Origin of the sequence: Lysobacter sp. K5869, assembly GCF_018847975.1 — a bacterium.
Lineage (GTDB): Bacteria > Pseudomonadota > Gammaproteobacteria > Xanthomonadales > Xanthomonadaceae > Lysobacter.
In genome coordinates, this window is record NZ_CP072597.1 from 742530 (window position 1) to 798871 (window position 56342).

Consider the following 56342-nt stretch of genomic DNA (forward strand, 5'->3'; position numbering starts at 1 on the left):
CGGATGCGAGTAGTCGGCAGCGATCTCATAGGCCATCGCGTGGGCCTTTTTCCAGGCCTCGGCGCTGTCGCTGCCGTCGCGGCGGGCCTGATCGGCGATGGCTTCCTTGACCGGGTCGCTGGCGAGCACGCGGTCGATCAGCATGCGCCGGGTCGAAAGATCGGGCCCGATCACCGCCGCGCGGATGCGGCGGAAGTGGGTGCGCAGCACGCGCGAGAGCTTGCGCACCGTGCGTTCGGGTTCCAGGCCTTCGTCGACGATGCCGCGCAGCGACACCGGCGGGGAGAACCGCACCGTGGTGTGGCGGCCGTTGAGCGCGATCGCGAGCAGGCGGCGGAAGCGGCCGACCAGGGTCCAGTTTTCCGAGAACAGCACCGAGAACCAGCCGCTGGTGCGGTCCGGCGCGCGGCCGACGAAGATCGACACCGGCACCAGTTGCACATCGAGCTGCGCGTCGACGCGGTGCGCGTCGAGCAGGCGCGCGAGCGAGCCGGAGTGGGTTTTCGCCGACGGCGGGCCGGCCGGCGCCAAGGTGCCGGCGTTGCGCCGCGACAGCGCGACGTAGGCGCGCTTGCGGCCGAGCGGATCGCCCGGCAGCGGCTGCAGCGGCGAGGGCAGGCCGCTTTCCAGGCAGGCGCGCTCCAGGATCAGCGCGTTGGACAGGCCGTAGTCCTCGAGCACGTAGCAGACCGGGCGGCCGTGCCACTGCTGCTCGGCGATGTGCTGCTTGGGGTTCTTCGGCTCGATGGTCAGAGTGACCCACGGCGCCATCAGTTTGCCGAGCAGGCGCGCCCACCACGGGCGCGGCGCGTTCGCGGCGGCGGCGGCCGCAGCGCCCGGGGACGCAGCGGCGGGCGCCGGCATCGGCAGTTCGGGCTGCTCGGGGTCGTGTTCGGCTTCGGCGTGGGACGCGGACGGCTCGCCGGGGACGGCGGGCGCCTCGCCCGGGCCGTCGGCGCGCGTGGCGGCGACCGCGTCGGCCGCCGGGCCGTCTTGAGCGTTCGCGCGCGCGGCCGGGCCGCCGGCATTCGGGGGCGCGGCTTCGCCGCCGGCGGCATTCGCGGCGGCGTCGCCGCTGTCGGCGGAGGCCGGGCCGGTGCTGGGATCGGGAGTATTCGGAACGGACGCTTGAGGCATGTTCGATGTGGCTGGAGTTGCGTTTGCGCTGCCCGGATCGGCGTCGGCGGGCAGATCGCGCGGATCCGTCGCGGCCGGCGCGTTATCGCCCGGGGCCTGCGAGGCGTCGGGGAAAGGCAGGGGCGTCTGTTTCGGCATTGCCCGCATTATGCCTATTCGGCCTGGGGCCGCGCCTTGGACCAAGCGCCGCCGCGCGGCTGGCCTGCGAAGGGACGGCGGCGTGCCCCGGATGGAGACGCCCGGGTCACCGCCTTGGGGCGCGAAGCCCGGGCGGCCTCGAACCCGGCAACGGCCGGGTTCGTGCGAGCGGGCAGCCGGGCCGGTTGCCGATCGCCCGGATCGCGACGATCGGCCGCGCAGCGCCCCGCTCAGCGCGGCTTGGGCGGCTCGCCGGCGGCGCCGGACCGCGCCGCCGGCTTGGCGGCCGGCTTGGCCTCGGGCGGGAAGCTCTTGCCGGCCGGCTTGGCCTCGGGCGCGATGGGTTTGCCGGCGCCGGTGGGCTTGGGCTCGACGGTGTCGGCCGGCTTGGCCTCGGCCACGGGCGCCTTGGCGCCGGGCTTGGCCTCGCCGGCGCCGGAGGCCGGCTTGGCTAGCGGCTCGTCGACGGGTTTGTCCGCCGGCGGCGACACCACCGGTGCGGCCGCCGGCGCGGCGCCCGCGGCCGCGGGCTTGGCCGGCACCGCCGACGGCGCCCGCGCCTGCACCTTGGCCAGCGCCGCCAACCGTTGCGCCATCGTTCCCGACGGCGCCGCCTTGGCCGGCGCCTCGGCTTCGGCGCGGGCGTGGCGCAGCACATCGCTGAGATACCAGCGGCCGTCGATGCGCTCGACCAGCACATACGCGTCCACCGCCTGCCCGCCGACCTGATAGCGGATGCGCACCTTGGCGGTGTCGCCGGTCTGCTCGTCCAGGGTGGCGTCGACGCTGTCCAACGCCGCGTCCAGGTTCAAGCCGTACTCGCCCAGCGCTTGCTTGAGCCGCTCCACGAACGGCCCGAGCCGGCGCAGACTGCGGTCCATGCCGGCCTTGGCGAACGCGTCCGGGCCGGCCAGGCCGGTGGCGCGCGCGGCCGAAACGAGCTGCGGAATGGTTTCGCGCGCGCGCCGCGAGTCCCCGAGCGGCGCGGCCTGCGCCCACGCGCTGAGCGCCTCGATCAGCTGCGCGTGGTGGTCGCGTTCGGTGTCGCTGTAACCCGGCTCGCTGCGCACGTACTGGCTCGCGAACAGGCCCAAGGTCTTGGCCGCGGACTGCAATTCGGCGTCGGCGCCGGCGAACTGGCGGCGGTAGGTCGCCACCAGCTTGCGTTCGGCGTCCTGCTCGGCCAGCGCGGCGATGAAGGACGGGAAGCGGTCGTCGAGCGGCAACTCGGTCAGCGGCCACACCGTGCGGCCCTGGCCCCAGGCGGTTTCCAGGCGCTGATGCAGTTCCGGCGGCACCGCGTGGCGGGCGTAGCCGGCCAGATCGTTGTGGCGCAGATCGGACACCAATTGAGCGACCGCCTGCGCCGGCAAGGTCGGCACCGCGTCGGCCGGAGCGGGATCCGGGCCGCAGCCGGCCGCCGCCAACACGGCGGCGGCGGTCAGCACGGCGGCGCTGGCGCGTCGAACGAGAGACATGCGTGCGGAGGCTCTGGCGCGGAGCGCATCCGCGGACCGGCATCTTGGCCTCGGCCCCGTCGGCGCACAAGCGCGGGCTCACGCTCGCTCACCTTTACGACGCGAACGCACAGTTAGCGACGGCATCGGTCGTCTCCTGCGGTCCCATCGCGTCACCCACGTTTTGTGATGGATTTAGCAAATAAGCCGCTGAACGGGCGCGCTCCCCGATCTCGTGAAAGGCGTCACCCCCCGCCTCGCGAATGCAGGACTAAGGTGCCGGCTCTGGCATGTTTTATGCGTTCTAACCAGGCAGAACCGGCACAAAAGCTCGCCCGCCTAATGCGCGCAGCGCGCGCAGGAGAACGACCATGCGTCCTACCCCGAGCCGTCTGTTCCTCGCTGTGTTGGCCTTAGCCGCCGCTGGCCCCGCGTTCGCGGCCAGCGACACCGCCAACCTCAACGTCACCATCACCATCACCAGCGTCTGCGACATCCACACCACCGCGCCGCTGCCGGTGAACTTCGGCAGCGTGGCCTCGACCGCGACCAACGTCGATCAACAGGGCCAGCTGACCCTCAACTGCACGCCGGGCACGGCCTACACCATCGGCCTGGACAACGGCCAGAACGGCACCGACGTCAACAGCCGCAAGATGGCCAACGGCGCCAATCAGGTGCCCTACCAGCTCTATCGCGCCGCCGCGCGCGGCCCCGCCGACGTGTGGGGCAGCACCACCGGCGTCGGCGGCAACGTGCTGGCGGGCAGCGGCACCGGCGCCGCGGTCAACATCCCGGTGTACGGGCGCACGCCCAGCGCCAACTTTCCGGCTGGTACTTACAATGACGTGGTGATCGCCACGGTCACCTACTGACCGCCCGCGCGATGGGCGGCGGCCGGCACTCCCCGTCAGTCCGCGATCTCCTGCCCCGGCTCGCCCTGAGCGCCGCGCTGGCCGCCGCGGCCTGCCCGGGGCTCGCGGCCGGGCTGCAGGTCACCCCGACCACGCTCACCCTCGCCCGCGACCGCCCGGCCGACGCCTTGTGGCTCAGCAACACCGGCCAGGAAACGCTGCGCGCGCAGGTGCGGGTGTACCGCTGGACCCAAGACAACGGCCAAGAGCGGCTCGACACCGACCCCGGGCTGGCGATCAGCCCGCCGATGCTCGAACTCGCGCCCGGCGCGCGCCAGCTGGTGCGGGTGATCCGCCTCGGCGCGCCGCCCGCGCGCGAAACCGCCTACCGGCTGATCGTCGACGAACTGCCGCCGCCGCAGACGCCGCGCAGCGAAGGCCTGCAGTTCGTGCTGCGCTATTCGGTGCCGGTGTTCCTGGCGCCGACCGTCGCGGGCGGCCCGCCGCAGCTGCGCGCGCAATTCCAGTTCGAAGGCGACACCCCGTGGCTGGCGGTGGACAACCGCGGCGAACAACGCGCGCAACTGGCCGATGCGGTGTTCGTCGACGCGCAAGGACGCCGCTATCCGCTCGCGCCGGGCTTGCTCGGCTACGCCCTGGCCGGCCAACGCATGCGCTGGCCGCTGCGCACCGCGGCCGAACCGCTGCGCGGTGCCGGCACGTTGAAAGCGAGGATCAATGGCGAACCCAACGAGCAGGCGCTGGCGCTGGACCCGCCGGCTCGTTGAAGCCATGCCGGCCGGCTTGCTCCTGGCGTCGCAGTTCAGCCGCGCGGCCGAACCGCCGCCGCTGCCGCTCATCCCGGCGTTGGCGCAGACCGGCGCGGCGCCGGCCTCGGGCATGGCCGTGTACCTGGAAGTCAGCCTCAACCAGACCGCGTACGGCCCGCCGCAACCCTTCGAGCTGCGCGAAGGCCGGCTCTACGCCAGCGTCGCCACCCTGCGCGCGCTCGGCTTCGCCCTGCCCGGCCGCGACAGCGGCGACACCCTCGCGCCCGACACGCTGCCCGGCGTCGGCGTGCGCTTCGACGCCGCGCAACAACGCGTCGCCATCGATGCGTCGCTGTCGCTGCTGGACCTGCAAACCAGCCGCCTCAACGCGCCCGGCGCCGACGTGCCGCGCGCCAGCGCCTCGCCCGGCGTGCTGCTCAACTACGACCTCTACGCCAGCCGCGACGACCGCAGCGACAACGCCACCGCGTTCGTGGAAGCGCGCGCGTTCGGACTCGGCGACGGGGTGTTCAGTCAGACCGGCGTGATCCGCCACTACCGCGAGGACGGCGCGCCGCGGCGCACCGACTCGATCCGCCTGGACACGAGCTGGCGCTGGTCGCGGCCCGAATCGATGTTCGCGATCACCGTCGGCGACGTCGTCAGCGGCCAGCTCGACTGGACCCGCCCGCTGCGCCTGGGCGGCGTGCGCTTCGGCCGCGACTTCGGCTTGCAGCCCTACCGCATCACCACGCCGCTGCCGACCCTGGTCGGCGAAGTCGCGGTGCCCTCGGCGGTGGATCTGTACGTCAACGGCATCCGCCAATACCAAGGCGATCTCGCGCCGGGGCCGTTCCAGCTCACCACGATTCCCGGCATCACCGGCGCCGGCAACGCGCAATTGGTGGTCACCGACGCGTTCGGCCGCACCCGCACGCTCGACTTCCCGTTCTACGCCGCGCAGCAGTTGTTGGCGAAAGGCCTGTCGGATTGGTCGGTGAGCCTGGGCGTCGCGCGCGAAGCCTATGCGTTGCGGTCGTTCGAATACGGCAGCGATCCCTTGCTCAGCGCCGACCTGCGTTACGGCGTCAGCGACCGCTTCACCTTCCAAGCCCATGGCGAAGGCGGCGACGGCGTGGTCAACGCCGGGCTCGGCGCGGCCTGGCTGCTCGGACAAGCCGGCGTGTTCGGCGCCTCGCTGAGCCACGGCCGCGACGGCGGCGACGCGGGCTGGCAATACACCGCCGGCTACAACTGGAGCAACGGCCGCTTCAACTTCGCCGCCGACACCCAACGCACCCACGGCGATTACCGCGACCTCGCCTCGCGCTACGGCCTGGGCGCGCCGCGGGTCAGCGAGCGCGTGGTGATCGGTTGGAGCGACGCGCGCATCGGCAGCCTCGGCGTGAACTACGTGCGCCTGATCTATCGCGGCGAAGAACCGGCGCGCTACGCCGGCGCGAATTGGAGCCGCAACCTCGGCACCCGCGCCTCGCTGAGCCTGTCGTACAACCAGAACCTCGACCGCAGTGCCGACCGCACGGTCTATCTCGGCTTCACCCTCAACCTGCAGCCCGACCCCGCGCGCCCCGGCACCCAGCTCAGCGTGTCGGCGCAACGCGCCGGCGGCCTCGACCAAGGCGCGATCGACCTGACCCGTCCGGTGCCCGGCGACGGCGGCTTCGGCTGGCGCCTGCAAGCGCGCGGCGGCGACGGCGAGGAAGGCGGCTTGGCCGAAGCGGCGTGGCTGACCGACGTCGGCCGCTTCAATCTCGGCTACGCGCGCCAAGGCTCGCGCGATTACGGCTACGCCAGCGCCAGCGGTTCGCTGGTATGGATGGGCGGCCACGTGTTCGCCGCGCGCAGCGTCAGCGACGCCTTCGCCGTGGTCGCCACCGGCGTGCCCGGCGTGCCGGTGTTGCTGGAGAACCGCCCGTTCGGCCGCACCGACCGCGACGGCCTGCTGCTGGTGACGCCGCTCAACGCGTGGCAGCGCAACCGCATCGGCATCGATCCGATGGAATTGCCGGCCGACACCCGCCTGGACCGGGTCGAAACCCAGGCCACGCCGCGCGATCGCTCCGGCACCGTGGTGCGTTTCTCGATCCAGAAGATCCGCGCCGCGGTGTTGGTGTTGCGCGACGCCGCCGGCGCGCCGCTGCCGCTGGGCAGCGCGGTGCGCAGCGGCAACGGCGAACAGGCGACGGTCGGCTACGACGGCGAGACCTATCTGGAGAACCTGCTCGAACGCAACGAACTGCGCGTGGCGACGCCGGACGGCGAATGCGCGGTGCGCTTCGATTATCCGAGCGATGCGCAAGGCATCGCGCGCATCGGCCCGCTGGCGTGCGCGCGCGAGGCGGCGCCGTGAGCGCGGCGGCGCGCGGCTCGCGCCTGCGCTGCGCGTTGCTGCGCTGCGCGTTCGCGCTACTCGCCGCGTGGGGCGCGCTCGTGCCCGCGCAAGCCGCGACCAGTTGCACCGGCAGCATGACGAATCTGGTGTTCGCGCCCACCAACGGCGCGGTCACCGACGCCACCGCCACGCTCACCGTCACCTGCTCCACCGGCGCGCTGTCGCTGCTGGCCAAGGCCCGGGTGAACATGTGCGTGAGCCTCTTCAGCGGCACCGACGGCGGCGGCACGCTGGCGCCGCGGCGCATGATCAACGGCTTCGGCGACCCGATCCAGATGCAGCTCTACACCGACAGCGCGCGCAGCCAGATCTGGGGCGCGCGCGGCAACGCCACCGTGCCCAACTATCTGCCGCTGCAATTCGATTACGACGTGCCGGTGCTCGGCGGCAGCCAAACGCTCAACGCCACGCTGTACGGCCGCATCCCGACCCAGACCGCGCTCAACGCCGGCAACTACAGTAACCGCTTCACCGGCGCGGCCGACACCAAGATCGAATTCCAGTTCGCCGAAGCCCTGATCGGCACGCCGCCGATGCCCGCGACCTGCATCAGCGGCGGCAGCACCGGCACGCCGAGCACCTTCCCGTTCACCGCCAGCGGCTCGGTGCCCAACGCCTGCACGCTGAGCCCCAAACCGGTGCCCGACCTCGCCTTCGGCAACGTGCCGGGCCAGATCCTCAGCAACGTCGACCGCACCACCGCGATCGGCCTGACCTGCACCGGCCGCACCGCATGGCAGCTCGGCATCGGCAACGGCCTCAACGCCAGCGGCAACATCCGCCGCATGCGCAGCGCCGGCGGGCAGTTCGTTCCTTATGAGTTGTATCGCGACAGCGGACGCAGCCAACGCTGGGGCACGACCTTGGGCACCGACACCGTCGGCGGCACCGGCACGGGAGCGGCGCAATCGCAAACCGTCTACGGCCGCGTGGCGCCGCAGGTCGCGACGCCGGGCAGTTACACCGACACCGTGGTCGTCACCGTCACCTACTGACGCACCCGCATGGCCTACCTGTAGGAGCGGCGCAAGCCGCGACCGCGCCGATTCGCCGACGACGCGGGCCGCCAGGAAGTCGGCGGATGGTACGAGCCGTAAAAAACCCTTCGCGTTGGCGTGGCGAATGTTTGTCCAGGGTTCGCCGTAAGCGATGTGGCGCGGTCGCGGCTTGCGCCGCTCCTACAGGGGCAGCCGAAGTAGCGCGGCGGGGAGGCCGATCGCGCGACGGCTCGGGGCGCCGGGAAGACGGCGAACGATACGGGCCGTAAAAATCCACACGCGTTGGCGTGGCGAATGTTTGTCCAGGGATCGTCGTAAGCGATGTGGCGCGGTCGCGGCTTACGCCGCTCCTACAGGGAGCTCGCGGACCTCGCGGCGGACAAAAGAAAAAGGAGGCGCGAGGCCTCCTTCAAAACCGGCTTGCGCCGGAGAGTACGAGTTGTGGCACGGCCCCGGCCGAAGTCGGGATGCGGGCAGACTAACGCCGCGGCCAAGTTAATGCAATACCTGAAGTATTGCGTCACAACCCATTGATTTTAAATGGCGGCCGACAAAGGCCGCCCCACCGAATCTCAGGGCGCCACATCCAGCGCCTTGCGCTTGGCCTCGCGGCGCGCATCGCGCGACTGGCTGTAGTCGTTGTTGAAAGTCATCGCTTCCCACGAGCCGTAGCTCGGGTTCGGCAGCATCCACCAACGTTCGCCGAACCAATCGTGGTACTGCTCGAGCAACGCGTCGCGGCCTTCCGGCGTATTCGCCACGACCTGCACGAAGTCGCCGATCTGATCGCCGAACTGCATCAGCACGCGGTACTTCTTGCCGGCCAACAGGCGGCGGCAATTCTTCTCGCTGCCGTTTTGTTCGCAACCGTCCACGACCGTGCCCAAGCCGAGGAAGACTTCGTCGTCGGCCACCGGCAAACCGGCGCTGCGCAGGTTCGCGAGCGTGGCGTCCTTCAGATGCACCGCGCGGTTGGACAAGTACAGAATCGTCACGCCCTTGGCCTGCGCGGCCTTGGCGAACTCGACCACGCCGGGGATCGGTTTGGCCTTCTTTTCGGCCACCCACGCGTCCCAGGTGACTTCGTCGTATTCCTTGCCGTCGCGCACCAGGCGCGCCTGATACGGCGAGTTGTCGAGCACGGTCTCGTCCACGTCCATCACCACCGCGGGCTTGAGGCCCTTGGCCGAATTGCCGCGCTCTTCCGGCACCAGCGCATCCCAGTTGGGCTGCTTCAACGCGGCGTCGAGCTTGTCGGCGGCGGCGCGATAGATCGTCTCGGCGCTGGCGCGGTATTCGATCGAACGCTGCATCCACAGCACCGCGTTGAGATTGTCGTCGGCGCCGGTCGGCTTGGCCTCGGCGGCGGGTTGCGCCGGCGCGGCGGCCGCGGGCTTGGCGTCGGCGTTCGTGGCGCCCGCATCGGCCGGCTGGCCCGGCTGCGGCTTGCACGCGGCCAGCGCCAGCGCGCAGGCGAGAACGGTGAGAGGAGCGCGGATTCGCATGCGCAGGGGTCCTGAGGAAAGGCGGGGAGTGTAGGCCGCAGCGCGAAAGCGTGTCGAATGCCGCGCCGTTCGTCGGAACGGGTTTGACCGGCCGCGACGCCGGACGTATATAGCCAATACGTTTTATAACTTATTGGCTATATATGCAGCCCAACGCCGACCTCAACGCCACCTTCGCCGCCCTGTCCGACCCGACCCGGCGCGCGATCCTGGCCCGGCTCGCGCTCGGCGAAGCCTCGGTCAACGAGCTGGCCGAACCGTTCGCGATGAGCCAGCCGGCGATCTCCAAGCACCTCAAGGTGCTCGAAGGCGCCGGCCTGATCGAACGCGGCCGCGACGCCCAGCGCCGCCCCTGCCGCCTGCGCGCGCAGCCGCTGGCCGAGGCCAACGCGTGGCTGGAGACCTATCGCCGCTACTGGGAGAACAGCTTCGGCCAGCTCGATGCCCTGCTCGAGCAAATGCAACGCGAGCGCGCCGCGGCCTCCGCCGCCGACGCGTCGCCCCGTCCCGCCATCCGCCCCAACCGCAAGAGGAAGACCTCATGAGCGCCAACACGCTGAAAGTCGCCGCCGACGGCGACACCGCGATTCTCGTCGTCCGCGAATTCGACGCCCCGCGCGAACTCGTGTTCGAAGCCTGGACCCGTCCCGACCTGCTCAAGCGCTGGCTCGGCGTGTTCGGCGGTTGGTCGCTGGACGAATGCGAAATCGATCTGCGCCCCGGCGGCGCCTACCGCTATCTGTGGCGCAACGGCGACACCGCGATGGGCGTGCGCGGCGTCTACACCGAGGTGCTCGCGCCCGAACGCATCGTCGGCCGCGAACGCTTCGACGAAGCCTGGTTCGCCGGCGACGCGCTCGGCACCACCACCTTCGTCGAGCGCGACGGACGCACGCGCATCAGCAACCGCATCGAATACGCCAGCCGCGAAATCCGCGACGGCGTGCTGCAATCGCCGATGGAAACCGGCATGGGCCTGAGCTACGACGCGCTGGAAGCGCTGTTGGCCGAGCGCAAGGCGGCCTGACGGCTACAGCGCGCCGCTGGCCGAGCGCGAGGCGGCGCGACGGCTTAAAGCGCGCCGCTGTCCGCATCGCCGCGCGGCCGGCGCCGGCGGCGCAGCTCCAGCGCGACGCCGTGGTGCGTGCACTCGGCGATCACCGCATCGACCCAAGCCCGCGTGGTCAGAAAGCTGCTGCCGCTGACTTCCGCCTGGGTGGCGCGCACGTCGTGATCGAGATCGATGCGCGCCTTGGTGCGGTACCAACCCAGCGCGATCGAGTCGTGGCGAACGTCCGGGTCGGCGCAGCCGTTGCGATCCAGCGACACCAGCAGGATCGCGCGTTGCCGCGGCCAGTAGACGCGCACGAACGGGTTGGCATCGTCGCCGCCGGTCACCACGCGACCGACATGCAAGGTGTGGGCGCCGCGCGCGCCCTGGTCGTCGACGATCTGCTGCAACAACGACGACAGGCAGCGCCAATCCGGATGCGCGCGCGGGTCGGACAAGCTCGCGCCCGCCGGGGTGTAACCCTCCTCCGGCTCGTCCGCATGCGCGGGCATCGCGAACGCGAGCGCGCATGCGAGCGCCCACGCGCACGCGAGCCGGCCACCGATAGCGACGCTCATTGCGCCTTGCCCGCCTTGCGCGGCGCCTGCGCGATGCACTCGACCTCGACCTTGGCGCCCATCGCCAACCCGGAGGCCGCCAACGCGCTGCGCGCCGGGAACGGCGCGCTGAAGTGCTTGCGATAGACCTCGTTGAACTCCGGCCAATCGCCGATATCGGCCAGGAACACCGTGCACTTGACCACCTCGCGCATCGACGCGCCGTGGCGTTCGAGCACGGCGCGGATGTTGCGCAGCGTCTGCTCGGCCTCCGGCCCGATGCCGCCGGACGCCAGCGCGTTGTCGCCGCCGGGCACGGTGCCGATCTGGCCCGACAAGAACAGCAGATCGCCGCTGCGCACCGCTTCGGAGAACGGCAGCTTGGCCGCGGCCGGATCCGGCGAACTCAGAAACTGCGGACGCTCGCCCGCGCAAACGGCGGCGGACGCGAAACACAACCCCAACACAGCCGCGGAACGGAACCTGCGCATGCCCGTCGTCCTCATCCGATGAAGTGGCCGGATCATCGGCCGCCGCCGCGCCGCTGGCAAGCGCCCGCGCTCAGGCCTCGCGCCGGTACAACCAAAAGTCCCGCGTTTGTCCGCGCACCGCGCGCAAGCCGGACTCCAGGCGCACGCGCCCGAACCCGCATTTCTCCAACACGCGCTGACTCGCCAGATTGCTGTCGAGCGCATACGCGTCCACCCGCCGATACCCGCGCGCCTGAAACCCCCACCGCGCCACCGCCGCGCACGCCTCGCTGGCGATCCCGCAGCCCCAGTGCGCCGGATGCAGGTTGTAGGCGATCTCGCCGCCGCGCGGATCGTCGAACACGGTATGGAAACCGACCGTGCCGACCAACTCGTCGAGATCGTCGACGATGGCGAACAACGCGGGCGCGTTTCGCTGGAACGGATGGGACGCGGCGATTTGCGGATACAGCACCTCGATGCCGTCCAAACTCCAACTGGTGTGTTCGACCGCGCCGGGAAGAGACAGATACGCGAACCACGCCGACGCGTCGGCCATGGCGATGGGCCGCAGGTGCAGGCCGACCCGGCCCAGGGTCGGCATCATAAGAAAGCTCGCGGGGCTGAATGGTTGGACGAGATCATTTGCGATTGGAATGCCTCGATTCTGTTTCGATCATGGCAGCTTTGTGGCTTCGGGCAATAAGCGTGATTTCTTTCGTGCGCATAAACCGCATGCGCACGATGATCGGGCTTGACTCACGCCGATTCGGGAGTTCACTCTGTCGCCCACAAGCCTATTGCGCCGATCCGATATAGGTATTGACGCATGGCCAGCTTTATAAGGACGTGCGTCAGCGGACGTTCTCAGATTCTCGCCACATTGGATGATTGGCGAAGTTGCTTACACAGGCCCGACATGGACAGTGCATGTACTCATCGCATTCGACGCTCGGAAGGCGAAGCCGCCCCCATGAAGGGCGTTCCGCCATATGACGCAAAGGGCGACCTTCCCTCATGGCTTCCAGCGGCTTCAGACACGTTCCGGAATGTAGAGTCCGAACGCCAAAGCGCTCCCTTGAACATGACCACTGCAGAGCGGCACAGCCATGTCCATCGCCCCTGAACTTCAAGCCAAGATCGACGCACTCGAGGACGAAGACCTCAAGGTCAGAATTATTCGGGTGATCACAAATCCTGGGAAGAAGCTGGCGACTAACGAGGAAATTTTCGAGTCGATGACGTCCAGCTACCAGATGGCCAAGGCGCAGCAGGCCCGTCTGAGGAAATGGAGGGACGACGAGGCGGTTGCTTTCGCAAAATACTTCCAGGAAGAGCGGCGCGACGACTACGCGGAATTCATGCGACAGGAGCACAAGTTCAACCAAATTGAACCCGGGCTTGCCTGCGGGGTCCGCCAACTCATATCGAAGTGGATTCCGAATTTGGACTCTTCCGACCGCAGAGGTCTGTTCCGAAAATTTCGCCGCTACGCCAGATCTCAGCTGGCCGCACCAAGAGAAATCGAATGATCGCGAACCCACTCCTTCTGAACATTTAGAACCTGATCGCCATTGCCTGTTGTGATCCGAAATAAAGAATGCCGATCTCAGCGATCCATGCCATGCCCATAAGCCCTGAACTTCAAGCCAAGATCGATGCACTTGAGGACGAAAACCTCAAAGCCAGAATCACTCGGGTGATCACAAACCCCGGGAAGAAGTTGGCGACTAGCGAGGAAATATTCGAATCGATGACGTCCAGACACAAGATAGCGAAAGAGCAGCAAGCCCGACTGAGGAAGTGGCGGGACGATGAAGTGATCGCTTTCGCGCAGTACTTCCGTGAAAAGCGCCCGGAAGACCACATGGAATTCCTCCGGCAAGAAAAGGAATTCAACGAGATAGATGCAGTACTAGCATGGGACGTTCGCCGCTTGATGCTGAGTTGGATGCCCAACATGGATGAATCTGACGTCACCGGCCTATTCGTCGAATTTCGCGACCATGTCGAATCGCAACTAGCCGCAGAAATAACAACCGAGTAGTCGAGAAGCTAATTTCGATGAAAAGGCAGATCCATAGATCCTTGGCATCGTCACTGGCCTTGATCCCTCATGAAAAAACCGACATCAGAGAGCCACACCATGACCATCAGCCCTGAACTTCAAGCCAAGATCGACGCACTCGAAGATGAGAGACTCAAGGCTGAGATCATCGATGTACTTACCGGCCCGGGAAAAAAGCGCGCCAGCGATGAAGCGATCTACGAAGCAATAGTCTCAGGCCACATCTCGGCCGCGCAACAGCGTGCCCAGAGGAGAAAATGGCGCGACGACGAGGTCGTCGCTTTTGCCGCGCATTTTCGGGAGCAAAAGCCCGAAGCCTACGCGGAATTCATCAGACAGGAAAAAGATTTCAACGAGATAGAAGCGACACTCGCGTGGGATGTTCGTCGCTTGATATTGAGCTGGTGCCCGGGGCTGGATGAATCAGATGTCACCGGCTTATTCGGAAAATTCCGCGACTATGTCGATTCGCATTTGATCTGATCAGGGAGGATCAACATGACGAGCTACTTCCTGGCTGACACGAGCAGCTTGGTCTACGCCTATCGCGCCGGTGGCCCACAATTGCTCGACACCTATCGAAAGCTGGCTAGAGCCGGAGAGTACGAATTCGCCATCACCAAGACGGTCGAAACGGAGATTGAAAACGGCCCTCTGAGACACGAGCTTGGACGATACATTGCTGAGCGAAATATTAAAATTCTCGCGACGCCGGAGACAGAACTGCAACTTAATGCCGCAACAGACCCCTTAGAGCACGCAAGGCTTTCTAAGAACGCCGGCGAACGCTCCCTCATCGAAATCGCCGCCAGCGAGCAAGCCCAAGGCCGCAACACCGTCATTTGGTCGGACGACAGACACTTCGCTTCGCCGCAGATCCGCCGCCAGTTGCAACGCGATTTGCCCAGTCTGGAAACCAAGACCACCGCCGAGTTGCTCGACCAATCCCATCGAGACGAGTTCATCACTCAGGCGGAATACCAGCAACACGTAAAAAGCTACCTGACCAACAAGGATTTCCAAGACAGCCCCCGCCTACGCGCATTCGATCCCACCCTATCCGGCCTCCCCGAACTCGCCGAAGGCGAAGCCTCCTTGCGCGCCCCACCCGGGCAGCGCGGGGCCGCCTCGATGCAGTTGCTGATCGGCGAGGTGCCCAGAAATACGCTCATCCGCTCCGGCGGCTTGCTGACCACCGGCGCCGATCTCGCCGTGAGCGCGCAGCGCGCCGCGGAATTGCTGGAACAGGACAATCCCACCGCCGCGCGTTCGGAAGCCACACACGCCGCGGCCCGCAACCTCGGCGGCTGGGTGGGCGGCGCCAGCGCCGCGTCGTTGGTCGGCACCTCGGGCTATGTGCCGGTCGCTGTGGTGATGGCCGACGCCATGCTGATGAGCAAGGCCTTCGACAAGGCCGTCGAGTTGAAGGAAAACCGCGACATCACCCATCAGACCGACAAGCAGGGCGTGGCCTGGGCGTTCGACGGCAACAACTGGGTCCGCGACGGTTTGATCGACAAGACCGCCGACGGCCGCGACAACCCGGTCGAGGCTCCGTTGGGCGCGGGTTACGAGAAGGCGCGCGAGTTGGGCGCCCACGCCAGCGTCGTGGCGGTGGAACTGGCCTTGGGCAAGGCGCCGAAGCCGCAGGATCCGTTCGATGTTCCGGCCAGCCCGGACGACCGCTGGGGCTTGGACAATCAGAACTGGCGACGGAACCCGGAAACCGAGCAATGGCAGCGTCAGGTGAAGACCGGCGTGACCGGCGCCAACGATCGCGGCGTCTACGAACAGCAGACCGCGTCGCCGGAGCGCGCGATGGAGTTGAACCGGGAAGCGGTCGCGCGGATCGAGCGCAACATCGCCGGCGGGCGCGAAACCGTCGCCGCCGTCTACTTGGAGAACTACGCCGCGCAGCGGTCGCGCGACTTCGTGCCGGTGCCGGCCGCGGTGCAGGCCGCGCTGCCGAAATCCGACCAACTCACCGGCTCCGACGGGCTGGTCTATCGGCGCGATGAACATGGGGATTGGGCCAGCGGTAAGCACATCGCGGTGGACAATCTGGCGCTGGAACTGGAATTGACGCGGACGGCCCGCGAACCGTCCCTGGAACGATTGCATGCGCGCGTCGCCGAGCTAGACGCCAGACCCGCGCCCAGCGCGGAACAGCGGCAACAGAACGAGCTCCTGCATCAGTACCGGATCACGGGCGAGAAGACCGAGCTCACGCCGCAGTGGCAGGAAGCGATCCAACTGGCGGTGCAGCGCACGCGGGACGCGCACGGGATCGATGGGCCGGGCGCGCTGCAACTGCAGCGCAGTCACGGCGCGTACGGCGCCGACAGTCCCATCGCCCATTATCAACGCGGCGCGGACGGGGTGAACCGTCTGGTCGCCGTCACCAGCACGGACGACATTCTGCAAGCGCGCGAAGAAGTGCTGGGCAAGGACCGGCAGCGGACGCCGGTTCCTGATGCCGCGCAGCCCAACCCGTCGGGCCATGCCGAACCTCGGGCGGCGACCAGGCCCGATGTCGCCGAACCCACCGTCGATCCATCGCATTTCTCGCGCAACGACCAAGCGATGATGACGAAGATCCGCGCTCACGTGCCCGACAGCGTGACCGACGAACAGGTCGCCGCGGCGATGCTGGCGGCCAAGCGCAACGGCATCGCCGACGCCGACAGCCTCCGGCCGGTCGGCGTCGCGAACGGCACGTTGTGGATGGATCGCGCCGTTCCCGGCTTCCACACCGGCGTCGACCTCGCGCAACCGGCGCCGTCGATGCAGGACACGTTGCGCGGCGCACAGCAGTTCGATCAACAGCAAGCGCAGAAGCAGGCGCAGGAAAGAGAAGTCGAACAGCAGCGTCAAGGCGAACGGCAAGCCGGCGCCGCGCGCGCGCAATCCTGACCGCTGCGCTTACGCCGCCGTTACCGGCGCGATCTGCAACGACACCCGCTTCTTCCCGTCCGCCACCCACTGCGTCCCCACCTCGACGAAGCCATGCCGCGCGTGGAAGCGGCTGGAGGCTTCGTTGAACGGCTCGATGTAGAACTCGGCCGCGACCGAGGCGAAGCCGCGCTCGCGGGCGAACGCGAACAAGTCGGCGTAGAGCAGGCCGCCGAGCTTGCGCGCGCGGTGGCTGGCGGCGACGGCGATGCGATCGATGTAGAGAAAGCGCGGGTAGCGCTGGCGGTACCACCGGTAGTTCGGACTGTCGTAGTCGGCGGTTTGATCGAGCGCGATCAGGAACGCGACCACGGCGTCGCCGTCGCAGACGACGCGGTGGTAGGCGCTCTGACGGTCGAGCATCGTCAGGCGCGGCGCGTCCATCGGGCTCATCAGCGCTTCGGCTTCGAGGTTGAGGGCCAGCACGGCCGGGTAGTCGGCCGCGATGGCGGGGCGCAGGATCGGGCTCATGCGCCGAGTATGCCGAGCGGGCGGCGTGGGCGCTTCAGCGAACATGTAAATCCGATCCCGCTGAGGGCCGGCGCGCTCAAGTCGGCCTGCTCAGGTCGGCCTGCTCACGTCGGCGTACCGACCTCGTCCCAATCCTGCTCGTCGAAACGCAGCAGCCAGTTCAGCGCGTAGTGACGCTCGTAGACCACGCTGGGATGCAGGCCGATCGGCGCCGCCTTGTCGTCCAGGCGCGCCTGGCGCACCAGCCAGTGGCGGCGGTAAGTCGCGTCGAGCGCGTCGAGCAGTTCCGGCAGCGGGCGCAGGCGCGCGGCGGCGATGGCGGCTTCGTCGGCGTGATCGATGGCGACGCGCGCGACCCGCGCGGCGTCGCAGATCGCGGTCGGCGCCGGCAGCGCGTCGCTCAGGCCCAGCGCCCATTGCAGCAAGGCCGCGCTTTCGTAGCGCCAGCCCTGGTTGGCCCAGGTTTCCTCGTCGGGTTGGTCCAGGGCGATGAAGGAGCGTTCGGCCGGCGTCAGCGCGGCGACGCCGGGGCCGAGCTTGGCGCGGATTTCCTCGACCGACAGCGGTTGCGAACTCAGCGATTCGGCGCGCACCGCGACCGCGCACAGCGCCAGCATGCGGCGCATGGTTTCCTCCGCCTCGCGCAGGCGCACTTCACCGGCGCCGAGCACCGGCGGCAGATGCGCGGGCGGCGCCGCGCCGAGCTGGCGCAGTTCGGCCTCGCTGCGGCCTTTGCGTTCGCGCGCGTCCGGCGGATACGGCAGCGCCGCGTCGGCCTCCACCGGCGGCTCGCCGCGGCTCACCAGGACGTTGCCGGCGGCGTCGCGCACGCTGCCGTCGGGCAGGAAGCACAGCACGTTGGCGTGTTCGCCCCAGGCGGCGAGCGCGTCGTAATCGCGCTCCTCGACCTCGAACGAAAACTGGGTCTGCACCCGCTGCAAATGCCGCAACACGCCGAAGGTGCGCGCGTCCATGCCCTCGGCGACCGTGCTCATCACGTAACCGACGAAGCCTTGCAGGTGCGGCACCAGTTCGGGATCGTTGCGGTCGCGGCGCGCGGGCGGCTGGGCCAGGAACGGCGGCGGCGGCGGCGCGGCGAGCGTGGAATAGGCGTTGATCAGCAGGGGCATGGGCGGGGGCCCTTCGGGGGATTCGGACGCCAGCCTAGCGGTTTCGTGCGACGCGGTCGCGTGGCGCGATGCGGCTCGGGTGTGACGGCGCGGGCAGAAATCCGTCCGCGCGCATCAGCCGCGGCCGCGGCGATGGATAGCGGTGCCCGTCGTTCGCCAACGGCGGCGGCGAGTTCCGGCGAAACCCAAGCTGCGAGGAAACGCGGCTGCGAGAAGCGAGAAGCGCGCGACGCGACCTCGAACTTCGCGACTCGCGAACGGCGACGGGAAAACACGGCGAGCCACGCCGAACGCAGCCGGTCCGACGCCCCTCGACGGCGCCCGCCCGGGCGCCCTGCCCTCAACCTTCTTCGAGCAAGGCCTTGATCGCCGCGAACCCCGCCAGCGACCGCTCGCGCTTGCGCTCGGCGTCGGCCACCGGGTCGGCGCCGTCGCGCTGCATCTCGTCCGCCGGCAGTTCGTCGATGAAGCGGCTGGGCTTGAGCCGGATGCGCTCGCCCCAGCGCTGGGTTTCGCGCGAATGCGACAGGTACAGCTGCTCCTTGGCGCGGGTGATGCCCACGTACATGAGCCGCCGCTCTTCGTCCAGGCGCCCTTCGTCGAGGCTGGCGTCGTGCGGCAGGTTGCCGTCCTCGACGCCGACGATGAACACGAAGCGGAACTCCAGGCCCTTGGCCGCGTGCAGGCTCATCAGCCGCACCTGATTGCCGGCCTCGCCCTTGTCGGCGTGCGACAGCAGCGCGAGCTGCGCGGCCAGTTCGCCCGGGCCCGAGCCGCGGCCGCCGTCGAACCAGCCCGACAGTTCCTGCAGGTTTTCCTTGCGCCGCTGATAGCTGGCTTCGTCCTTGCATTGCGCGCGGATCGAAGCGAGCAAGCCGCTGCGTTCGGCCAGCACCCCGACCAGTTCGCCCGGGCTGATGCGCTGGGCCTCGTCGCGCAGGAACCGCACGATGCCGACGAAGCCGTCGAGCGCGTTGCCGGCGCGCGGGGTCAGCTGCTTGATCGCGTGGATCGACTCGGCCATGCGCGACATCGGCAGCTGCGCGTGGCGCGCCATCTCCGCCAGTTTCGCCAGCGAGGTCGCGCCGACCTCGCGCTTGGGCGCGGTGACCGAGCGCAGGAACGCCGCGTCGTCGTCGGGATTGGCCACCAAGCGCAGCCACGCCAGCGCGTCCTTGACCTCGCCGCGTTCCAGGAACGCGGTGCCGCCGCTGAGGTGATACGGCACCCGCAGCAGCTGCAGCGCCTTTTCCAGCGCGCGGCTTTGGTGGTTGCCGCGGAACAGGATGCAGAAGTCGCTCCACGGCGCGTTGTGCTTCTGCTGCTGGAAGTGGATCTCGGCGGCGACCTTCTCCGCCTCGTGCGCGCTGTCGCGGCATTCCCACACCCGGATGCGCTCGCCGTCGGCCTGATCGCTCCACAGCGTCTTGGGATGCTCGTGCGGGTTGTTGGCGATCAGCGCGTTGGCCGCGCGCAACACGCGATTGCTGCAGCGGTAGTTCTGTTCGAGCTTGACGATCTCCAGCGACGGATAGTCCTTGCCCAGCTCGAGCAGGTTGTCCGGGTTGGCGCCGCGCCACGCATAGATCGACTGGTCGTCGTCGCCCACGCAGGTGAACAGGCCGCGCGGGCCGGCCAGCGCCTTGAGCAAGCGGTACTGCGCGTCGTTGGTGTCCTGGCACTCGTCCACCAGCAGGTAGCCGATGCGCTCGCGCCAAGCCTGCTGCGCGTCGTGGTCGGCTTCCAGCAACTGCACCGGCAGCCGGATCAAGTCGTCGAAATCGACCGCGTTGAAGGTGCTCAGGCGCTTTTGGTACAGCTCGTACAGCGTCGCCGCCTCGATCTCGCGCGGACTGCGCGATTCGGCCAGCGCCTGTTCCGGCGACAGGCCCGCGTTCTTCGCCCGCGAGATCAGGTTGCGCATGTCGTCGAGCACGTCGGGCTTGGTGCCGGCCGGCAGCAAGTCCTTGATCTGGGCGTTGCTGTCGTCGCTGTCGAACACGCTGAAGCCGCGGCGCAGGCCGAGCTTGGCGTGTTCGATCTGCAGGAATTTCAGCCCCAGCGCGTGGAAGGTGCAGATGGTCAATCCGTCGGCCGCGTCGCCGCGGATGCGCTTGGCGACGCGCTCGCGCATTTCCTTGGCCGACTTGTTGGTGAAGGTGATCGCGGCGATGCGCTTGGCCGGCATGCGGCCGGAGGCGATCAGGTGGGCGATCTTCTCCACGATCACGCGGGTCTTGCCGCTGCCCGCGCCGGCGAGCACGAGCAAGGGGCCTTCGGTGTGAAGGACGGCGGCGCGTTGGGGGGGATTGAGACCGTGCATGGGACGCCAGATCGCCGGCGAGGGCCGGACCGGCCGGATAGTCTAACCGCCGCGCCCGCGGCGGCGCGGCTGCGGTAGGCTGGCCGCTCGCGGGCCCGCCGCCGGGCCGCCGGAGCCGGCCATGCCACGCGCTTTCGCCCTGTCGTTCGCCCTCGCTGCGCTGACCTCCGCGGCCGCGACGGCGGCGCCGCCCGTCGCAACGCCGGCCGAGCCGACGCCGGAACAGCAAGCGGTGGCCGAGACCGATCGCTCCACCCTGCGCGACTTCGAAAGCCGCCGCCGCCTCGCCGCCGGCCATCCCAACGAGCTATACCGCCTCTACGGCGCCGAAGCCGCCGGCCAGGGCCGCTGGCGCGACGCCGCCGCGCAGTTCCGCATCGCCGCGCGCTATGCCGACAAGTATTCGCAGCACCGGCTGAGCCTGATCTATTGGCACGGCCTGGGCCAACCGGCCGACCGCGCCCGGGCCTACGCCTGGGCCGATCTGGCCGCCGAGCGGCGTTATCCCCAATTCCTGCTGCTGCGCGAAAAGATGTGGCTGGAACTGAGCGAGGCCGAACGCGAGCGCGCGCTGCGCGAGGGCCGCGCCTTGTACGACGAATTCGGCGACGCCGCGGCCAAGCCGCGCTTCGAGCGCGCATTGGCGCGGGCGCGCGGGCAAGTCACCGGCAGCCGCACCGGCGCCACCGTCGACCGGGTGCAGGTCGGCGCTTCGCTCGGCGGCGCCTCGCCGTTCGACGGCGGCGATGCGATCGATCTGCGCCCGATGTACGCGCAGTGGCGCCTGGACCCGCGCCGCTATTGGGCGGTGGAAGACGCGATCTGGCAAAACGGCAGCGTCGAAGTCGGCGCGCCGCAGCCCCTGAACGGCCCGCCGCAACCGTAAGCGCGGCACCGCGACGGCGCGCGGCGGCCAGCGTCAAGTCTGTAGCCGCGCCGCCGCTCGCCCTACACTGGCGGCATGGCCAAGCTCTATTTCTATTATTCGGCGATGAACGCCGGCAAGACCACGACCCTGCTGCAGTCGGCGCACAACTACCGCGAGCGCGGCATGCGCACCGCGATCCTGACCCCGCGCCTGGACCACCGCGCCGGCACCGGCGTGGTCGCCTCGCGCATCGGCCTGCGCGCCGAAGGCGAGGCGTTCGAGCGCGATCAAGACCTGGAAGCGCTGATCCGCGCCGACATCGCCGCGCGCGGCGCGCTGCATTGCGTGCTGGTGGACGAGGCGCAATTCCTCAGCCGCGCCCAAGTCTGGCAGCTCAGCGAAGTGGTCGACGACCTGCGCATCCCCGTGCTGTGCTACGGCCTGCGCACGGATTTCCGCGGCGAATTGTTCGAAGGCAGCCAGTATCTGCTGGCGTGGGCGGACGAGCTCACCGAGATCAAGACCATCTGCCACAGCGGCAAGAAGGCGACGATGACCGTGCGCGTGGACGAAGCCGGGCGCGCCGTGCACGACGGCCCGCAGGTGGAGATCGGCGGCAACGACCGCTACATCTCGGTGTCGCGCAAGGAGTACAAGAAGGTGATGCGCGGGGAAGGGACGATCGAGCCGTTGCAGCAGCCGTTGCCGCTGCCCAAATGAATCGATAGCTCTTGTAGGAGCGGCGCGAGCCGCGACCCACCGAAGAGACGATCGAAAGCGCTATCGCCGAAGCCCGGACCATCGGCCGCCCGGACAGATCGCACCGATGGTCCGGTCTTCGGCTATGGCGCTCGCGTACACCGCGTTGGTTGGTCGCGGCTCGCGCCGCTCCTACAGGGGCTTCGGATCGATCACCACTCTTGCTCGAGCGCGGCGCGGAAGAACTCGTCCAATTCGTCGCCGTCGCCGCTGCCCGGCTTGAGCTGCGGCGGCTGCGCCTGCATCCGCTCCAATTCCGCGGCGAGAAAATCGCTCAGCGCCGGCACCCGCGGCCCGGCTTCGACTTCCGCGCTGCGGCGCTTGCGCACCAGCAAGTCTTCGATCGCCTCGCGCACCGGGCCGTCCGGCAACAAGCGATCCAGCAACAACTCGAACGCCATCGGCGGCGCGCTGTCCTCGCGTTCGATCCACTGACAGGCCAGCACCGGCCGCAACACGTACAGATACTTCTTGGTGCGGATGCTGTCGCCGCCCAGATGCGAGCGGAAGGTGCCGCGCGCCAGGCTCAGATAGTGGTGCCAGGCCGCGACCGGCGAATAGAAGCGTTCGGCCAGCCGATGCAGCTGCGCGGCCATCGCCTCGTCCTGCCGGTACACGATCGGCGAGCGCAGCCACTCCAACAAGGTCGGATTCGACTTGGATACCAGCCGCAACGCCTTGCGCAGATCCCAGCCGGCGACATCCAGGTCCGACTCGATCGGCAGCTCGATCACATCGCGCTGCGGCTCGCCGGGTCCGGTGCGCTCGTTGACCGTGAGGTACCACGGCCGCCGATGCACGTAGACGAAGCGCGCGTCGTAATCGCTGTCGGGCGAGGAAAACCCCCAGCCGCGGCTGCCGGATTCGCAGGCGTAGAGCACGCGCACGTCGTGGTCGCGCTCGATCTTGGCCAGCGCATCGAGCACGGCGCGGCGCTTGTCCTCGGCGATGGGATGGATCTCGTGCAGGCGGGACGGCTCGGTCATGACGGCGAAGGCGGCGGTGCGGGCCGACGAGTGTACCCGCCGCGCCGGCTTCATCCTGCCCTCACCGGAGCGCGCCACTGTCGTATCGTTGCCCGACCATCCCGCGCGCCGCCGCCCATGCCGACGATCCAGACCGAACGCCTGACCCTCCGCGAGCTCGCCGCCGGCGACGCCGGCTTCATTCTCGAACTGCTCAACGAACCCGGCTTCCTCGGCGGCATCGGCGACCGCGGCGTGCGCGACCTCGACGGCGCGCTGCGCTACATCCAGGACGGCCCCGCCGCCAGCTACGCGCGCCACGGCTACGGCCTGTGGCGGGTGGAACTGCGCGACGGCGGCGAACCTATCGGCATCTGCGGCCTGCTGCGCCGCGACACCCTGCCCGAGCCCGACCTCGGCTACGCCTTCCTGCAGCGCCATTGGCAGCGCGGCTACGCGGTCGAGGCCGGCGAAGCGGTGCTGCGCTACGCCCGCGACGCGCTGGCGCTGCCGCAGGTGCTGGCGATCGTCAGCCCGGGCAACGCCGCCTCGATCAAGGTGCTCGAACGCCTCGGCATGCACGCGCAGGGCACGATCCGGCTCGCCAGCGAAAACCGCGACGTGCGCTTGTTCGCGACCGTCGCGGCGGAAACCTCCGAGGCATGATCCGCGCGCTCGCTCTGACCGCCGCGCTGGCGTTGTGCGCGGCCTGCGCGCGCGCCGCGCCGCCGCCGGTGCGCGAGGGCGACGTGATCTTCCACACCTCGCGCTCGGCGCAAAGTCTGGCGATCCAGCGCGCCACCGGCTCGCGCTACAGCCACATGGGCGTGGTGCTGTTCCGCGACGGCCAACCGTACGTGTTCGAGGCGGTCGAACCGGTGCGCTACACGCCGCTGGCCGAGTGGATCGCGCGCGGCGAGGGCGGGCATTACGTGCTCAAGCGGCTGCGCGCGCCGCCGAATCCGGCGCAAGTGCGGCGTCTGCATGCGCAGGCCGAGTCGCTGCGCGGCAAGCACTACGACCTCGCCTTCGGTTGGTCCGACGACCGTATCTATTGCAGCGAGCTGGTCTACAAACTGTTCGACCGCGCGATGGGCGTGCGCATCGGCCGCGTACAGCGCCTGCGCGAGTTCGAGCTCGACGATCCGGCGGTCGAGGCCAAGCTGCGCGAACGCTACGGCGCGCGCGTGCCGCTCGACGAACCGGTGGTGTCGCCGGCGGCGATGTTCGACTCGCCCTTGCTGGAAACCGCCGCCTCGGGCTGAAGCTTGGCCCCGCGCAGGCGCGCGGCGCCGTCGGCCAGTTCGGTCCAGACCACGTAGGCGGCGCCATCGCCGAGCGCGAGTTGCGGGAAGCCAGTGCCGCGGCCGCGGCCTTGCAGCCGCGCCACTTCGATCCGTTGCAATTCGCGCGACAAGTCCGGCGTCAGGCGCGCCAGCCACAGCGTCTGCCCTTGCTGGTCCTCGCGCAGCCACAGCACCCAGGCCGCGTCCTCGCCGAGCGCGGCCTCGACCCGGCCTTGCACCGGTTCGCCGCGATCCAACACCACCGGCGCGCCGAAGTTCGCGCCGGCATCGTCGCTGCGCGCGACCTGCACCTGCGATTCGCCGCCGGCCGCGGTGTACCACGCCACCACCGCGGCCTCGGAGCGCGCCGCCACCGACGGGCCGTTGACCGGACACGCCGGCATCGTCCAACGGTCGGCGTGCACGTGGCGCGGTTCGCTCCAACCCGCGGCCTCGCGGCGGGTCGCGGCGATATCGCGGATTTCCTGCGCGTCGCGGTCGCGATAGACCAGCAGCGGGCCGCGCGCGGTGAGCGCGGCGTCGGTCTGGCAGCAATCGCAGGTCATCGCGTCGATTTCGGTGTCGAGCGAGCGCGCCAGCGCCGCGTCGAAACGCGCCGCGCGCAGGCTCATCGCGCCGCGATGGCCGGCGTGGCCCTCGCCTTCGCCGCCGCCGGTGTGGCGGCCGTCCAACCAAGCGACGCCGATCCCGTCCGCGCCGTCGGGCCACAGCGACACGAAGCCGTGTTCGCTGGCGACGCCGTCGTCGTTGACCTTGACCGGCTTCGACCACGTCGCGCCGCCGTCGCCGGAGCGGCTCAGCGCGACGTCGTAGGCATAGGTCGACGGCGCGGATTTTTGCAGCCAATGCGCCCACAGCGCGCCGTCGGCGCTCAGCGCGATGTGCGGCGTGTCCGCCCAGTTGACGAACCAGTCCTTGCCCGCGGCGATGGTGCGCGGCGCATCCCAAGCGCCGTCGCGGCCGGCGCGTGCGAACTTCAGCGCGTGTCCGCCGCGCGCGCCGGGCTCGATCCACGACAGCAGCCAGCCGCCGTCGGGCGCGGCGATCAGATCCGGCTGCGCGGCCGCGCCGGTCGTCGGCAGCGGCCAGTCGGACACGCGCCATTGCGGCGCGGGTGCGGGCGCGGCTTCGGTCTTGGCTACGGCCGGCGCGGCGGCGGGCGGCGACGCCGGCTGGCAGCCGGCCGCGGCCAAGGCGAGCGCGCACAGCAGCGGCGCATACGGAATCGTCGGGCGCATGGTCGGGGCCGGATCGGAACGGAGCCTCATTGTGCGGACGCCGCCGGCCCCGCGGTCAAGCGCCGCGGCGCCAGATCAGGCAGCGGTTGTTGGCCGGCATCGCGACATCGTCCAGCAAGCGCAGGCCGATGCCGGCGGCGAGCGCATTCACCGCCTCGAAATCGCGGATGCCCGAGGCCGGGTCGCGCGCCTTCAACCAAGCGTCGAACTCGCGATTGCTGTCGCTGGTGTAGCGGCCGCCGTAGTTGAACGGCCCGTACACCGCCACGACCGCGTCGTCGCTCAGCACCGTCGCCAAGCCGGCGAAGAACGCCTCGACCTGCGGCCCGCCCATGATGTGCAAGGTGTTGGCGCTGAACACCGCATCGAAACCGCGCGGCAGGCCGTCCTCGCCGCGCGGCAACGGCGGCGGCAGGGCGAAACCGGGCGCGGGGTCGACGATCGCCTGCAATTCCAGCGGCGGCGGCGTGTTCGCCAAGGCCGCGTCGTCCAGCCACGCGCGAATGCCCGGCAGGTACGCCGCGCCGTCGGAACATTGCCAACGCAGCCACGGCATCGCCGCGGCGAAATGCACGGCGTGCTGGCCGGTGCCGCTGCCGATCTCCAACACGTGGCGGCGGCCGGCGAACGCGTCGCGCAGGACCGCGAGGATCGGGTCGCGGTTGCGGTCGCAGGAGGGCGAGTACGGTCGTTCGGTCATGGCGTGCGCGGGTTGCGGGACGCGCACACGCTAGCAGAGCGCCCGCGCGGACGCCGCGCCGCGGGCCGCACTTGCGGCCGCGGCTCGCCTCAGTCCGCGCCCAGGGCCGCGAACGCCAAGCCCGACACCACGCCCAGCGACGGATCGCCCGCGACCAGCTGCGCGTCCGGGAAGCAGCGCTGCGCCGCCTCGCGCACGTACGGCGCGCGCGACATGCCGCCGGTGAGGAACACCACCTGCGGCGGTTCGCCGATCTGCGCCGCGACTTCGCCGAGCAGTTCGGTCAGGAAGCCGAGGAAGCCCTCGGCCGCCGCCGACAGATCCGGCGCGACCACGTCCTGGGTCAGCCCGGTTTCGATGTAGTCGAGCACCGCGCGATTGCTCTCGCGCGAGCTCAGTTCGATCTTCGCCGCTTCCACCGCGCGGCTCAGGCGCGTGGTGTTGCCGGTGTCCTGCAACGCGATCAGGCGCGCGCCGAACGGCTCGGGCACTTCGCGATACGCGTCGCGGCGCTGGAAATCGCGCTGGCGGATCACGTCGTGCACGGTCGCCGCCTCGACGAAATGGTGCGCCGGCACGCGCGTGGCGCCCTTGCCGAACAGCGGCATGAAGCGCGACAGGCTCAGCGCCAGATCGACGTCGACGCCGCCGCGGGCGATGCCCCACGAGCCCAGCACTTGCGGCGGCTGCGCACCGCCGACTTCGGCCAGGGTGATGTCGCTGGTGCCGCCGCCGATGTCCACCACCAGCGCGCGGTGGCGCTGCGCGCTCTGGGCATGGTGACCGAGCGCCGCGGCCACGGGCTCTTCGAGAAAGTCGACTTCGTCGAACCCGGCGCCGAGCGCGGCTTCGCGCAGAATCTCCAAGGCTTGATCGCCGCCGGCCGCGCCCATCGAGCTGCGGAACTGCACCGGCCGCCCCAGCACCGCCGCGCGCACGTTGGCGCCGAACTGCTGGCTCGCGCTCAGGCGGATGTGTTCGAGGATGTAGCCGGCGATGCCGACGATGGTCTGGCGCACGTGCGGCGCCAGCTGATAGCCGAGCATCGACTTGGGCGACTGCACCAGATTGCCGAAACCCTCGGCCAGATACGCCTCGACCGCCTCCTCGCCGTACACCGCGTTCTGCAGCGACGCGGCCGAGGCGCGCGCTTCGCGCACCTGAGCCTCCAGCCACTGCCGGCGCACCGCGCGCACCGCGTCGCGGCGCAGCTCGGCCTCGCTGCGGCGAACCTGCCCGGCGTTGCGGTTCTGCTCGGCGCGCGCGCTGCGCACCAGCGAGTCGACCTCGGCCTCCATCGCGTCGTCGAGCTCGAACTTGTCCGGGTCGGGCACGGCCTCGGGGAAATACACCGTGGTGCGGAACTGGCGTTCCTCGCCGAAACGCACGGTGCGCACCTGACCGTCGATGACGGCGGCGGCGGCCGAGTAGCTGGTGCCGAAATCGATGCCGATCTTCATGGGGAGCGGGGAAATTCGCGGCGCGCAAGAATACAGGGCGCCGGGGCAGCGTGAGTGAACCGATGGCGTCGCCGGATGCCGGCGGCGGCGGAGGGGCGCCGAAGCCCGGATTTCGCGGATCGCGGACCGCAGCGCCGGCGGCGCCGATGCCCTGCGAACAGAATCGGCAAACTACTAGCGCGCCGCGCGCAGCCGTTCGCGCAGCGATTGCAGATCGGCGGGCGCCAGATCGCCCAGCGGCAGGGTCATGAACTGCGCGGGGGCGGTGAACAGCATCCAGTAGCCGGGCCGCTCCCACACCTCCTGAAACGCCGACCACGGCAGGCGTCCCGCGCCCAGCCCGGATTCGACCGCCAGGCCGTCCTCGCCGAAGCTAAACCGCGCCTGTGGCGTCGGCATCGCCCGCAGACGGCCGAGCGAATTGCGCGAATGCACCCACCAGGTCACGGCCAGGATCAGCGGCGGCAGCGCCACCGCGACCGCCAGCACGCCGACCAGCCAGTCGCGTTCGCCGCGGGCGAGCAGAAACAGCAGATATGCCAGCAACGCGGCGGCGGCCAGCCACAAACCCTTCTGCTGCGCGATCACGCGCCGCCAGACGAAGGTCCGCACCGCGTCGCGCACCATCGCTTCGGTGAACACCGCTTGGTGCTCGATCTGCGTCCCGCTCACTGCGCGCTCCCGTTCGCAACGCCTTGGCGCGGACTGGAATCGCGCCGCGCTCGCCACGGGATCGTCTCACACGCTGAGACCCCAGTCGCGTACAACGAGACGACGCCCCGTCCGGCCCCGCCATGTCCGCTCTCATCGACCCCGCGCACCACGATCTCGTCCCCGCCCACCCCAACGCGCGCAAGGCCGAGGGCGAGGACGCGCCGCTGCCGGCGCGCCACGGCGCCGCCCTGGCCCAGCGCCTGCAGCGGCGGTACCGCGACCGCATCACCGGGCATTTCACGATTCCCGGCCGCGAAGGCCGCTACGCGCCGCTGCCGGAGGATTTGCCCGAACCGCTGAAAGCCGCGCTGCGCGCGCGCGGCATCGACCAGCTCTACAGCCATCAGGCCGAGGCGTGGCAGGCCGCGCAGGCCGGCGAGCACGTCGCCGTGGTCACGCCCACCGCCTCGGGCAAATCGCTGTGCTACACCCTGCCGGTGGTCAGCGCGGCGATGACCTCGGGCGCGAAGGCGCTGTATCTGTTTCCGACCAAGGCGCTGGCGCAGGATCAGGTGGCCGAGCTGCTGGAGCTCAACCGCGCCGGCGATCTCGGGGTCAAGGCCTTCACCTTCGACGGCGACACGCCCGGCGACGCGCGCCAGGCGATCCGCTTGCACGGCGACATCGTCGTGTCCAACCCGGACATGCTGCATCAGGCGATCCTGCCGCACCACACCAAGTGGGCGCAGTTCTTCGAGAACCTGCGCTATGTGGTGATCGACGAAGTGCATACCTATCGCGGCGTGTTCGGCAGCCACGTCGCCGGCGTGCTGCGCCGGCTCAAGCGCATCTGCGCGTTCTACGGCGTGCGTCCGCAGTTCATCCTGTGCTCGGCCACCATCGGCAATCCGCAGGCGCACGCCGAGGCGCTGATCGAACAGCCGGTGCGCGCGATCCTCGACTCCGGCGCGCCGACCGGCGACAAGCACGTGCTGCTGTGGAACCCGCCGGTGATCAACGCCGACCTCGGCCTGCGCGCTTCGGCGCGTTCGCAGAGCAACCGCATCGCCCGCATCGCGATCAAGGCCGGGCTCAAGACCCTGGTGTTCGCGCAGACGCGGCTGATGGTCGAGGTGCTGACCAAGTACCTCAAGGACGTGTTCGATTCCGATCCGCGCAAGCCCGCGCGCATCCGCGCCTACCGCGGCGGCTATCTGCCGAGCGAGCGGCGCGAGGCCGAGCGGGCGATGCGCGACGGCCGCATCGACGGCATCGTCGCGACCTCGGCGCTGGAACTCGGCGTGGACATCGGCAGCCTCGACGTGGTCGTGCTCAACGGCTATCCGGGTTCGGTCGCGGCGACGTGGCAGCGCTTCGGCCGCGCCGGGCGGCGCCGGCAGCCTTCGTTGGGGGTGATGGTCGCCAGCTCGCAGCCGCTGGACCAGTACGTGGTGCGGCATCCTGATTTCTTCGCCGATGCCACGCCCGAACACGCGCGCATCGCGCCGGACCAGCCGCTGATCCTGTTCGACCACATCCGCTGCGCCGCGTTCGAGCTGCCGTTCCAACAGGGCGAGCCGTTCGGCCCGGTCGATCCCGAAATGTTCCTGGAAGCCTTGGCCGAAACCGGCGTGGTCCATCGCGAAGGCGAGCGCTGGGAGTGGATCGCCGACAGTTATCCGGCCAACGCGGTGAGCCTGCGCTCGGTCGCCGACGGCAATTTCGTCGTGGTCGACCGCAGCGACGGGCGCCAGACCATCATCGCCGAGGTCGATTACTCGGCCGCGGCGCTGACTTTGTACGAAGGCGCGATCCACATGATCCAGTCGGTGCCGTACCAAGTGGAGCGGCTGGATTGGGACGGCCGCAAGGCTTACGTCACCCGCACCCACGTCGATTACTACACCGACTCGATCGACTACACCAAGCTCAAGGTGCTCGAGCGCTTCGACGGCGGCGAGGCCGGGCGCGGCGACAGCCACCACGGCGAGGTGCACGTGGTGCGACGCGTGGCCGGCTACAAGAAGATCCGTTACTACACCCACGAGAGCATCGGCTACGGGCCGGTCAATCTGCCCGATCAGGAACTGCATACCACGGCGCTGTGGTGGCAGTTGCCGCAGGGCGTGCTGCTGTCGCGCTTCGCCTCGCGCCAGGACGCGCTCGACGGGTTTCTCGGCGCCGCGCACGCGCTGCACATCGTCGCCACGGTGGCGGTGATGGCCGATGCGCGCGACTTGCAGAAGTCGGTCGGCAACGGCGACGGCGCGTGGTTCGCGACGCAGGACAAGGACGGGCGCGGGCAGATCCGCGCCGGCGACGGCGGCGGCGAAGGCAACGCCGCGATGGCGCTGGTCGGCGAAGTGCAGCAGTTCGTGCCGACCGTGTACCTGTACGACAACTTCCCCGGCGGCGTCGGGCTCAGCGAGCCTTTGTGGCAACGTCAGGCCGAGTTGGTGTTGCGCGCGCGCGAGTTGGTCGAAGGCTGCGATTGCCGCGCCGGCTGCCCGGCCTGCGTCGGCCCGGTGCTGGCCAGCGACGAGGAAGGCGACGGCGCCATGCCGCGCACGCTGGCGCTGAAGGTGCTGCGCCTGCTCGAGGACGCCGAGGCGTGAGCTTGAATCTGGCCAAGCTGCGCGCGCTGCAGAAGCAGGCGGGGCGCAGCGAACCGGCGGCGGCGCGCGATGCGGCGCCGGTGGCGTTGCCGATCGCGCACGACGAACTGGCCGATGCGGTGAGAGCGGCCGCGCCGGCGGCCGCCGCAGCGCCGCCCGCGCGCGGCGACAACGCGGCGGCGAACGCACGCAGCAGCGCCGACGCGATCTTCGGCCCTGAGGGCCTCGCGTCGTCGCCGAGCCGCCCGCAGCGCACCGACCTCGACGCGTTGCGCCGCATGATCGCCTTGCGCGAGCGCAAGCCCGCGCCCGCCGCGAACGCACCGCGCGCAGCGGACGCGCTCGCGCGCAACGACGCGACCCGCCCGCGCCTGCCCGAACGCGCGACCGGCGCCGAGCCCGCGCGCAGCGTCCGCGCCCTGCCCGTCGACCGCTCCCTGCCCGGCGAAGAGATCGCCCCCGGCCTGCACCTGATCCAGGCCCACCTGCCGCTGCCCGGCCCGCGCGAGGCGCTGTCGCTGGCCTTCGCCAAGCGCTGGGACGAACAGGTCGATCCGCGCAGCTTGCTGTTCTTCGACACCGAAACCACGGGGCTCGCCGGCGGCACCGGCACCCGCGCCTTCATGATCGGCGCGGCCGATTGGCACGACGACCCCGTGCACGGCGACGGCCTGCGCATCCGCCAGCTGATGATCTCCACGCTCTCGGCCGAAAGCGCGATGCTGCGCGAATTCGCGCGCTGGCTGCGCGCGGACACGGTGCTGTCGAGCTACAACGGCCGCTGTTACGACGCGCCGCTGCTCAACACCCGCTACCGCTTGGCGCGCATCGCCAATCCGCTGGCCGGGCTCGATCATGTCGACCTGCTGTTTCCGACGCGCCGGCTGTACCGCGGCGTGTGGGAAAACTGCAAGCTCGCGACGATGGAACGCGAACTGTTGCGGATCGTGCGCGAGGACGACCTGCCCGGTTCGCAGGCACCGGCGGCGTGGCTGCACTTCCTGCGCGGCGGCGCCTCGGCGCTGCTGCGGCGCGTGGCGGCGCACAACCATCAGGACGTGGTCACGCTCGCGCAACTGATGCTGCGGCTGGTGCAGGCGCAAGCGCAGGCCGATGCGGAGGCGATGCAAGATTGAGCGCGCGGCGCGTTCGTGGCGAAAGCGAACGGCGCATCGGTCCGAAGCGGTCTCGCTCCGCAGGTGCCGATTCCGATACGAACGAACCGCGCACCCGCCGCCGCGTCGCTGACCGCGGCTTGAACGCGCGCAACGAAGCTTGCATCGCGCTCGTATAGACTCGCCCTGCCTCGCGGGAACGGCTCGGTCGCGAGGAACCGCGCGCCGCGCCAGACATGGCCTTCGCGCCGCGCCGTTCCCCGCAACGCCGGCCTTCATGCGCCGAACACGCCGCCGGGCCCAGGCTCGCGGCACTCCCGTCCATGCCTCACGCAGGAGCCACGCCATGTCCTCCCCGATCTCTCTCCGCCTCGCCCTGCCGGTCGCCGCGCTCGGCCTGATGCTGTCGGCTTGCGCCACCCCGATCCCGCCGACCAACGTCGGCCAGACCTGCAACGCCGAAGCCGCGCGCTGGGCCATCGGCCGCGCGCCCGACGCCGCCACGGTCGAGCGCATCCGCACCGAAACCCACAGCCGCGATTCGCGCGTGCTGACCCCGGGTTCGGCCGCGACCATGGATTACCGCCAAGACCGCATCAACATCGACGTCAACGACCGCGGCGCGATCACCGGCCTGCGCTGCGGCTGATAACGCATCCAGGCTCGCCGCGAGCCTCCGGCAGGAAGGCCTCAGGGCCCGATGCGTTTCGTGTCGCTCTAATCGAAACGCATCGGGCCCTGAGGCCTTCCCGCGGCGATCTATCTATCTCGACCGCCCATCTCAGCCTTAGAAACCGCGTACTCGCCCGATAGCGCGAGTGCGCGGAGGGAGGGCCTTGGGACCCGAGGCGTTTCGATTAGAGCGACACGAAACGCCTCGGGTCCCAAGGCCCTCCTGCGCGATTGCCTCGCACTGTGCGCACAGTCGCGGATCGGCTATCGCGGCCTGGGGCGTTAATCCGCGACACAGCCGTCCCGGCGCAGGCTCGGCCGATCGCGCGCGCCGCGCGCATCGCGAAGGAGTCCGTCATGTCCGCACCGACCGTCGCCGCCCGTCGCTTCCTGCCCGCCCTGTGCCTGGCCGGCGCCTTGCCGCTGGCGATGAGCGCCTGCGCAAGCTCGCGCCCGGCCGCCGAAATGGCTAGTTCGGCCGAACAAGCCAGCGCCGCCGGCCAAACCGTCGCCGAACCCGCGGCGCCCGCGCAACCCGCACCGCTGCCGCCACGGCCGAGCTGCAACGCCGACGCCGCCAAGGCCGCCGGCCTGATCGGCAAGACCGCCGACGCCGCCACCGTCGAACGCGCCCGCGCCGCCGCCGGCGGCCACACGGTGCGCGTGCTCAAGCCGGGGCAGATGATCACCAAGGAATACCTGGACGGGCGCGTCAACGTGCATGTGGACGAACGCAACGCCATCGTCGAGATCGGTTGCGGCTGACGACCGGACTCGACACCTCAGACGCGGCGCCGCGCGCGCAGTTCCGCGAGCGCGACGCGAACCTCGTTCTCGGAATGCCCGCGCCGGATCAGGAACTCCACCGCGCCGCTCAGCCGTCGCGGACGTTCGCCCGGGCCGTCCCAGCCCATCGCGTAGCCGCAGCCGAAACGCCACAACAACTCGACCTTGAGCCATTGCCGGCGGTCGCGCCGGGCCGGCGCCTTGAAGTCGTGGCCCAGCGCTTGCAACGTCTCGCCGCACTGCGGGCAGGCCGCGTCCTCACGTTTGCCCGAACGATGCTCGAACCGACCCAACGATGCGCTCCACACCCGCGCGCTCGCGCCTTCGGAGCCGCGCAAACGGTATTGCTTGCGGCAGGCGAAACAAACGAAGTGGTCTTTGTGCAATCCGATCAGATCGACTCGCCGGATCACCGTGCGAGGCGGACGCGTTCCTTTCATCGCTCGAGTTTCCTTATAGCGACGGCCGCGGGCGCCGCCCGCCCGCGCCGCTCATGCGCCGTCGAGGCCGGCTAGCCTACACTGCCGGCTCTTTCCGAGGAGTTCGCCATGCGCCGCAATCTTTGGCCGATCGCCGTCGTCGCGCTGATCGGCCTGTGGGCCTGGAACCAGTTCGGCCATCGCCCCCCGGCGACCGCCTCGGGCCCGGTCGCCGTCGCCGACGGCTCGCGCGCGCCGCGCAACCAGGGTGCGCGCGACGACGCGGCCTATCCCGCGTTCTTGCCGGGCGAAGCCCGCGACGTGCTGCGCCGCATCGCCGCCGGCGGTCCGTTCGAGCATCGCCAGGACGGCAGCGTCTTCCAGAACCGCGAGCGCCGCCTGCCGTCGCAACCGCGCGGTTACTACCGCGAGTACACGGTGGAGACGCCGGGCTCCGGCGATCGCGGCGCGCGCCGCATCGTCACCGGCGGCGATCCGCCGTCGGAGTACTACTACAGCGACGACCACTACCGCAGCTTCCGCCGTTTCGACCCGCCCGCCCAAGGAGCCGCGCGATGAGCGCCATCGACCCGCGCGCACTGCTCGCCGATCCGGCCCAGGCCGGCGCCTACTTCATCGACGCGCGCGACAGCCAGGCCCTGGCCGACGCCGCCGCCGAACTCGAATTCGCGCTGGCGCGGGTGGACTTCGCCGGCTGCCGCGACAAGGACGACGCGCTCGCCCGCATCGCCGCCGGCCTGCGTTTTCCCGACTGGTTCGGCGGCAATTGGGATGCGCTCGACGACAGCGTCAACGACTTGTCGTGGTGGCCCGCGCCGGGCTATCTGCTGCTGATCGAGCGCGCCGGCGCGTGGCAGGCGGCGAACGCCGACGACGCCGCGACCCTGGTCGAAATCCTCGGCGAGGCGGCGCGCGATTGGGCCAAGACGCGGGTGCCGTTCTGGGCGCTGTTGCCGCTGCCGGAGGCGGAGCTGGCGCAGATGGCGCCGTAGTCGCGCGACGGGCGGCACGCGGATTGCGCCGCGCCGCTGTCGAGTACGTCGCTCCCGCGGCGGGAATCCAAAGACTTCAGCGTCGAGCCGCGATAGAGCCTTGGATGCTCGCCGTCGCGGGCATGACGTTAAGTAGATTGCGTCTCGACGCTCTCAGACCGTCATCCCCGCGAAGGCAGGGATCCAAAGACTTCAGAGCCATATCGCAATAAAGCCCGGCTTCCGCATTCGCAAAAACGACCGCGGAAGGCTTCCGCGACGCTCAGCGCCCCTCGTCCTTCTTCTTGAAGTCGACCTTCTCGCCGCTGCGATCCGATTTCCAATCCGCCTCGACCTTGCGCTCGCACCACGACGGCGGCGTTTCGCCTGGGCGCAGCGGTCCGCTGGCGCATTCGGGCCGCGCATCGACGGCGGCGTTGGTGTCGCGATACGACACGCCGCTGCATGCGCTCAAGGCGACAGCGGCGAGAGCGACGGCGAAGACGGGCAAGACGCGCATGGGGGCGGCTCCGAATCAAGGAACCCCGACCATGCCGCCGCGCGCCGCGCCCCTACCTGTGCCATCGGTCAGGTAGGGACCGGCGCGGTTCAGGCGGCGGCTTCGGCCGCGCCCGCCTGCGGTGGCGTCGCCGGTGCCGAAGGGGCACGCGCGTAGCGCCACGCGATAAGCAATCCGAGCGTAAGCAATGCAGCCGCAATGAACCACGGTGCGCCCGGCAAATGCACCGGCGCGCTCTTGCCGATGAAGTAGCCGAAGCTGCCGGCGTACAGCGCCGGCCCGATCACGCCGGCCAGCGCGATCAGGCTCATCAGCGCGCCCTGCACCCGACCCTGCGCGTCGGAACCGACCTGTCGCGTCACCAGCGCCTGCGTCGCCGGCGCGGCCATCGCCCACAAGGCGCTGATCGGCAAGCCCAGCAGGAAATACCAGCCCTGCTCGGCCAAGCCGTAGATGACGAAGCCGATCGCGCCGCAGCTCAAGCCCAACAGCAGCGTGCGTCGCTCGCCCAGGCGCGCGACCACGCGGCCGATCAAGGCCACGTTGACGATGATGTTGAACACGCCCACCACCAACAGCACCCAGCCGACTTCGCGCAGGCCCCAGTGGTATTGGTAATCGGCGAACAGCACGAAGATGCTCGGGTACACGTAGTGCGCCATGTTGGCGATGAACACCACCGCGGCCAGACCGAACACCTGCGGATAGCGCTTGAGCAACATCAGCGAGCCGAGCGGATTGGCGTGGCTCCAGTCGAAACGCGCGGTGCGCTTTTCCTTCGGCAGCGATTCGGGCAGCACGAACAGACCGTAGAGGAAGTTCAGCAGCGCCAGCCCCGCGGAGAACCAGAACGGCAGGCGCAGATCGACTTCGCCCAGGTACGCGCCGATCACCGGCCCGATCACGAAGCCCACGCCGAACGCCGCGCCGATCATGCCGAAGCTCTTGGCGCGCTGCTCGGGCGGGGTGATGTCGGCGATGTAGGCGTTGGCGGTGGTGAAGCTGGCCGCGGTGATGCCGGAGATGACCCGGCCGATCAGCAGCAGCGGCAGCGTGTTGGCCACCGCCATCAGGATGAAGTCCAGGCCCAGCCCCAGGCACGACAGCAGGATCACCGGGCGGCGGCCGTAGCGGTCCGACAGGCTGCCCTGGATCGGCGAGAACACGAATTGAATCAGCGCGAACACGGTGCCGAACAGGCCGACCCAATAGGCCGCGCGCGCGGTGTCGCCGTCGACGAACTTCTCGATCAGGTGCGGCAGCACCGGAATGATCAGCCCGAACGACAGCACGTCGATCAGCACGGTGACGAAGATGAAGACGAGCGCAGCGCGGCGCGCGCCCGGTGCGGGAGCGGAAGCGGTGGTCATGGGGTCGGCGGCCGGCCTGAAAGGAAGTACGAGGGATGCTCGCCGCGCAGTTTAGCGCCGGCGGTCGCGCTGGCTACGGACGAATGTCATGGCGGGATGGTTTCCGACGTTACTAATCCCGTCCGGAATCGTCTATTTCCCCATTGCGATCATCGACTTACGAAATCGGACGTGAGCGCGTGCGCTCACAAGCGCGAACCAGCGCACTTCCTGGAATTTCCGTGCCCGCGGGCGAATTGCCGCATCGCACAATTTGTGCTTTAGTCGGGACACGCTCGGTTTTCCAACTCTGCGGTGCGGACGAATGTCCTCGCCGGCGGTGGACGGTCTCCGAACGAAACGCCTCACGAAACCCCTTTCAAGCGACGTCGCGAACGCGACGCGCGTTGCGGACCCACAGGAAGCGAACTCCAGACACGAGCCGAACGCCGGACCCCGACGCAATGCCGCGCACCTCGCGGCGGCGTCCCGACCGAGGCAGGACGAGCCACCCCACAACGCGCAGCGATAGCGAGCTAGCGATCCACGGAACACTCATCGTCCCGGAGATGCGATGCAAGCCAGGCAAGAACGTCCCAGCGCCACTGGGCTCTACGATCCCCGCGACGAGCGGGACAGCTGCGGTTTCGGATTGATCGCGCAACTCGACGATCGTCCCAGCCGCGCCTTGGTCGACCGCGCCCTGGAAGCGCTGTCGCGCATGACCCATCGCGGCGGCGTCGCCGCCGACGGGCTCAGCGGCGACGGTTGCGGCCTGTTGATCCGCCACCCCGACGCGTTCTTGCGCCTGATCGCGCGCGAAGCCAACATCCGCCCGGGAGCGCACTTCGCCGCCGGCCTGGTGTTCCTGCCGCACGACGCCGACGCCGCCCAGCGCGCCCGCGACACCCTCAACGACACCCTGCGCAGCGAAGGCATGCGCGTGACCGGCTGGCGCGCGGTGCCGACCAACCTGGAGGCCTGCGGCGAACTCGCGCGCAAGACCATGCCGCGGATCGAGCAGATCTTCGTCGACGCGGCCAGCCCGTTCGATCCGGCCGCGTTCCAGCGCTCGCTGTTCCTCGCCCGCCGCCGCGCCGAACAACGGCTGCGCGAAGAGCGCGACTTCTATGTGGTGAGCCTGTCCTCGGCCAGCATCGGCTACAAGGGCATGGTGTTGCCGGACCGGCTGATGCAGTTGTATCCGGACCTGCAGCGTCCCGAACTGGCCGCCAGCGCGGTCGTGTTCCACCAACGCTTCTCCACCAACACCACGCCGCGCTGGCCGCTGGCGCAGCCCTTCCGCCTGCTCGCCCACAACGGCGAGATCAACACCATCGCCGGCAACCGCGCCTGGGCGCAGGCGCGCGCGCACGCGTGGCGCACGCCGAACCTGGACCTGCGCGAGTTCGACCACATCGTCAGCGTCGACGGCTCGGATTCGCAAAGCCTCGACAACATGCTGGAAGTACTGCAGGCCGGCGGCATGGACCTGCTCAAGGCGATGCGCATCCTGATCCCACCGGCGACCCAGTCGCTGGAGTACAAGGACGCCGATCTGGCCGCGTTCTACGAGTACTACGCGCTCAACACCGAGCCGTGGGACGGCCCGGCCGGCATCGTCACCTGCGACGGCCGCTACGCCGCGTGCACGCTCGACCGCAACGGCCTGCGCCCGGCGCGCTGGCTGCGCTCGCGCGACCGCCATTTCCTGATCGCCTCGGAAGCCGGGGTGTGGGAATTGCCGGCCGAGGAGATCGAAGCCAAGGGCAAGCTCGGCCCCGGCGAGATGATCGCCGCCGACTTGTACCAGGGCGAGCTGCTGGATTCGGAAGCCATCGACCGGGTCAACCGCGCGCGCGCGCCGTACAAGCGCTGGCTCAAGCAGGGCATGACCTACCTGCACAGCGAGCTGATCGATCCGAACCTCGCCGCCGAACCGTTCGATCACGAAACCCTGGCCGGGTTCCAGAAGCTGTTCCAGCTCACCCGCGAAGAGCGCGAGCAAGTGCTGCGCCCGCTGGCCGAGATCGAGCAGGAAGCCACCGGCTCGATGGGCGACGACGTGCCGATGGCGGTGCTCTCGCAACAGGTGCGGCCGCTGTACGACCACTTCCGCCAAGCCTTCGCCCAAGTCACCAACCCGCCGATCGACCCGTTGCGCGAGGATTGCGTGATGTCGCTGGCGACCCAGATCGGGCGCGAGGGCAACGTGTTCGTCGACGGGCCGGGCAACGTCGGCCACATCCATCTCAATTCGCCGGTGCTGGCCCAGCGCAAGCTGCGGCAGCTGCTGGCGATGTCGCCGTACGATCAGTCGCACCGCTACATCGACCTCAACTACACCGCCGAGGAAGGGCTCAAGCCGGCGCTGGAACGGCTGTGCCGCGAGGCCGAGGAGGCCACCCGCGAAGGCATCGTGCTGCTGATCGTCAGCGACCGCCGCCCGCGCCGCGACGCGCTGATGATGCACGCGCTGCTCGCCACCGGCGCGATCCACCAGCATCTGGTGCGCGTGGGCCTGCGCTGCGAAGCCAACCTCATCATCGAAACCGGCACCGCGCGCGATCCGCACCATTTCGCCTGTTTGATCGGCTTCGGCGCCACCGCGGTGTATCCGTATCTGGCGTATCAGACCCTGCACGACCTGGGCGCGCGCGGCATCCTGCGCACCAAGCACGGCGAGGTCGCGCAGATCGGCCGCAGCTATCGGCGCGCGATCAAGAAGGGCCTGCTCAAGATCATCTCCAAGATGGGCATCGCCACCATCGGCAGCTACCGTGGCGCGCAGCTGTTCGAAATCATCGGTCTGGACAAGGACGTGGTGGACCTGTGCTTCGCCGGCACGCCCTCGCGCATCGGCGGCGCCGGTTTCGCGCTGCTGCAGGGCGACGACGAAACGCTCGCCGACATCGCCTGGAACCCGAACCGTCTGCCGGAGATCGGCGGCCTGCTCAAGTACACGCCGGGCGGCGAATACCACCTGTTCAATCCCGACGTGGTCACGCGCTTGCAGCGCGCGGTCGGCAGCGGCGAGTGGAGCGACTGGCAGCAATACGCCGAGGCGGTCAACGAACGTCCGACCGCGGCGTTGCGCGATCTGCTGGAACTCGACGCCGATGCGTCGCGCGCGATTGCACTGGAAGAAGTCGAACCGGTCGAAGCCATCGTGCGTCGCTTCGATTCGGCCGCGATGAGCCTGGGCGCGTTGTCGCCGGAAGCGCACGAGGCGCTGGCGATCGCGATGAACCGGCTCGGCGGGCGCTCGAATTCGGGCGAAGGCGGCGAAGATCCGGCGCGCTACCGCAGCGACAAGGTCTCCAAGATCAAGCAGATCGCCTCGGGCCGCTTCGGCGTGACCCCGGAGTATCTGGTCAACGCCGAAGTGCTGCAGATCAAGATCGCCCAGGGCGCCAAGCCCGGCGAAGGCGGCCAGCTGCCGGGCCACAAGGTCAACGAACTGATCGCGCGGCTGCGCTACGCGATGCCCGGCATCGGCCTGATTTCGCCGCCGCCGCATCACGACATCTATTCGATCGAAGACCTCGCGCAGTTGATCCACGACTTGCGCCAGGTCAATCCGCAGGCCTTGATCTCGGTGAAGCTGGTTTCGCACGCGGGCGTGGGCACTATCGCCACCGGCGTGGCCAAGGCCGGCGCCGACCTGATCACCGTGTCCGGCCACGACGGCGGCACCGGCGCCAGCCCGCTGTCGTCGATCCGCTACGCCGGCACGCCGTGGGAACTCGGCCTCGCCGAAGCGCGGCAGGCCTTGGTCAGCAACGACCTGCGCGAACGCGTGATCCTGCAGACCGACGGCGGGCTCAAGAGCGGCCTGGACGTGATCAAGGCCGCGCTGCTCGGCGCGGAGAGCTTCGGCTTCGGCACCGCGCCGATGATCGCGCTGGGTTGCAAGTACCTGCGCATCTGCCACCTCAACAACTGCGCCACCGGCGTGGCGACGCAGGACAACGCGCTGCGCCGCGACCACTTCACCGGCCTGCCCGAGCGCGTGGAGAACTTCTTCCGCCTGCTCGCCGAGGAAGTGCGGCATTGGCTGGCCTCGCTGGGCGTGCGCACGCTCGGCGAAATCGTCGGCCGCACCGACCTGCTGCGCCAACGCGACGGCGACAGCGCGCGCCAGCAACGGTTGGATCTGTCGCCGCTGCTGGCCGGGTCGGGCTTGGCCCACGGCGGCCACTGCGGGATGCCGGCGCCGCCGGCCGAACCCGACGGGCTGGCGCTGCAGCTCGACACCGATCTGGCCGCGGCGATCGCGCACAAGGCCGGCGGCGATTACAGCTACAAGATCCGCAACACCGACCGCAGCATCGGCGCGCGCCTGTCCGGGCGCATCGCCCGCGCTCACGGCGACCGCGGCATGAACGATGCGCCGCTGACCCTGCGCTTCCAGGGCACCGCGGGCCAGAGCTTCGGCGCGTTCCAGGCCGGCGGCCTGCAGTTCGAGCTCACCGGCGAAGCCAACGATTACGTCGGCAAGGGCATGGCCGGCGGCCGCATCGTGCTGCGTCCGCCGGCGGGCGCGCGCTACGCCGCGCACGAGACGCCGATCCTCGGCAACACCTGCTTGTACGGCGCCACCGGCGGCGAGCTCTACGCCGCCGGCCGCGCCGGCGAGCGCTTCGGCGTGCGCAACTCCGGCGCGACCGCGGTGGTGGAAGGCGCCGGCGATCACTGCTGCGAGTACATGACCGGCGGCGTGGTCGCGGTGCTCGGCCGCACCGGGCTGAACTTCGGCGCCGGCTTCACCGGCGGCATGGCTTATGTGCTGGACGTCGAGCGCGATTTCGTCGATCGCTACAACCACGAGCTGATCGACATCCTGCGCATCTCCGCCGACGGCTTCGAGCATCACCGCTCGCACCTGCACGATCTGTTGGAAACCCACGTCGCCCTGACCGGCAGCGCGTGGGCGCGGCGCATCCTCGACGAGATGCGCGATTACCTGGGCAAGTTCTGGCTGGTCAAGCCCAAGGCCGCGAGCCTGGAATCGCTGGCCGAAACCCTGCGGAGCGCGGCATGACGGCGCGCGCGGCTCACTCCTCCTGCCCCGCGTCGGCGACGCGGGCGACGGCCACCACGAAGGCGACGACGATGATCCGAATTTCGCGCAACCACGGCCTGCATGTTTCCTCGGTAAAACCGGCCGTAGCCTCGCATTCGTCCGCCGCCGTGTGTCGACAACGCCATCGAGTCCAGCAAGCATGAGCAAGAAGTCGGTCTTCCAATTCCGCGACGCCCCGCGCGAGATGCCCTCGCGCATTCCGCTGCAACTGCGCCTGGACGGCGATTGGGGCGAACTCTACGGCCGCTTCGGCGAGGCCGAGGCGAAAAAGCAGGCCGGCCGCTGCCTGGACTGCGGCAATCCGTACTGCGGCTGGGCCTGCCCGCTGCACAACTACATTCCCAACTGGCTGGAACTGGCGCGCGAAGGCCGCCTGCACGAAGCCGCCTCGCTGTGCCACGAAACCAATCCGCTGCCGGAAGTCTGCGGCCGTGTGTGCCCGCAAGACCGTTTGTGCGAAGGCAGCTGCACGCTCAACGACGGCTTCGGCGCGGTCACCATCGGCGCGGTCGAGAAGTACATCGTCGACAACGCGCTCGCCGACGGCTGGCGTCCCGACTTGTCCGCGGTCACCGCCAGCGGCCACCGCGTCGCCGTGATCGGCGCCGGCCCGGCCGGCCTCGCCTGCGCCGACCGGCTCGCCCGCGCCGGCATCCAGGCGGTGGTGTTCGACCGTTACGAACACATCGGCGGATTGCTGCACTTCGGCATCCCCAGCTTCAAGCTGGAGAAGTCGGTGATGGCGACGCGGCGCGAGGTGCTCGAAGGCATGGGCGTGCAGTTCCGCCTCGGCGTCGAGATCGGGCGCGATATCGGCTTCGATGCGCTGATCGCCGAATTCGACGCGGTGTTCCTCGGTCTGGGCACCTACCGCTACACCGACGGCGGTTTGCCGGGCCAGGATCTGCGCAACGTGCTGCCGGCGCTGCCGTTCCTGGTCCAGAACGGCCGGCTCGTGCACGGCGAAGGCGACACCGCACGTTCGGCGCCGATCGCCGGTTGGGAAGACCACATCGAATTGCCCGACCTGCGCGGCAAGCGCGTGATCGTGCTCGGCGGCGGCGACACCGGCATGGACTGCGTGCGCAGCGCGGTGCGGCTGGGCGCGGCGCAGGTCAGCTGCGTGTATCGCCGCGACGAAGCCAACATGCCGGGCTCGGCGCGCGAAGTCGCCAACGCGCGCGAGGAAGGCGTGCAGTTCCTGTTCAATCGCCAGCCGTTGGAACTGCTCGGCGAAGGCGAGACGGTCGGCGGCGTGCGCGTGGCGCAGACCCGGCTCGGCGCGCCCGACGCGCGCGGCCGCCAGCGCGCGGAGATCGTCGAAGGCAGCGAGGAAGTCCTCGACGCCGACGTGGTCGTGATCGCGTTCGGCTTCCAGCCCGATCCGCCGGCGTGGCTGACGCAGCAAGGCATCGAGTTGGCCGACAACGGCCGGATCAAGGTGCTGGCGACCAACGAAAGCTGCGCGACCCGGCGCAAGGCCGCGACCGGGCTGCCGTATCAGACCACGAACCCGAAAGTGTTCGCCGGCGGCGACGCGGTGCGCGGCGCGGACCTGGTGGTGACCGCGGCGTTCGAAGGCCGCGAGGCGGCGGCGGGCATCGTCGCGCTGCTGCGCGAACGCGCGCCGCTGGCGGCGCAGCGCGACGCGGCGTTGGCCAAGACCGGCTGAGGACCGAAGCGGCGCCGCCCATGCGCGGCGCCGCGGCTTGCGCGTCCTTCGCGGCCGCCGTTTCGCCGGCCCCGTCCGCTTCGTCTTCGCCTCCCCGGCCGCGCGCGCTACACTCGCCCGGCCGGGAACGGCACACCGGGGGACGCCGCGGGTCGCGGCGCGGTGCTTACACGAAGGAACGTCTCATGCGAATCGCTCTTCCAGCCGCGTTGCTGTGCCTGTCGTTGCTCGGCGCCTGCGCGCGCGCCGACCGTCCCGCCGCGGCCCAGCCCGCGCCGTCGAAACTGCCCGACGCCGCGCAAGCCGGCGCGGCGATCGCCGACATGTTCGGCGACCCCGCGTTGAGCAAAGACGTGGCGGTGGTGCTGGGCACCTGCATTCCGGCGGTGGACGCCGAGTTTCCGGGCCAGACCGCGTGCACGGTGAAGGTGCAGACCGGCGCGGGTTCCTCGGAAACCCAAGCCGATTTCTATTGGAACGGCGAGCGCTGGATCGCGATGCCGAGCCAGTCGCAGGACAAGCTGCCGTTTCCGGATCCGAAGCTGGGCTGAGGCGCGAAGCGAAACCGCGCCGTGTTCGGCGCGGTTCGATTGAAGTCGGAGACTGCGGCGCGCTTGTCGGCTGCGGGCCGGCACGATGCGCTGATCGGATGCGTCGCTCGATGAAACGCCGCGTGCGCGTCGAGCCGCGGCACGCGAGCTCGTGTCGCGCTTGTCGCTTCAGGCGCGCCGAACCCAAGCGCGCGCCTTCGATCTAACGAACCGAACGCCGGTGCGTCGTGCCAGTGCGGGCGCTCAGCGCGTCGCGCCGATCCGGGCGCTCAGCGCCCGGGCCCCACATCGATGAAGCGCAGGAACTCGGCGCGCGTGCGCGCGTCGTCGCGGAACATGCCGAGCATCTTCGAAGTGATCATGCTGACGCCGCGCTTGTGCACGCCGCGCGTGGTCATGCACTCGTGCGCGCCCTCGACCACGACGCCGACGCCGAGCGGCTGCAGCACGTCCTGGATCGACTGGGCGATCTGCGCGGTCATCTTCTCCTGCACCTGGAAGCGGCGCGCGTAGGTTTCCACCACGCGGGCGAGCTTGCTGATGCCGACGACCTTGCCGCTGGGCAGATAGCCGACGTGCGCCTTGCCGATGATCGGCGCCATGTGGTGTTCGCAATGGCTTTCGAACTCGATGTCGCGCAGCACGATCATCTCGTCGTAGCCGGCCACTTCCTCGAAGGTGCGCGCCAGGTACTCGCGCGGATCGTCGGTGTAGCCGCTGAACCAGTCGCCGTAGGCGGTGACCACGCGCTTGGGCGTGTCTAGCAGGCCTTCGCGGTTCGGATCCTCGCCGGCCCAGGCCAGCAGGGTGCGGACCGCGGACTCGGCTTGCTCGCGGCTGGGCTTGTCGGGGGTGTCGGCCATGGGACGGGCCTTGTGTGCTTGGGGGGACACGAATGCTATCAAGCCGGGAATGGCGGCGGGGGATCGGGCAGGATCGGCAAGTGGGTGGGGGGCTGGCCGCGATGCGGTCAAGCAGGGAAAGAGGGGAAAGAAGGGAACAGGGAATGGCGGGAACGCAGCGACGGCAAACCGCGCAAGCGGGCTCAGCCGCGCATCCCGCCATTCCCTGTTCCCCTCTTTCCCCTCTTTCCCCTGCTCCAAAAAAAAGGTCGCCCAACCAGGGCGACCAGTCGGCTCCCCGGGGGAGAGAGCGCCGGGGGAGCGGTGGGCTCTGCGCGGAGTATCAGCGCAAAGGCCGGTCGAGCGCGTGGGGCAGGTTGCGCTCGATGTGGTGCCAACCGTCGCGCACCGCTTCGCGCGCTTCGGTCCAGTGCAGCCGCGACGCGGCGCGGCAGTGGTTCCATTCGGCGGCCAGCGCGGCTTCGACTTCCTCGAACCGGCGCCCGCCGCAGTGCAGATAGCGGTCGTAGCCGTAGCGATACGCCGGTTCGTAGTCGGGCCACTCGCGGCCGGCGCTGTAATAGGGGGCGAAGCGGAATTCGCGATGGAAGTGCTCGCGGTATTCGCCCGGGTCTATCGCTTGCACGACCGCTGCGCCGACCTCCGTTTCGTCGTGATTGCTCATGGCTCGCATCGACTTGCTCGTTCCGTGGACCAAGCTAGGCCCAGGCTCATGCAATGCAGGTGAAGATCGCGGCCGCGGCTTAAGACGTTCAGCCTGCAGGCGCGAAAGCGCGCGAAGACGTTAGGCCCGCGTGACGAAAACCAGGGCGTATCGCGCGGACGGCGGCCGCGCGGACGGCTTACTCGGCCTGCAGCACCACGGCGACGTCGCGGCCGCCGCCCTGGGCCATGCTGACCGCGTTGCGCCCGGCCGCCGCCGCGTGGCGCAGCGCCAAGCGCGCGCGTTCGAACAGCGCCGGCACCGCCTCGCCGCGCTGCGACATCGCCAGACCGATGCTCACGCTCATCACGATCTCGTGGCTGTCGATGCGGAACGGGCGCTGGGCGAAGGTCTCGCCGATGCGCCGCGCCAGCAGTTCGCTTTCGGCGCGTTCGCATTCGCTGACGATGCCGAAGCAGTCGCCGTCCATGCGCGCGATGGTGTCGTCCGGGCGCAGCACGCCGCGCATGCGCGACAGCGCCTGTTGCAGCAGCGCGTCGCCGACCGCGCGGCCGTAGCGCGCGTTGACCTCGCCGAAGCCGTCCAGATCGACCAGCAGCAGCGCGTAGTTGTTGACGTTGAGGCTGCCTGGCGAGGACCACGCCTGCAGCATCTGCTCCAGCACCTGCGCGTTGAGCGCGCCGGTGAGCGGATCGCGCTCGACCGATTGCCGCGCCAGCAGCACGATGCGGTGGCGGTTCGCCGCGTGCTGGCTCAAGGCCAGCGCGAGCACCGCCGATTCCAGCACCGCGGTCAGCGCCAGTCCGCGCTCGGCCCATTCGGCGTCCTGCAAGCCGAGGATGTTGGCCGCCAACGCCGCGGCCAGCACCAGCATCGGCGTCCAGCCCAGCAGGTAATAGCCGGCGTAAGGCGCGCCCTTGCGCCACGCGATCACCGCGATCACCAGCATCAGCGGCACGCCCATCAACAACAGAAGATTGCCGCCGATGTACCACCAGCCGTAGACGTGTTCGCGCAACAGCAGCAACACCAGCAGCCAGCCGATGTTGGCCCACTGCACGATCCGCAGCACCCAGGTGGTGCGCGGCATCAGGCGCGGCAAATCGAGGAAGCGCACGCTGAAGCCGAGCTGGAAGATCGTCGCCAAGGTCGCCAGCGCCCAGCCGACCGCCGGCTCGTTGGCCATGCCGGCCAGACCCCACATCTCCGAGGCGTCGCCGGAGCGCAGCAACAAATAGGTGGCCATGCACGCCAGATACGCGCCGTAGCCGAGGTAGACGAAATCGCGGAACGCCACCCACACGCCGACCATCGCCACCGCCATCAGCATCATCGCGGTGAAGGCGGCGGCCATGAAGCGGGCGTCGCCGCGCTCTTGCCGGGCCAGTTCGGGAATGCTGGCGAAGCTCAGGCGCATCTCGCTCATCGCCGCGCGGCCCTGGATCCGCACATAGGCCACCGACGAGGTCGGCCAGCCGTTGGGCAGCGGCAGCACCCAGCCGCGCCGCATCAGCGGCACGCCGCCGTGTTCGGCGTCTTCGACCTCGCGCGCGGTGGCCGCGCCGGGCGGGTAGTACAGCAGCGGCCCGCTCGAACGCAGGCCGCGCACGACCAGCATCTGGCCGTCGCCGGGCTTGATCGTGCGCTGGCTGGTCAGGCGCAGCCAATAGCCTTCGTCGCGCCGCGGCAGGCTGAAGCGGATGGCGTCGCCGGGGCGTTCGGCGACCAGGCTGCGCAGCACCGGCGCGCCGACCGGCGGGGTCTGCAGGTCGGTGTCGGTCATCAGCACTTCGACCTTGAGCGATTGCGCCGCGGCCGGCGCGCACGCCAGCAGCGCGCACAGCATCGCGATCGTCAGCGCCCACACCGCCTTGCGCATGTCCCGGTCCGCTCCCGCTTACGAAGAACGTCGAAGTCTAGCCGCTGCGGGCGCGCGCGGGGATGGCGGCGAGACGACCCGATGGCGCGATGCAACATGCCCGCGCGCCGCGCCCCGGCTCAGCCGCCGCGATCGCTGCGCAGGCGCCGCAGCCGGCGCTCGTTGCCGGCCGCGGCGCGCGCGGCGACCGCGCTGAAGGCGACGATGCCGAGCACCACCACGCAGGCCCCGGCCAGCGCCTGCCCGCGCGGCCACGCCTCGCCCAGCCATAGCGCGCCGATCGCGGTGGCGAAGACGATCTCCGCCGCCTGCATCGCCTCGGCCGCGGCCAGCGCGGTGGGGTCGTTGCGGACCATGCCGGTGGCCTGGAAGAACAGCACCGTCGCGATCACCCCGGCGCCCAGCGCCACGCCCGCCGCCAGCCACAGCTGCGCCGGCGACGGCGCGCCGGCTTCGACGCCGGCGTACAGCGCGGTCGCCCACCACAGCGGCTGGCTGGCCAGGGTCATGCCGAACACGCGTTGGGTGGCGTTGAGCTCGGTCCCGGCGCGCTCCAGGTGCAGCAGCAAGCCGCGATTGCCGAGCGGATAAGCGAACGCGGCCACCGCCACGCAGATCAGCGCGATCCAGCCGGCGCGGTCGAGCCGCCCTCCGCCGTGGCCGAGCTGCACCAGCAGCACGCCGGCGACGATGGCCGCGCCGATCGCCAGCGCCGGCAGCGGGATGCGCGCGCGTTCGTCGCGATACAGAAACGGCGCGCACAGCATTCCGGCGATCACGGTGAGCTGGAACGTCGAGGCGATCAGCCACGACGGCCCGCTCGCGGCGGCATAGCTCAAACACAGGTAGAACAGGCCGAAGCCGATCGCGCTCCAGGCCAGCCACGGGCCGGGATGGGCGCGGATCGCCCGCCACACCGGCGCCACCCCGCCTTGCAGCGGCATGACCAGCAACAGCATCGGCAGGGTGAACAGGTAGCGCAGCGACGCGGTCCAGGCCCAATGGCCGCCGGCGTTGGCGGCGGCGCGGTTGAGCACGTAGGTGCAGGTGAAGAACAGCGCCGAGGCCAGCGCGATCAGCACCGCGGCCAGGGCGCGCCGGCGCGCGTTCACGGCCGCTGCCGCACGCGGATGCTCGAAGCCGGCACCTGCACTTCGTCGATGCCGCCGACCCGGATCGGCGTGCCCGGTTCCGGGCCCCAGGCGTGGGCGTAGATCACTTCCCAGGTCGCCGGCAGGGTGCCGTCGGCGCCGCGCAGCGGTTCGTAGGCCTGGGCGGCGCGGGCGAAGCGGGCGCGGCCGGTGAGGCTGCGGCGGCGATCGACGCTGGCGTTGGTGGCGCCGAGCGTGCGCAGCTCGCGCATCAGATGGCCCAGGTCCGGATGGCCGAGCACGAACTCGTCGCGGTCCAGCACCGGGTTCTTGAAGCCGGCGGCGATCAGCGCGTCGCCGAACTGGGCGATCGAGGCGAACGGGCTCACGTGCGGCGCCGCGTCGGCTTCGGCGAAGGCGCCGCGCAACTCGAACAGCGTGTCGGGGCCGAAGGTCGACACCAGCAGCAAGCCGCCGGGCTTGAGCACGCGGCGGAAACCGGCGAACACCGCCGGCAGGTCTTCGACCCATTGCAGGCACAGGTTGGAGAACAGCACATCGACGCTGCCGTCGCGCAGCGGCAGCGCGCGCGCGTCGGCGCACACCGCCTCGGGCCGGCGCGCGCCGCCGAGCAGGCGCTCGCGCCAACCGCCGCCGCCGAAGTTGTCGCGCGCCTCGCGCAGCATCGGCAGGGCCAGATCCAGCGCGATCACCTGCGCGCGCGGCCAGCGCTTCTGCATCGCCGCGCTGAGGTGGCCGGGGCCGCAGCCGACGTCGACGACCACGTCGGGCACGCGTTCTTCGAGGTAATCCAGGGTTTCCGACAGGCGCGCGCCGACTTCGCGCTGCAGCGCGGCGGCCTGGTCGTAGCCGTGCGCGGCGCGCGAGAACGAGCGGCGCACTTGGCGGTGGTCGAACAAATCGGTCATGACGGAACTCGGGCGGTGCGCGCTCAGGCGAGCGGGAGGGCGGCCGGCGCCTGCGCGGCGAAGGCTTCGATGGCGGTAGCGACTTCGTCGGTGGCGCCGAGGAACGGCGCGTGGCCGGCGTGGGCGATGACCAAACTCTCGCCGCGCGGCGCCAACGCCGCGGCGGCCGGCATCGCGCCGGCCGGCACCAGCCGATCGCGGCGGCCGGAGATCCACAGGCTCGGCACGCGCAGCCGCGGCAGTTCGGCGCGCACGTCGAATTCGTCCAGCAGCACCAACCCTTCCTGCAGCGCGCGCGGCGCCGGTTCGCCGCGGTCGAACGCGCACTGGCGCAGGCTGCGCAGCTCTTCCTGGGCCTTGGCCGACCCCAGCGCTTCGAGCGCGAGGAAACCGTCGAGGGTGCCGCGGAAATCGCGTTCGAGCGCTTCGCCGAAATTGCGGAACAGGCTCGGCTGCACGCCGTGCGGCCAATCCTCGCCGACCACGAAGCGCGGCGAGGAGGCGATCAGGATCAGGCCGCGCACGTGCTCGGGATGATCGAGGCCCGCGCGCAGCGCGACTTGGCCGCCGAGCGACCACCCCAGCCAATACGCGTCGGGAATGCGCCGCACCAGTTCGGCGGCGAGCGCCTTGGGATCCAGCGGCGCGGCGTCGTCGCGCGCGTAGCCGTGGCCGGGCAGATCGATCAGATGCAGGGTGAAGGCATCGCCCAGGCGTTCGACCAGCGGCGCGAACAGGCCGGCGTGCATGGCCCAGCCGTGGATCAGCGCCAGCGCCGGGCGGCCGCTGCCGGCGGGGGCGCCGGCGGTTTCGATGTACATGGAAAGTCCGTGCTGCTGCGTTTGCGTGCCGCCGCCGCGGCGCGCGGGGCGATGCGGCGGCGGGTGATGCTTTTTTGCTCGTCATCTCCGCGAAAGCGAGGATCCACAGACTTCAGAGTCATGCCTCGGGGAAGCCCTGGATTCCCGCCTTCGCGGGAACGACGGGGTGGTGCTTGTGTCGCCAGCGGGTGTCGCTTACCCAGCCACTCCCGCTGCTTTCGCTTTTTGCTCGTCATCCCCGCGAAAGCGGGGATCCACAGGCTTCGGGGTCATGCTTTGATGAAGCCCTGCATTCCCGCCTTCGCGGGAACGACGGTGCGGCGCTCATGTCGCCAGCGGGTTGCCGCTTTGCGCTACCCCGCCGCCATCGCATCCTCAGCTTCCAACGCAAGCCTTACCGCGCAGCCCCCGCGGCCGCCATCGCCGCCTCGTCCGCGCGCTCGATCGCGACCCGTTCGGCCGCGCGCGCCAGCGCGTCGATCAGGCCTTCGACCTGCTCGCGCGTGTGCAGCGCCGAGAACGTCACCCGCAACCGCGCGCGCCCTTCCGGCACGGTCGGCGGACGGATCGCGGCGACCCAGTAACCCTGTTGCTCCAGCGCCTGCGCCATCGCCAGCGCGCGGCGGTCGTCGCCGCACATCACCGGCTGGATCGGCGTGCCCGAGGGCAGCAGTTCCAGGCCGAGCTGGGTCGCGCGTTCGCGGAACAGCGCGGTCATCTCGGCCAGCTTCTCGCGGCGCCAATGGTCGTTGCGCGCCAGCTTGATCGCCGCGCGCGTGGCCGCGGCCTGCGCCGGCGGCAGCGCCGTGGTGTAGAGATGGCTGCGCGCGGTTTCGGCCAGATGCCCGATCAGGTCGGCGTCGCCGTGCAGCGCCGCGCCGTAGCTGCCCAGCGCCTTGCCGAAGGTCGCCAGCTGCAGCGGCACTTCCTGCACCGACAAACGCGCCGCGGCGACGCTGCCGCGCCCGTCCGGGCCGGTGACGCCGACGCCGTGGGCGTCGTCGACGTACAGCACCGCCTTCTGCGCGCGCGCCACCAGGGCCAGATCGCGCAGCGGCGCGATGTCGCCGTCCATGCTGAAAACGCCGTCGGTGGCGAGCATCGCCAAGCCGTCGGGCACGTTGCGCAGCTGCCGGATCGCGCCTTCGGGATCGGCGTGCGGATAGCGGCGCAAACGGCAGCCGGCCAGACGCGCGGCGTCGATCAGGCTGGCGTGATTGAGCCGGTCCTGCACGCACACGTCTTCTTCGCCGAGCAAGCCCTGGACCGCGGCGAGATTGGCCATGAAGCCGCTGCCCAGCAGCAGCGCGCGCGGCGATTCCAGCCAATCGGCCAGTTCGCGCTCGAGCGCTTCGTGCTGGGCGTGATGCCCGCAGACCAAATGCGAGGCGACGCCGCCGGTGCCTTCGCGCGAGGCCGCGTCCTGGAACGCGTTGATCACCGCGAAGTGCTGCGACAGACCGAGGTAATCGTTGCCGCAGAAATTCACCAGCGAACGCCCGTCGACTTCGCAGCGCGCGCCGTCGCGGTGGGTCACCGCGCGGTGGGTACGACTGCGCGCGGCCGCCACGCGCTGGGCTTGTGCGGCGTGGATCCGGTCGCGCCAAAGGATTCGCTGGCTGCTGCTCATGGCAGGTGGCTCCGCCGCTCAGGCGGCGCAGGTGTGGGCGGGAGGTGCCTCGTGGTCCTCAATACTCGCATGGACGGTGCCCGCGGTCTCCACGATCTGCATCGGCCGCAGGCCCAGGCGGGCGAACAGCGCCAGGTCGCGCTCGGTGTCCGGGTTGCCGGTGGTCAGCAGCTTCTCGCCGTAGAAGATCGAGTTGGCGCCGGCCAGGAAGCACAGCGCCTGCAACTCGTCGCTCATCGATTCTCGACCGGCGGAGAGACGGACCATCGACTTGGGCATCATCAAGCGCGCAACCGCGATGGTGCGCACGAATTCGAACGGATCGAGCTCGGTGGTTCCGGCCAGCGGCGTGCCTTCGACCTGGACCAGCCGGTTGATCGGCACCGAATCCGGGTGCGCCGGCAGATTGGCCAGAGTCTGCAGCAGGCCGGCGCGCTGCTCGCGCGACTCGCCCATGCCGACGATGCCGCCGCAGCAGGTCTTCATGCCGGCGTCGCGCACGTGCTCCAGCGTGTCCAGGCGGTCCTGGAACTCGCGGGTGCGGATGATCTCGTTGTAGAACTCCGGCGCGGTGTCGAGGTTGTGGTTGTAGTAGTCCAGGCCGGCGTCCTTGAGTTTCTGCGCCTGCTCGCCCGAGAGCATGCCCAGGGTGGCGCAGGTCTCCAGGCCCAGCGACTTCACCTCGCGGATCATCGCCGCGACCTTCGGGATATCGCGGTCCTTGGGCGAGCGCCAGGCCGCGCCCATGCAGAAGCGCGAGGCGCCGGCGGCCTTGGCCTGCTTGGCCTTTTCCAGCACCGCCTCGGTGCTCATCAGCTTGGTCGCGTCGACGCCGGTGTGGTAGCGCTGGGCCTGCGGGCAGTAGGCGCAGTCTTCCGGGCAGCCGCCGGTCTTGACCGACAGCAGGGTGCTGACCTGGACCTCGGCCGGGTCGAAGTTCTCGCGATGCACGCCGGCGGCGCGGTGCAGCAGTTCGGGGAACGACAGATCGAACAGCGCACGCACTTCGGCGCGGGACCAATCGTGACGCAGCGGGGTCGATTCGGGGGATGCGTTGGGCACCGGGCTGGCTCCAGCGGGACTGCACTGACGGCGGGCGGAAAGGGACCGGCTGGGGTGGATCGGGCCGGAGCGGGCAGTCTGGGAAGCGGCGGAGGGGCTGTCAACCGTTGCCGAGCCGCCTTGGTTGACAGCGGCCGAGGGCGGAAATGAATGCAATTTGCGCGACGTTATCGGCAAGTTCGTTGCGATCGCGCCCTGTTGGCGGCGCGATCGCGTGCGTTGCGCAGGCACGGGCGGTTGCGAAGGCGCGCGGGACGCGCTCGTGGGGCGGGGACGCGGCGGATTTCGACGCGGTTTCGGGCGGTTGGCCCGAATGGGCAAGGTCGGGGCGGCCGCCGGCACAGGCCGCCCCGGGTGCGCGAAAGTAGTTGCCGGCCCATCCAACGCCTGAGAACGGGAAACTCCTCATCTCCCGTCGGCCGCTTTTCCGACCCGCCGCGCCGTCCCGTGCCTACGGCGACGTCCGGCTCCCGCGCCGACACTGGCCGCATGCCCGCCGCCCTTCCCCTCCCGCCCACCGCCACCGGTTTCTGGCCGCGCCTGGGCTGGGCGCTATGGCCCGCGCGCTGCCTGATCTGCAGCGAACCCGGACTGCCCGGCTGCGACTTGTGCGCGGCGTGTTGGACGCATTGGCCGCGCGCCGGACGAAGTTGCCTGGGATGCGCGATGCCGCTGATCGGCGACCGCCCTCGTTCGGCAAGCGACGAGGACGCGGCGACGGACTCGGCGCTGATCGTCGAAGCGGCGCCCGAGCGCTGCGGCGCCTGCCGCGCCCGCGCCTCGCCGTTGAACGAAGTGCGCGCGGCCAGTCTCTATCGCGCGCCGCTCGACCGCTTGCTGCCGCGCTTCAAATTCCACCGCGATCTCGCCGCCGGGCGCTTGCTGGCGACGACCATGGCCGCGGCGTTCGCGCCGGTGGCCGCGCGCATCGTCGCGGATGCGGGCGGGTGCGGTGAGGGTGTCCTCGGCTGCAGCGACCGCGGCGAATGTGGCGGCCGCGATGACTGCGGTTGCGACGAAGCCTCTCGACAGCTCGAACTCGCCACGCTCCCTCCGAGCGACATCGGCCTACCGGCAATGAACGTCGACCCCGTTCGGCGCGATTGCGCGCGTGTGGCACCTCCTGCGTCTTCACGCGCCACAGCGGTACTGATTCCTGTGCCCTTGCACCACACCCGTCTGCGCCAACGCGGCTACGACCAAGCCTTGGAACTGGCGCGTCCGCTATCGCGCCGCCTCGACCTGCCCTTGCGCGCCAACGGCCTGCATCGCGCCCGCGACACCCCGCCTCAATCGCGCCTCGACGCTACGCAACGCCGGCGCAACCTGCGCGACGCTTTCGCCTGGAACGCGACCGCACCGCCGCCGATGCACGCGATCCTGATCGACGACGTCATGACCACGGGCGCGACGCTGCATGCCGCCGCGCAGGCGCTGCGACGTGCGGGTGCGCAGCGGGTCGATGCTTGGGTTTGCGCGCGGACGCTGTAGTCGGTCCTGCGCTCGTCGGAACCGATGACTGCCGCTCTTTCGCGGTAGCGCGCCAATCCATGCAATACAACGCTGAAGTCTTTGGCCCCCGCTTTCGCGGGGATGACGGCTTGGAGAATCGCCGCGACGTTCGCGTTGTCGTTTTCTCCTGACCGTATAACCAAGTTGAATCGGCGCGCAGACGCGCCGATTCAACGTCGGGCACCTCGCAACGTCGGGCACCTCGCAACGTCGGGCACCTCGCAACGTCGGGCACCTCGCAACGTCGGATCCCTCGCAACGTCGGATCCCTCGCAGCATCGGGACCCTCACAGCGTCGAGTCCCTCACCAGGCCGAAACCCTCACAACGTCGCGTTCCTCGTACGTCGGATTCACCATGACGCTGATTTTCTTGCGACGGCCCAAGCCGCTTGCGGCAACCCGAACCCTTACGGCCACCCGCGAACCCGCCGATCCCGCACCGGCTCAACGCGCATCCACGGCTCGCTCGACCGCAACCGCAAGCGAGCCCGTCGAAGCCGCAGCGCCCTTCGCCGCCGCGACCCGAATCGTCCACGTGCGCGAGTGCCGCAACAGATTCCCCGCCATCGCCGCCTTCACGAATGCCGTCTGATCGACGACGCGCAGTTCCAGGGTGCGCGTGGCCGGCGTCGCGGTGTCCTGGCGGAAGTCGTAGCTGGCCGCGGTCGCGCCGGAGATCGCCACGCCGTCGAGGTACCACTGCATCCCGACCGCGCCGATGCTCGGCTTCAGCACGGTCGCGGAGAAGCGCTTGGTGGTGCCGCGCGCGTAGCTCACCGCGGTCGCCGGCGACGGCGCTTCGGTGCCGGGTTCGATCAGATCGATGCCGGCCGCGGGCGAACCGAAGCCGCCGCGATAGAGCTTGAGCACGTATTCCTGCCGGCACACCGGGCAGAACGAAGTGCCCAGCGCGCGCATCAGGCAGGTGTTGTCGACCGGGCGATACATGCCGCTGCTGAGGTAGCGCGCGCCCTGGAACAAGCCGGTGCCGCTGGTGCCGGCCGGCGTCGGGATCGGCAGGCCGGGGGTGAACCAGCTGCGCCACTTCACCAGGCTGGCATTGGTCTGGTTGGTGACGTTGGCCTCGCACGGCGCGCTGCCGCCGAGGTCGCTGCAGGCCGGGAAGCCCGGATACGGCGAATCGTATTCGTCGGCGAGGCCGTGGAAGCTGTGGCCGAACTCATGGATGGCGATCAGGGACGCGCTGGTGTGCGCCGAGATCGTCGCGTAGGAACCGCCGGCGCCGCCGTAGACCGGGTCGTTCACCGTCACCAGGATCTTGTCCCAATCCGGGAACCCGGCCGCGGCGGCCATCACCTTGGACGAGCGCGTGGTCAGCAGACGATGGATCTGGCTGGTGCAGAACGTCGCGTCCAGCGCGGTGTTGACGAAGATGCCCGCGCGCGGATCGGTGCGCGCCGCGGTGTCGGCGCAGCAGCTGGTGCCGGTGCAGCCGGCCTGATACGGCGGATGGTCGGCGCCGGACTGGCTCGAAGCGACGAAACCGGTCTGCCAGTTCACGAAGTTCTGGTAGTCCTTGTACGGGCTGACGTTGAACAACGCCGTCTTCAGCGCCGCGGCGTGATTGGCGAAAGTCGTCTGCTCGGCGCTGGTGTAGCCGTCGCCGAGCACGAGGATGTCGAGACGGTTGCCCGAATTGGCGGCCTTGGCGGCGCTGGCTTGCGCATCGCCCGACAACGGCGCCGCCAGCGGCATCGCGCCGCGGGCGCTCGCGGCCAACGGCAATTGCGAAGCGCGGATCGCCAGCTCGCGCAGATCGAAGCGCTGTGCCGCCTTGGCCGCGCCGACGCCAGCGCCGGCACCGCCGAACTCGATCGCATCGGCCGTTTCCAGCGGCACCCGCACCA

The 56342-nt window shown here is 69.8% G+C and carries 48 protein-coding genes and 2 pseudogenes (2 of these 50 cut by a window edge); 24 read left to right on the forward strand and 26 right to left on the reverse strand.

Features of this window, described 5'->3' with window-relative positions; all coding sequences use genetic code 11:
• Together plsB and J5226_RS03165 are read right to left on the reverse strand one after the other, a co-directional pair.
• Window positions 1-1137 carry the beginning of a glycerol-3-phosphate 1-O-acyltransferase PlsB gene (gene plsB, locus J5226_RS03160; RefSeq protein WP_255322976.1) on the reverse strand. The gene continues 1707 nt to the left of window position 1, outside the view, so the window shows 1137 of its 2844 coding nt (coding positions 1-1137); it begins with the start codon at window positions 1135-1137; its stop codon lies off the left edge, out of view.
• A gap of 368 nt (window positions 1138-1505) precedes the next feature.
• On the reverse strand, window positions 1506-2753 hold the full coding sequence (locus J5226_RS03165; protein WP_215838414.1) for a hypothetical protein: 1248 nt from the start codon (window positions 2751-2753) through the stop codon (window positions 1506-1508).
• A 350-nt stretch (window positions 2754-3103) separates the two neighbouring features.
• Between J5226_RS03165 and J5226_RS03170 the strand changes: the two genes are divergently transcribed.
• From J5226_RS03170 to J5226_RS03185, 4 genes are read left to right on the forward strand one after another with little or no spacing between them, the layout of a single operon-like run.
• Window positions 3104-3607: a spore coat U domain-containing protein gene (locus J5226_RS03170; RefSeq protein ID WP_215838415.1), complete on the forward strand. Its 504-nt coding sequence runs from the start codon at window positions 3104-3106 to the stop codon at window positions 3605-3607.
• A gap of 11 nt (window positions 3608-3618) precedes the next feature.
• Complete coding sequence (locus J5226_RS03175; protein WP_215838416.1) at window positions 3619-4374, forward strand: fimbria/pilus periplasmic chaperone; 756 nt, start codon at window positions 3619-3621, stop codon at window positions 4372-4374.
• 4 nt (window positions 4375-4378) lie between these two features.
• The gene (locus tag J5226_RS03180) at window positions 4379-6727 is read left to right on the forward strand and encodes a fimbria/pilus outer membrane usher protein (protein ID WP_215838417.1); all 2349 of its coding nucleotides are present in this window, start codon (window positions 4379-4381) and stop codon (window positions 6725-6727) included.
• Window positions 6724-7764: a spore coat U domain-containing protein gene (locus J5226_RS03185; RefSeq protein ID WP_255322977.1), complete on the forward strand. Its 1041-nt coding sequence runs from the start codon at window positions 6724-6726 to the stop codon at window positions 7762-7764. Before J5226_RS03180 ends, J5226_RS03185 begins: the two co-directional genes overlap by 4 nt.
• 575 nt (window positions 7765-8339) lie before the next feature.
• On the opposite strand, the gene J5226_RS03190 is transcribed toward J5226_RS03185, so the two are convergent.
• Window positions 8340-9272, reverse strand: a complete 933-nt coding sequence (locus J5226_RS03190) for a 5'-nucleotidase, lipoprotein e(P4) family (RefSeq protein WP_215838419.1) — start codon at window positions 9270-9272, stop codon at window positions 8340-8342.
• A gap of 143 nt (window positions 9273-9415) precedes the next feature.
• Between J5226_RS03190 and J5226_RS03195 the strand changes: the two genes are divergently transcribed.
• Both J5226_RS03195 and J5226_RS03200 read left to right on the forward strand, forming a co-directional pair.
• The gene (locus tag J5226_RS03195; RefSeq protein ID WP_215838420.1) at window positions 9416-9817 is read left to right on the forward strand and encodes a metalloregulator ArsR/SmtB family transcription factor; all 402 of its coding nucleotides are present in this window, start codon (window positions 9416-9418) and stop codon (window positions 9815-9817) included.
• On the forward strand, window positions 9814-10299 hold the full coding sequence (locus J5226_RS03200; RefSeq protein ID WP_215838421.1) for an SRPBCC family protein: 486 nt from the start codon (window positions 9814-9816) through the stop codon (window positions 10297-10299). Before J5226_RS03195 ends, J5226_RS03200 begins: the two co-directional genes overlap by 4 nt.
• Window positions 10300-10343: 44 nt before the next feature.
• Here the strand turns inward: J5226_RS03200 and J5226_RS03205 are convergent, their stop codons facing one another.
• From J5226_RS03205 to J5226_RS03215, 3 genes are all read right to left on the reverse strand, one after another.
• Window positions 10344-10835, reverse strand: a complete 492-nt coding sequence (locus tag J5226_RS03205) for a hypothetical protein (RefSeq protein ID WP_215838422.1) — start codon at window positions 10833-10835, stop codon at window positions 10344-10346.
• Window positions 10836-10897: 62 nt separating this feature from the next.
• On the reverse strand, window positions 10898-11371 hold the full coding sequence (locus tag J5226_RS03210) for a RidA family protein (RefSeq protein WP_255322978.1): 474 nt from the start codon (window positions 11369-11371) through the stop codon (window positions 10898-10900).
• 70 nt (window positions 11372-11441) lie between these two features.
• The gene (locus J5226_RS03215; RefSeq protein ID WP_215838424.1) at window positions 11442-11957 is read right to left on the reverse strand and encodes a GNAT family N-acetyltransferase; all 516 of its coding nucleotides are present in this window, start codon (window positions 11955-11957) and stop codon (window positions 11442-11444) included.
• 502 nt (window positions 11958-12459) lie between these two features.
• Between J5226_RS03215 and J5226_RS03220 the strand changes: the two genes are divergently transcribed.
• From J5226_RS03220 to J5226_RS03235, 4 genes are all read left to right on the forward strand, one after another.
• On the forward strand, window positions 12460-12882 hold the full coding sequence (locus J5226_RS03220) for a hypothetical protein (RefSeq protein WP_215838425.1): 423 nt from the start codon (window positions 12460-12462) through the stop codon (window positions 12880-12882).
• A 68-nt stretch (window positions 12883-12950) separates the two neighbouring features.
• The gene (locus tag J5226_RS03225) at window positions 12951-13397 is read left to right on the forward strand and encodes a hypothetical protein (RefSeq protein ID WP_215838426.1); all 447 of its coding nucleotides are present in this window, start codon (window positions 12951-12953) and stop codon (window positions 13395-13397) included.
• Window positions 13398-13496: 99 nt separating this feature from the next.
• Window positions 13497-13901 carry a hypothetical protein gene (locus tag J5226_RS03230; RefSeq protein ID WP_215838427.1) on the forward strand — a complete coding sequence of 135 codons (405 nt, stop codon included), beginning with the start codon at window positions 13497-13499 and terminating at the stop codon, window positions 13899-13901.
• Between the two features lie 15 nt (window positions 13902-13916).
• Window positions 13917-16331, forward strand: coding sequence for a type II toxin-antitoxin system VapC family toxin (locus tag J5226_RS03235; RefSeq protein ID WP_215838428.1), 2415 nt, complete (start codon window positions 13917-13919; stop codon window positions 16329-16331).
• Window positions 16332-16340: 9 nt separating this feature from the next.
• Here J5226_RS03235 and J5226_RS03240 read toward each other — a convergent pair whose 3' ends face one another.
• The 3 genes from J5226_RS03240 to J5226_RS03250 form a co-directional block, all read right to left on the reverse strand.
• Complete coding sequence (locus J5226_RS03240) at window positions 16341-16841, reverse strand: GNAT family N-acetyltransferase (RefSeq protein WP_215838429.1); 501 nt, start codon at window positions 16839-16841, stop codon at window positions 16341-16343.
• Between the two features lie 104 nt (window positions 16842-16945).
• Entirely contained in the window at window positions 16946-17971 is a 1026-nt protein-coding gene (locus J5226_RS03245) for a DUF4272 domain-containing protein (protein WP_215838430.1), read from the reverse strand.
• Between the two features lie 340 nt (window positions 17972-18311).
• Window positions 18312-20294: a UvrD-helicase domain-containing protein gene (locus tag J5226_RS03250; protein ID WP_215838431.1), complete on the reverse strand. Its 1983-nt coding sequence runs from the start codon at window positions 20292-20294 to the stop codon at window positions 18312-18314.
• A 121-nt stretch (window positions 20295-20415) separates the two neighbouring features.
• Between J5226_RS03250 and J5226_RS03255 the strand changes: the two genes are divergently transcribed.
• On the forward strand, window positions 20416-21180 hold the full coding sequence (locus tag J5226_RS03255) for an SEL1-like repeat protein (RefSeq protein WP_215838432.1): 765 nt from the start codon (window positions 20416-20418) through the stop codon (window positions 21178-21180).
• A gap of 75 nt (window positions 21181-21255) precedes the next feature.
• A complete protein-coding gene (locus tag J5226_RS03260) occupies window positions 21256-21882 on the forward strand; it encodes a thymidine kinase (protein ID WP_215838433.1) in 627 nt (208 codons plus the stop codon).
• Window positions 21883-22073: 191 nt separating this feature from the next.
• Here the strand turns inward: J5226_RS03260 and J5226_RS03265 are convergent, their stop codons facing one another.
• Window positions 22074-22889 carry a nucleotidyltransferase domain-containing protein gene (locus tag J5226_RS03265; RefSeq protein ID WP_215840308.1) on the reverse strand — a complete coding sequence of 272 codons (816 nt, stop codon included), beginning with the start codon at window positions 22887-22889 and terminating at the stop codon, window positions 22074-22076.
• 135 nt (window positions 22890-23024) lie between these two features.
• On the opposite strand from J5226_RS03265, the gene J5226_RS03270 reads away from it, so the two are divergent.
• Together J5226_RS03270 and J5226_RS03275 are read left to right on the forward strand one after the other, a co-directional pair.
• Window positions 23025-23552, forward strand: a complete 528-nt coding sequence (locus J5226_RS03270; RefSeq protein ID WP_215838434.1) for a GNAT family N-acetyltransferase — start codon at window positions 23025-23027, stop codon at window positions 23550-23552.
• Entirely contained in the window at window positions 23549-24151 is a 603-nt protein-coding gene (locus J5226_RS03275; RefSeq protein WP_215838435.1) for a YiiX family permuted papain-like enzyme, read from the forward strand. The genes J5226_RS03270 and J5226_RS03275 overlap by 4 nt, the downstream gene beginning before the upstream one ends.
• Here J5226_RS03275 and J5226_RS03280 read toward each other — a convergent pair.
• From J5226_RS03280 to J5226_RS03295, 4 genes are all read right to left on the reverse strand, one after another.
• Complete coding sequence (locus tag J5226_RS03280; protein ID WP_215838436.1) at window positions 24061-25461, reverse strand: sialidase family protein; 1401 nt, start codon at window positions 25459-25461, stop codon at window positions 24061-24063. The two genes, J5226_RS03275 and J5226_RS03280, sit on opposite strands and share 91 nt — an antisense overlap.
• 25 nt (window positions 25462-25486) lie before the next feature.
• Window positions 25487-26131 carry a DUF938 domain-containing protein gene (locus tag J5226_RS03285; protein WP_215838437.1) on the reverse strand — a complete coding sequence of 215 codons (645 nt, stop codon included), beginning with the start codon at window positions 26129-26131 and terminating at the stop codon, window positions 25487-25489.
• Window positions 26132-26220: 89 nt separating this feature from the next.
• Window positions 26221-27591: an Hsp70 family protein gene (locus J5226_RS03290; protein ID WP_215838438.1), complete on the reverse strand. Its 1371-nt coding sequence runs from the start codon at window positions 27589-27591 to the stop codon at window positions 26221-26223.
• A 174-nt stretch (window positions 27592-27765) separates the two neighbouring features.
• Complete coding sequence (locus J5226_RS03295; RefSeq protein ID WP_215838439.1) at window positions 27766-28263, reverse strand: YcxB family protein; 498 nt, start codon at window positions 28261-28263, stop codon at window positions 27766-27768.
• A 122-nt stretch (window positions 28264-28385) separates the two neighbouring features.
• Here J5226_RS03295 and J5226_RS03300 point away from each other — a divergent pair, with 122 nt between their 5' ends.
• The 4 genes and pseudogenes from J5226_RS03300 (at window position 28386) to J5226_RS03315 (ending at window position 33412) form a co-directional block, all read left to right on the forward strand.
• Complete coding sequence (locus J5226_RS03300; RefSeq protein ID WP_215838440.1) at window positions 28386-30860, forward strand: DEAD/DEAH box helicase; 2475 nt, start codon at window positions 28386-28388, stop codon at window positions 30858-30860.
• A 131-nt stretch (window positions 30861-30991) separates the two neighbouring features.
• Window positions 30992-31996, forward strand: a pseudogene (locus J5226_RS03305) (ribonuclease H-like domain-containing protein); the annotation flags it as partial.
• Between the two features lie 325 nt (window positions 31997-32321).
• Window positions 32322-32624, forward strand: a complete 303-nt coding sequence (locus J5226_RS03310) for an I78 family peptidase inhibitor (protein ID WP_215838442.1) — start codon at window positions 32322-32324, stop codon at window positions 32622-32624.
• 380 nt (window positions 32625-33004) lie between these two features.
• Window positions 33005-33412, forward strand: coding sequence for an I78 family peptidase inhibitor (locus J5226_RS03315; protein ID WP_215838443.1), 408 nt, complete (start codon window positions 33005-33007; stop codon window positions 33410-33412).
• Window positions 33413-33429: 17 nt separating this feature from the next.
• Here the strand turns inward: J5226_RS03315 and J5226_RS03320 are convergent, their stop codons facing one another.
• The gene (locus tag J5226_RS03320; RefSeq protein ID WP_215838444.1) at window positions 33430-33873 is read right to left on the reverse strand and encodes a hypothetical protein; all 444 of its coding nucleotides are present in this window, start codon (window positions 33871-33873) and stop codon (window positions 33430-33432) included.
• Between the two features lie 108 nt (window positions 33874-33981).
• Here J5226_RS03320 and J5226_RS03325 point away from each other — a divergent pair, with 108 nt between their 5' ends.
• Entirely contained in the window at window positions 33982-34431 is a 450-nt protein-coding gene (locus J5226_RS03325; protein ID WP_215838445.1) for a ribonuclease domain-containing protein, read from the forward strand.
• Window positions 34428-34865, forward strand: a complete 438-nt coding sequence (locus J5226_RS03330; RefSeq protein ID WP_215838446.1) for a barstar family protein — start codon at window positions 34428-34430, stop codon at window positions 34863-34865. The genes J5226_RS03325 and J5226_RS03330 overlap by 4 nt, the downstream gene beginning before the upstream one ends.
• 262 nt (window positions 34866-35127) lie before the next feature.
• On the opposite strand, the gene J5226_RS03335 is transcribed toward J5226_RS03330, so the two are convergent.
• Both J5226_RS03335 and J5226_RS03340 read right to left on the reverse strand, forming a co-directional pair.
• Entirely contained in the window at window positions 35128-35364 is a 237-nt protein-coding gene (locus tag J5226_RS03335; protein ID WP_215838447.1) for a hypothetical protein, read from the reverse strand.
• Window positions 35365-35453: 89 nt separating this feature from the next.
• The gene (locus tag J5226_RS03340) at window positions 35454-36734 is read right to left on the reverse strand and encodes a TCR/Tet family MFS transporter (RefSeq protein ID WP_215838448.1); all 1281 of its coding nucleotides are present in this window, start codon (window positions 36732-36734) and stop codon (window positions 35454-35456) included.
• 553 nt (window positions 36735-37287) lie between these two features.
• Between J5226_RS03340 and gltB the strand changes: the two genes are divergently transcribed.
• The 3 genes from gltB to J5226_RS03355 all read left to right on the forward strand — a co-directional run bounded on the left by gltB (window position 37288) and on the right by J5226_RS03355 (window position 44022).
• Window positions 37288-41757, forward strand: coding sequence for a glutamate synthase large subunit (gltB, locus tag J5226_RS03345; RefSeq protein WP_215838449.1), 4470 nt, complete (start codon window positions 37288-37290; stop codon window positions 41755-41757).
• Window positions 41758-41938: 181 nt separating this feature from the next.
• Entirely contained in the window at window positions 41939-43471 is a 1533-nt protein-coding gene (locus J5226_RS03350) for an FAD-dependent oxidoreductase (RefSeq protein ID WP_215838450.1), read from the forward strand.
• A 185-nt stretch (window positions 43472-43656) separates the two neighbouring features.
• Window positions 43657-44022, forward strand: coding sequence for a hypothetical protein (locus J5226_RS03355; protein WP_215838451.1), 366 nt, complete (start codon window positions 43657-43659; stop codon window positions 44020-44022).
• 269 nt (window positions 44023-44291) lie between these two features.
• Here the strand turns inward: J5226_RS03355 and folE are convergent, their stop codons facing one another.
• The 8 genes and pseudogenes from folE to bioB all read right to left on the reverse strand — a co-directional run.
• Window positions 44292-44885 carry a GTP cyclohydrolase I FolE gene (gene folE / locus J5226_RS03360; protein ID WP_215838452.1) on the reverse strand — a complete coding sequence of 198 codons (594 nt, stop codon included), beginning with the start codon at window positions 44883-44885 and terminating at the stop codon, window positions 44292-44294.
• A 322-nt stretch (window positions 44886-45207) separates the two neighbouring features.
• Complete coding sequence (locus J5226_RS03365) at window positions 45208-45549, reverse strand: hypothetical protein (protein WP_215838453.1); 342 nt, start codon at window positions 45547-45549, stop codon at window positions 45208-45210.
• A 178-nt stretch (window positions 45550-45727) separates the two neighbouring features.
• Window positions 45728-47428, reverse strand: coding sequence for a diguanylate cyclase (locus J5226_RS03370; RefSeq protein WP_215838454.1), 1701 nt, complete (start codon window positions 47426-47428; stop codon window positions 45728-45730).
• A 119-nt stretch (window positions 47429-47547) separates the two neighbouring features.
• Entirely contained in the window at window positions 47548-48540 is a 993-nt protein-coding gene (locus tag J5226_RS03375) for a multidrug resistance efflux transporter family protein (RefSeq protein WP_255322979.1), read from the reverse strand.
• Window positions 48537-49448 (reverse strand): malonyl-ACP O-methyltransferase BioC, encoded by a 912-nt coding sequence (bioC, locus tag J5226_RS03380; RefSeq protein WP_215838455.1) that lies wholly within the window; start codon window positions 49446-49448, stop codon window positions 48537-48539. Before bioC ends, J5226_RS03375 begins: the two co-directional genes overlap by 4 nt.
• A 23-nt stretch (window positions 49449-49471) precedes the next feature.
• Window positions 49472-50269 (reverse strand): pimeloyl-ACP methyl ester esterase BioH, encoded by a 798-nt coding sequence (bioH, locus tag J5226_RS03385; RefSeq protein ID WP_215838456.1) that lies wholly within the window; start codon window positions 50267-50269, stop codon window positions 49472-49474.
• A gap of 394 nt (window positions 50270-50663) precedes the next feature.
• Entirely contained in the window at window positions 50664-51899 is a 1236-nt protein-coding gene (gene bioF, locus J5226_RS03390; protein ID WP_215838457.1) for an 8-amino-7-oxononanoate synthase, read from the reverse strand.
• Window positions 51900-51992: 93 nt separating this feature from the next.
• Window positions 51993-52931 (reverse strand): annotated as a pseudogene (gene bioB / locus J5226_RS03395) (biotin synthase BioB); the annotation flags it as partial.
• A gap of 696 nt (window positions 52932-53627) precedes the next feature.
• Between bioB and J5226_RS03400 the strand changes: the two are divergent.
• The gene (locus tag J5226_RS03400) at window positions 53628-54452 is read left to right on the forward strand and encodes a ComF family protein (RefSeq protein ID WP_255322980.1); all 825 of its coding nucleotides are present in this window, start codon (window positions 53628-53630) and stop codon (window positions 54450-54452) included.
• Between the two features lie 466 nt (window positions 54453-54918).
• Here the strand turns inward: J5226_RS03400 and J5226_RS03405 are convergent, their stop codons facing one another.
• Window positions 54919-56342, reverse strand: partial view of a M64 family metallopeptidase gene (locus J5226_RS03405; RefSeq protein ID WP_215838458.1) — the 3' portion only. 358 nt of this gene lie beyond the right edge of the window; only the last 1424 of its 1782 coding nucleotides appear in the window; its start codon lies beyond the right edge, outside the window; its stop codon occupies window positions 54919-54921.

Excerpts from the sequence above, each read along its gene's own strand:
- J5226_RS03165 (WP_215838414.1), bottom strand. The coding sequence starts at position 2,753 with ATGTCTCTCGTTCGACGCGCCAGCGCCGCCGTGCTGACCGCCGCCGCC.
- J5226_RS03170 (WP_215838415.1), top strand. The coding sequence starts at position 3,104 with ATGCGTCCTACCCCGAGCCGTCTGTTCCTCGCTGTGTTGGCCTTAGCC.
- J5226_RS03175 (WP_215838416.1), top strand. The coding sequence starts at position 3,619 with ATGGGCGGCGGCCGGCACTCCCCGTCAGTCCGCGATCTCCTGCCCCGG.
- J5226_RS03180 (WP_215838417.1), top strand. The coding sequence starts at position 4,379 with ATGCCGGCCGGCTTGCTCCTGGCGTCGCAGTTCAGCCGCGCGGCCGAA.
- J5226_RS03190 (WP_215838419.1), bottom strand. The coding sequence starts at position 9,272 with ATGCGAATCCGCGCTCCTCTCACCGTTCTCGCCTGCGCGCTGGCGCTG.
- J5226_RS03195 (WP_215838420.1), top strand. The coding sequence starts at position 9,416 with ATGCAGCCCAACGCCGACCTCAACGCCACCTTCGCCGCCCTGTCCGAC.
- J5226_RS03200 (WP_215838421.1), top strand. The coding sequence starts at position 9,814 with ATGAGCGCCAACACGCTGAAAGTCGCCGCCGACGGCGACACCGCGATT.
- J5226_RS03205 (WP_215838422.1), bottom strand. The coding sequence starts at position 10,835 with ATGCCCGCGCATGCGGACGAGCCGGAGGAGGGTTACACCCCGGCGGGC.
- J5226_RS03210 (WP_255322978.1), bottom strand. The coding sequence starts at position 11,371 with ATGCGCAGGTTCCGTTCCGCGGCTGTGTTGGGGTTGTGTTTCGCGTCC.
- J5226_RS03215 (WP_215838424.1), bottom strand. The coding sequence starts at position 11,957 with ATGATGCCGACCCTGGGCCGGGTCGGCCTGCACCTGCGGCCCATCGCC.
- J5226_RS03220 (WP_215838425.1), top strand. The coding sequence starts at position 12,460 with ATGTCCATCGCCCCTGAACTTCAAGCCAAGATCGACGCACTCGAGGAC.
- J5226_RS03225 (WP_215838426.1), top strand. The coding sequence starts at position 12,951 with ATGCCGATCTCAGCGATCCATGCCATGCCCATAAGCCCTGAACTTCAA.
- J5226_RS03230 (WP_215838427.1), top strand. The coding sequence starts at position 13,497 with ATGACCATCAGCCCTGAACTTCAAGCCAAGATCGACGCACTCGAAGAT.
- J5226_RS03235 (WP_215838428.1), top strand. The coding sequence starts at position 13,917 with ATGACGAGCTACTTCCTGGCTGACACGAGCAGCTTGGTCTACGCCTAT.
- J5226_RS03240 (WP_215838429.1), bottom strand. The coding sequence starts at position 16,841 with ATGAGCCCGATCCTGCGCCCCGCCATCGCGGCCGACTACCCGGCCGTG.
- J5226_RS03245 (WP_215838430.1), bottom strand. The coding sequence starts at position 17,971 with ATGCCCCTGCTGATCAACGCCTATTCCACGCTCGCCGCGCCGCCGCCG.
- J5226_RS03250 (WP_215838431.1), bottom strand. The coding sequence starts at position 20,294 with ATGCACGGTCTCAATCCCCCCCAACGCGCCGCCGTCCTTCACACCGAA.
- J5226_RS03255 (WP_215838432.1), top strand. The coding sequence starts at position 20,416 with ATGCCACGCGCTTTCGCCCTGTCGTTCGCCCTCGCTGCGCTGACCTCC.
- J5226_RS03260 (WP_215838433.1), top strand. The coding sequence starts at position 21,256 with ATGGCCAAGCTCTATTTCTATTATTCGGCGATGAACGCCGGCAAGACC.
- J5226_RS03270 (WP_215838434.1), top strand. The coding sequence starts at position 23,025 with ATGCCGACGATCCAGACCGAACGCCTGACCCTCCGCGAGCTCGCCGCC.
- J5226_RS03275 (WP_215838435.1), top strand. The coding sequence starts at position 23,549 with ATGATCCGCGCGCTCGCTCTGACCGCCGCGCTGGCGTTGTGCGCGGCC.
- J5226_RS03280 (WP_215838436.1), bottom strand. The coding sequence starts at position 25,461 with ATGAGGCTCCGTTCCGATCCGGCCCCGACCATGCGCCCGACGATTCCG.
- J5226_RS03285 (WP_215838437.1), bottom strand. The coding sequence starts at position 26,131 with ATGACCGAACGACCGTACTCGCCCTCCTGCGACCGCAACCGCGACCCG.
- J5226_RS03290 (WP_215838438.1), bottom strand. The coding sequence starts at position 27,591 with ATGAAGATCGGCATCGATTTCGGCACCAGCTACTCGGCCGCCGCCGCC.
- J5226_RS03300 (WP_215838440.1), top strand. The coding sequence starts at position 28,386 with ATGTCCGCTCTCATCGACCCCGCGCACCACGATCTCGTCCCCGCCCAC.
- J5226_RS03310 (WP_215838442.1), top strand. The coding sequence starts at position 32,322 with ATGTCCTCCCCGATCTCTCTCCGCCTCGCCCTGCCGGTCGCCGCGCTC.
- J5226_RS03315 (WP_215838443.1), top strand. The coding sequence starts at position 33,005 with ATGTCCGCACCGACCGTCGCCGCCCGTCGCTTCCTGCCCGCCCTGTGC.
- J5226_RS03320 (WP_215838444.1), bottom strand. The coding sequence starts at position 33,873 with ATGAAAGGAACGCGTCCGCCTCGCACGGTGATCCGGCGAGTCGATCTG.
- J5226_RS03325 (WP_215838445.1), top strand. The coding sequence starts at position 33,982 with ATGCGCCGCAATCTTTGGCCGATCGCCGTCGTCGCGCTGATCGGCCTG.
- J5226_RS03330 (WP_215838446.1), top strand. The coding sequence starts at position 34,428 with ATGAGCGCCATCGACCCGCGCGCACTGCTCGCCGATCCGGCCCAGGCC.
- J5226_RS03335 (WP_215838447.1), bottom strand. The coding sequence starts at position 35,364 with ATGCGCGTCTTGCCCGTCTTCGCCGTCGCTCTCGCCGCTGTCGCCTTG.
- J5226_RS03340 (WP_215838448.1), bottom strand. The coding sequence starts at position 36,734 with ATGACCACCGCTTCCGCTCCCGCACCGGGCGCGCGCCGCGCTGCGCTC.
- gltB (WP_215838449.1), top strand. The coding sequence starts at position 37,288 with ATGCAAGCCAGGCAAGAACGTCCCAGCGCCACTGGGCTCTACGATCCC.
- J5226_RS03350 (WP_215838450.1), top strand. The coding sequence starts at position 41,939 with ATGAGCAAGAAGTCGGTCTTCCAATTCCGCGACGCCCCGCGCGAGATG.
- J5226_RS03355 (WP_215838451.1), top strand. The coding sequence starts at position 43,657 with ATGCGAATCGCTCTTCCAGCCGCGTTGCTGTGCCTGTCGTTGCTCGGC.
- folE (WP_215838452.1), bottom strand. The coding sequence starts at position 44,885 with ATGGCCGACACCCCCGACAAGCCCAGCCGCGAGCAAGCCGAGTCCGCG.
- J5226_RS03365 (WP_215838453.1), bottom strand. The coding sequence starts at position 45,549 with ATGAGCAATCACGACGAAACGGAGGTCGGCGCAGCGGTCGTGCAAGCG.
- J5226_RS03370 (WP_215838454.1), bottom strand. The coding sequence starts at position 47,428 with ATGCGCAAGGCGGTGTGGGCGCTGACGATCGCGATGCTGTGCGCGCTG.
- bioC (WP_215838455.1), bottom strand. The coding sequence starts at position 49,448 with ATGACCGATTTGTTCGACCACCGCCAAGTGCGCCGCTCGTTCTCGCGC.
- bioH (WP_215838456.1), bottom strand. The coding sequence starts at position 50,269 with ATGTACATCGAAACCGCCGGCGCCCCCGCCGGCAGCGGCCGCCCGGCG.
- bioF (WP_215838457.1), bottom strand. The coding sequence starts at position 51,899 with ATGAGCAGCAGCCAGCGAATCCTTTGGCGCGACCGGATCCACGCCGCA.
- J5226_RS03400 (WP_255322980.1), top strand. The coding sequence starts at position 53,628 with ATGCCGCTGATCGGCGACCGCCCTCGTTCGGCAAGCGACGAGGACGCG.